The following is a 56744-nucleotide window of genomic DNA, read 5'->3' as shown; positions in this document are numbered from 1 at the left end:
TATAGGCCATGGTGATGAAGGTGGTCACCCCGGCGATCATTTCGGTTTTGACGGTGCTGCCGTGTTGCTTGAGTTTGAAAATCCGTTCCAGCCAACTCGTTTCGAGCGGTGGCGCGAGATCCAGCGTAGGGGCTTCGGATTTGCGGCTTTCCACAGCGATACTCCTCAAGTCTTTCTTGTTGTTGTTGGAGCCATTGTCCTGAGCAATGCACTTGGTGGCTCCGCGAGGGAAGGCAGACGTCTGACCGGTTTGTTGACTCATGGGTCAAGATGTTGCCCGGTGGATTATGCTTTTGTGTACAAAGAATGCAAATAATGTTTTATGTTTTGTGTGCGCAATGCGTCGTATAACGGCTATATAGGTAAAACGCCTCCTGCGGAATCGCCTCAGCCTGTGTACAATGGCGCCATACTTTCTCTTCGTGCCTCGAGAGCCCATGAACGAACAGCTGCAACCTCTGAAAAAACCTGTGCGCGTCGGTAAGGCTGGCCGCAGTGGTACCCAGGACGACATCGTCTATGCGCATATTTTCGAGGCCATCCTCGAACAGCGACTGGCGCCGGGCACCAAGTTGAGCGAGGAAGCGCTGGGCGAGATCTTTGGCGTCAGCCGCACCATCATCCGCCGTGCCCTGTCGCGTCTGGCCCACGAAAGCGTGGTGCTGCTGCGGCCGAACCGCGGTGCCGTGGTGGCCAGCCCTACGGTGGAGGAGGCGCGCCAGGTGTTCTTCTCGCGGCGTATGGTCGAGCGCGCCATTACCGAACTGGCAGTGCAGCACGCCACGGTCGAGCAATTGAACGAACTGCGCCAGATGGTCCGCGAAGAGCGCGACAGCTTTTCCCGGGGTGATCGTGGTGCCGGCATTCGCCTCTCCGGCGAATTTCACCTCAAGCTGGCCGAGGCTGCGGGCAACGCGCCGCTGGTCAGCTTCCAGCGCAGCCTGGTGTCGCAGACGTCGCTGATTATCGCCCAGTACGAGAGCGGCAACCGCTCGCATTGCTCTTATGACGAACACATGCAGTTGATCGACGCGATCGAGGCGCGGGACGCGAAACAGGCGGTAAGCTTGATGATGCACCACATGGATCACATCGACAGCAAACTCAACCTGGACGAAGGAAGTGCCTCGGACGACCTGCACGCCGTCTTCTCGCATTTGCTGAAAAAGCCCAAGGTTTCGGCCAAAGGTTGATCGTTTGCCAGCGGCTGTCATTGCCGGGCGGGGCAGTGCCGTTATTCATCTACCACCCTCCACAGCGGTAACTGCCTAGGGTTGCGGCTCCACCATCAGGAGCCCAATCATGGACAATCTGGATACCTTGCTGGCAACGCTGCCCGTTGCGCACGCCAACCCACCCTCCATCGACCTGCAATTGCTCGACCGGGCTCGCTTCAACCTGCTGTCGCACCTGGCGCAGGCCGAGTACCCCGTGCACTGGTTGAACCGGCTGCACGAGGCAATCGATGCGCAACCCACTACCCCTGAACAATGGCGCCTGCTGCTCCCTTCCGGGATTGCCGACCTGGCCGATGCTATTGCCCTGCAACCCGAGGTTTGGCGGCATGCGGCGGATGCCGCACTAGAGGTACAGGCCCGTGAATATGCCGAGCTGTTGCCGTTGGGCAGTCAGCCGCCCGGTTACCCCGCGCGCCTGAATGATCGCTACCTGCAAGACTACCTGCAACGTCTGTTGACGCGCTTCGGCCAAGCCGCCCCAAGTAGCGCCTCGCTGGCGCCTTGGAGAGCGCAGCATGACGCGCGCCATGCCGGCTGGACTCAAGTGCAGCGCATTCTGCAGCGGCCAATGGCTGACTGGCGTAGGTTGCTGCAACCTCTGCGCGAAGCCACGCTCCAGGCCATGCGGGCCGAGGCGCGCTTGCAACAGGAGGAAGGCCAGCTGCCCAGCGAGGCCAGCCGCCTGCTGTTCCCCCAAGGCCAAGGCGATCAACACGTCGTCTGGCTCGCCGTGCAGCATGGCCAGGCGCGCGTCCCTGGCGTCTGGGTACTGGCCGACAAGGCCGGCTGGCAGACCGGCCAGCACAGCATGCCCTGGTTGCTCTGGGTGCAGGGCGAAGGTGGCGGGCTGATGTGTGTGGATGACCGCCAGAGGCTACTGCAGCGGCTGCGCTTCACCTTGCAAGCCGGCGGCTTGCCCGCGGCTGCGTCACTGGAAGAGGTGGAGGGGGTGTTGCAGCTGGTGGCCAGTAACGATGGCCTGGTGGGCTTGTTCGATGACTTGCTCGGGCATTGGCAGGCCACCCTGGCGCAACAGGTCGACCTGATCCAGGCCGAGCGCTGGCTGCAGATGGCCCGTGCGGCTCTGATGATCCCTGCTGATACCTGCCGAGTGGCGGCGCTGGCCCAGGCGGAGCGACAATGGCAGATGGATGCCCTGATCGAGCATATGCCAGCCTGGGTGCTGTCGCGCAGCTACACCGAGCGGCAGGCTTATGCCCGGCAGTTGCAGGCATATCACAACAGCTCCATGACCCTGGAGGCATGGCTGCAAGTGGAGGCGCCGCTGTTTCCCGAGTGGGCTGGCCAGTTACTCAAGACGCGCTTGCAGCAAGACCTGGGCATTGAGGTGGCCGTCGACGAAATTCTGCTGTGGCGGCCCGATCCCTCGCTGGACTACACGCTGCCTTATGTGGCCAGCACCGTGGCCGAGTTGGCCTGTGAGGGCTTTGACCCGGACAGCGAGGATGAAGTTACCCGCTTGAACATGGCGCGCTGGCCGGAACATACCCTGGACCCAGGCTACCTGGGGCGTGTGTTGACCGCGCTTGATCCGTTGCGCCAGTACCAGGAGAAAGTGCGTGCCGCCTTCGACCTGAATCGGGCCGAGAACTCGGAGCGCCTTAGCCAACCCTATCGCCTGGAACTGCAACTGCTGGCGGCCGGCGAATGCTGGCGCAACGTGATCAGCGAGGCGGCGGCGCAGATGCTGCGGTTGGCCGCTGCCGCGCAAACCCGGCAGTCGCTGGTTGACGCGGGCCTGGAGTTGCACTGGCCAGTGGTGACGTCCAGCGAGGAGCTCGGCCAGTCCATCGAAGGCGTGGGTATGCTGGTGGATGCATCTGGCCGCACGCTCATTTGCATGCCGGATGCGCCGCAGGGCTTGCGCCTGATCGAGCGGGAAAGCAAGGCCGAGGCACTCAGCGCATTGGCCGATGCAATCCGTACGCGCAACGATGTGGCTGCCTACGTCGCTCAACGTTGCGGTAACGATCCGGTGGCGCTGCTCAGTTACTTACGGCAAGCGGCCCAGCGCAACTATGAAGGCTACCTGAGCAGCGCCGTTGCCCTGGAGCCGACCTTGGTCGGCATACGACTGGCGGGTTGTCGCAACCGGCGCATTGCCCAGGCGCGGGCCCAAGGGCGCAGTCAGGCGAGCATTCACAAGGACAATGTCCAAGCCAATCATCTGCGTCACATTGGCTACCTTCGCGCGGCATTGGGCGTGGTGCCGGGGCTAGGCAGCTGGTACAGCGTCGAGGACATTTACCATGGCGCTCAGGAAATCGCCGAAGCCTGGCGCACGGGCAGCAACCTGCAACTGCTGGGTGGGGCGGTCAGCGTGGTAGCGGGCCTGGTAGATATCCTGCTGACGGCACTGCCGTTCGGTGCGTCGGCTGCAGCCTTGCGTCGAGTGGTACGCCGCGTGGCCCAGCAACGCACTGCCCGGCTGCCGTTCACCGGCTATGCGGCCGGCCACCCACTGGTCGGGGCCGAGCCCTTGAAGGGTGCGGATGCCAACACCTGGCGTCACAACGGCCAGCAGTATATCTGGCAAGACGGCCTTGCCTACGCGGTTTACCGCCGCAGCGGTGAATCGACGTTGCGCCTGCGGGCGACGGCCACACGTCTATACGAAGCACCCGTGCAGCGTGATGGTGCGCGTTGGGTCATGCACGCCGACGTCGGCTTGCGTGGGGGGGGCGGTAAACTGACAACTGCTGAAAAACTGTTCGCCGATTTTGGCCCAAACAGCCGCCACCAGCCATTGGCCGGCAGTAGCCGACCCCAGGCGGTGGCCATTGCTCGGCGGCTGCTGGCGCGTTACGAGTTCCCTGGGGGCGGTGACTTCCCGGAGGAATTCGCCTATGCCTATATCCAGGACGGTGCTCCCCCGGCCTGGGCCCGCCAGTATCTGCGGCAAGCAGGAGGCTCGGCCGACGTCACGCCACCGGGTCAGGGCTGGCAAGCAGTGCGCTGGAACATGCAGGCCAGCGCTCAGATCCAAGTGCATCATGATGGTTGGGTCAGTGTTCGTTTTGGTAACAGGGGGGAGAGCTACCCTGGGGTACGTGTGCAGGGGCACTACTACCCGATTCTGCCCAACAATCACACTGGCGGCCTGGTGTATATCGCACCGACGGGAGCCTTGCCGGACAATCTTCAGCAACTTGACGCCTTGATCGAGTACGGAGCCGGCCCGGTTCGGGTGCAGTTGGGCGCCACCGCCGCCGAAGCACCGGAAGTGCTGGGGGCATTCGAGCAGACTTTCCGACAGCGCTTGGCGAACCGCTTTCCTTCCCTGAGCGACGCTAGCGTGACGGCGCTGGGTGAAACCCTGTATCGGAGTGCCGATCCGAACACCGGAGCGCTGACCCAGAGGCGCCTGAACAGGCTGCTGGCGCGCCTGGACGAGCCTACGTTGGACCCGTTGCAAGAGATGAGTGTCAGACCGCTGAATGGTGTTGCAGTGCACATGCCGCTGCGCACGGGCGATTCGAGCCTGCGGCAACTGGCCTGGGATCTGTTGCCGTCGGAGCATCTGGCCATGCGTGCCGCACTGGCTGACCCACTGCCGAGCGCGATGACCGCCTTGCTGCGCTCCGTGATAATGGCGCGCGGCTACCAGATAATGACCGCCAACAGCACAGCGGAACGCACCTTGGTGTTGTTCACTCGCCGTGGGCTGCGCAATGTGTACGTGTTGCTGCAACAGCGGAGGTTGGGGCAGCTCTCATTGCAAGGCGGCACCGGGGTGCCGCTGCTCAGTGATGCATGGCTCGATACGATGATTTCCTCGATGCACAATCTGCAGCAAGCTGCGGCATTGCGTTCGGCACGTCGACAAGGGCTGTTGCGACCGCTGCTGGGCGGTCTGCATTTGCACGGGAGCGATCGAACCGCGCTGGTCTGGGAGCGTGTGAGGATGACCACTACCGATCACGCTCAGCCCTCGCTGCTGCGAAACTGGCGGCACGACTTGCGGCCAGTTGCAACCGCCGATCGGGAGTTGCCCCTTGCGTCAGGGCTGTATGGCAGTGGTGCCTCGGACGATGTCGCCGGTGTAAGCATCGATGGGCGCTTGCTGCCGGTATTTGCTGCGCCTACCAGTAGCCATATATTCCTCAGCCGCTCATCGAGCCTGCCTGCGCCGCTGACATTCGAGGCGCTGGACGTTTGCATCCGTGAACGCTTCGGCGAGCAACCTTGGCTGATCGTCAGTGGCCACGGCGGCTGGACGGTGCGAAGGCCTTTGTTTCCGGTAGCGCTGGGTCGACGCATCAGTGACGCACGAAGCGGGCTCACCCGGCAGAGCGCCCTGAATGCCGCTCGGCATGTATTCGAACGTGGCCAAGTCAGCGACCATCAGCGCCTGCTGGAACTGGAGCGGGTGACCTTTGGCTGGGCAGTAGGCAACAGCAGGCTCGATGATGCAGCGGACCCCTTGCTGTTGCTCGATGCGCATCAGTTGCCGAGGTTGCAGGCTGGGCATGGTTGGCAGCTGGCGCTGCCCGTCGAGACAGCCACAGCCCGTCCTCTCGTGTATCACCTGAGCCCGGTCGATGGCCCTGGCCAGCAAATGCTGGCCGCCGTCAGTGGTACCCGGATGCGTCAGCATGCCCTGAGTGCGGTCGATGACATGCTGGTGCGTTACGGCCTGGTCCAGCAGTACCGCAATGGTGGTTCGGCGTTGTACCACCACCCTGTCAGCAATCGAGTCTACCTGGTGGCACTGGCTGTGAGTGAGCAAGAGACCGTGCAGTTCCCGCTACAGGATGGCCTCGCCATGTTGTCGGCGGACTGGCTGCAGACCTGGAGGCTACAGCTGCCAGCCGCCGCGTTACACCACTTGCAGGCAGCTGAGGCGAGTGGCCAGGTCATACGCATGACAGCGGTGCTACGCCTGGGGCAGGGTCCGCATATTGGCCAGGTCGCGTTGTTGCGTGTGGCCGATTTCTGACCCGCAGGCGCCGACGCACGCGAGGGGCTGCCGTGCAGCCCCTTTGCAACACTGGCCATCGGCCAACGCTCTGCTAGATTGTCCTCTGCAAACCTTCATCAAGCAGTTGGGCTTGCGCATCCCGTGCGTTCAACTACTTGAGGAAAGGTCCATGACCATGTCTCTGGGTAAACGAATGGGTGCCGAGCTGATCGGTACCTTCTGGCTGGTACTTGGCGGTTGTGGCAGCGCAGTTATCGCTGCCAGTTCTCCTCTGGGCATCGGTGTGCTCGGTGTCGCCTTCGCCTTCGGTCTCACCGTGCTGACCATGGCATTCGCCATCGGCCATATCTCCGGTTGCCATCTCAACCCCGCCGTGTCTTTCGGGCTGGTCGTCGGCGGGCGGTTCCCGGCCAGGGAGTTGCTGCCTTACGTCATCGCCCAGGTGATCGGCGCCATTCTCGCGGCGGCGGTGATCTACTTCATTGCCAGTGGCAAAGCCGGTTTCGAGCTGTCGGCGGGCCTGGCGTCCAATGGCTATGCCGATCACTCGCCAGGCGGCTATTCGCTGGGGGCGGGCTTTGTCAGTGAAGTGGTGATGACGGCGATGTTCCTGGTGGTGATCATGGGCGCCACCGACGCCCGGGCCCCGGCAGGTTTTGCGCCGATCGCCATCGGCCTGGCGCTGACCCTGATCCACCTGATCTCGATCCCGGTGACCAATACCTCGGTCAACCCCGCGCGCAGCACGGGGCCGGCGTTGTTCGTCGGTGGCTGGGCCCTGCAGCAGCTGTGGCTGTTCTGGGTGGCGCCGCTGATCGGGGCTGCAATCGGCGGCGCGTTGTACCGGGGCCTGGCCAGAGAGCCTTAGCGCTGGTGCACGCAGCGCCCGGCGGCGTAGGTTTCGCGCACGGTGCGGTCGTCGCCCAGGGTGGTCAGCACGAACAGGGTTTCCTCGATGCTGTTGGACTGCTGAATGCGGTAGTCCAGCAGCGGCGTGGCCTTGTAGTCGAGCACCACGAAGTCGGCGTCGTTGCCCGGGCGCAGGCTGCCGATCCGGTCGTCCAGGCGCAGTGCGCGAGCGCCGCCTAGGGTGGCCAGGTACAGCGACTTGTACGGGTGCAGGCGCGCGCCTTGCAGCTGCATCACCTTGTACGCCTCGTTCAGGGTGTTGAGCAGCGAGAAGCTGGTGCCAGCGCCCACGTCGGTGCCCAGGCCCACGTTCACCTTGAAGCGCTCGGCCTGGGGCAGGTTGAACAGGCCGCTGCCGAGGAACAGGTTGGAGGTCGGGCAGAAGGCCACAGCCGAGCCGGTTTCGGCCAGGCGCTGGCATTCGTCGTCACACAGGTGCACGCCGTGGGCGAACACCGAGCGCTCGCCCAGCAGCTCGAAGTGGTCGTAGACGTCCAGGTAGCCCTTCTGCTCAGGGAACAGCGACTTGACCCAGTCGATCTCCTTGAGGTTTTCCGACAGGTGGGTGTGCATGTACACGCCCGGGTGTTCCTTGAGCAACTGGCCGGCCAGGGCCAACTGCTCAGGGGTGCTGGTCGGGGCGAAACGTGGGGTGACCGCATAATGCAGGCGACCCTTGCCGTGCCAGCGCTCGATCAGCTGTTTGCTCTCGGTGTAACCGGACTCGGCGGTATCGGTCAGGTAGTCCGGGGCGTTGCGGTCCATCATGACCTTGCCGGCGATCATCCGCAGGTCCAGGCGCTCGGCTTCTTCGAACAGGGCATTGACCGACTGCGGGTGCACGCTGCCGAACACCAGGGCGGTGGTGGTGCCGTTGCGCAGCAGCTCCTTGAGGAAGATCTTCGCCACCTTGTCGGCGTGATCCTTGTCGGCAAACTGCTTTTCGCAGGGGAAGGTGTAGGTGTTCAGCCAGTCCAACAGCTGTTCACCGTAGGAGCCGATCATGCCGGTCTGCGGGAAGTGGATGTGGGTGTCGATGAAGCCCGGGGTAATCAGCGCGTCCTGGTAATGCACCACGTCGATGTCGGCATCCAGCGTCGGCAGCAGTTCGCTGGCAGGGCCGACGGCACTGATGCGGCCATCGTCGATCACCAGCAGGCCGTCTTCGAAATACTCATGGGAAGCGTCCAGGCCCACCTCGGCCGGGTCGGCGATGCTGTGCAGGATGGCGGCACGGTAGGCTTTGCGGGTAACGGTCATAACACACTCGTCATAGGGCTTGGCTGCGCCGGGAGGGCGGCAGCAACTGGGCAATGGGTCCGGCGTTGGCGGCAGCGTCGTGCTGGCCGAAGCAGGCGTTGTAGGTGGCAATGATTTCGCCGGCGATGGACACGGCAATTTCGATCGGCAGCTTGCCCTTGACCTCGGGCAGGCCCATCGGGCAACGCATGCGCGCCAGCACGGCATCATCAAAGCCACGCTCGCGCAGGCGGTGCTCGAACTTGACCCGTTTGGTCTTCGAGCCGATCAGGCCGAACCAGGTGAAATCGTTGCGCTTGAGAATGGCGGCGGTCAGTTCCAGGTCGAGCTGGTGGTTATGGGTCATGACGATGCAGTAGCTGCCGGGCGGCAGGTCTGCGATTTCGTCGACCGGTTCCTCACTGACGATCTTGCTCACCCCGCTGGGGATGAGTTCGGGGAATTCCTGTTCACGCGAGTCGATCCAGCGCACCTTGCAGGGCAGCGCGGCGAGCAAGGGTACCAGAGCACGGCCGACATGGCCCGCGCCGAACACGGCGATCTGCGCCTGCACCGCGGCCATCGGCTCGAACAGCAGCACGGTGGCGCCGCCGCAGCACTGGCCCAGGCTGGCGCCGAGGCTGAAACGCTCCAGGTGCGGCGTGATGCGGTGTTCCTCGAGCATCTGCCGGGCGATGTGCAGCGCCTTGTATTCCAGGTGGCCGCCGCCGATGGTGTCGAACAGGCCGGTGGCACTAACGACCATCTTCGAGCCGGCGTTGCGCGGGGTCGACCCGCGCTCTTCGATGATGGTCACCAGCACGCAGGCTTCGCCACGGGACTGGTGGTCGGCGAGGGCGTTGATCCAATGGTGCATGATTCAGATCCTCTTCAGATCAACCCGGTCCGCTGTGTGTGGGAGCGGCCTTGCGTCGCGAAAGGGGCGCGCAGCGGCCCCAGGGTTTCGGTGTTGATGCAGCTATTGCTGGGGCCGCTGCGCGGCCCTTTCGCGACGCAAGGCCGCTCCCACAAAAAAGCGGTCCTGCGGTATTACTGGGTGACGGTTTCCAGTTCCTGTTCGGTCGGTTGCTGCTGGGCCACCGCCTTGCGCATCTGCTCGCACCCCCACAACACCCGCTCCGGCGTTGCCGGCGCATCCACCTGCGGCTGCACGCGGTAGTCGGCGATGCTGGCCACGGCGTCCTTGAGTGCACACCAGGCGGCGATGCCGAGCATGAACGGTGGCTCGCCCACGGCCTTGGAGTGGAACACGGTGTCTTCCGGGTTCTTGCGGTTCTCCACCAGCTTTACCCGCAGGTCCAATGGCATGTCGGCCACCGCCGGGATCTTGTAACTGGCCGGGCCGTTGGTCATCAGCTTGCCCTTGGCGTTCCACACCAGCTCTTCGGTGGTCAGCCAGCCCATGCCCTGGATGAAACCGCCTTCGACCTGGCCGATGTCGATGGCCGGGTTCAGCGAATCACCCACGTCATGCAGGATGTCGGCGCGCAGCATCTTGTACTCGCCGGTCAGGGTGTCGACGATCACCTCCACGCAGGCAGCGCCGAAGGCGTAGTAGTAGAACGGCCGGCCGCGTGCCTGGCTGCGGTCGTAGAAGATCTTCGGCGTGCGGTAGAAGCCGGTGGTCGACAGCGATACCTGGGCGAAGTAGGCCTGCTGCACCAGCTGTTCGAAGCTGACGATCTGGTCGCGCACGCGCACATGGCCGTTGCGGAACTCGACGTCCTCCTCGGTCACCTGATAGTGCCGTGCGGCAAACTCGGTGAGGCGCTTCTTGAGGATCTCTGCGGCGTTCTGGGCGGCCTTGCCGTTCAGGTCGGCACCGCTGGAAGCTGCCGTCGGCGAAGTGTTGGGCACCTTGTCGGTGTTGGTGGCGGTGATCTGGATACGGTTGAAATCGACCTGGAACACCTGCGCTACCACCTGTGCCACCTTGGTGTTCAGGCCCTGGCCCATTTCGGTGCCGCCATGGTTCAGGTGAATGCTGCCGTCGGTGTAGATATGGATCAGCGCGCCGGCCTGGTTGAGGAAGGTGGCAGTGAACGAGATACCGAATTTGACCGGCGTCAGCGCCAGGCCCTTCTTCAGCACCGGGCTGTTGGCATTGAAGCGGCGGATCGACTCGCGGCGTTCGGCGTAGTCGCTGCTGGCTTCGAGCTCGGCGGTCATTTCCTCGAGCATGTTGTGCTCGACGGTCTGGTAGTAGTGGGTGACGTTGCGCTCGGTCTTGCCGTAATAGTTGGCCTTGCGCACGGCCAGCGGGTCGCGGCCCAGGTGACGGGCGATGTGGTCCATCACCTGTTCGATGGCGACCATGCCCTGGGGGCCGCCGAAGCCGCGGTAGGCGGTGTTGGAGGCGGTGTTGGTCTTGCAGCGGTGGCCGTGCACGGTGGCCTCGCCCAGGTAATAGGCGTTGTCGGAGTGGAACATGGCGCGGTCGACGATAGACCCGGACAGGTCCGGCGAGTAGCCGCAGTTGCCCGCCAGGTCGAGGTTGATGCCGTGCAGGCGGCCGTCGTCGTCGAAGCCGACGTCGTACTCCACATAGAACGGGTGGCGCTTGCCGGTCATGGTCATGTCTTCGACCCGTGGCAGGCGCATCTTGGTCGGTTGACCGGTCAGGCGCGCGATCACCGCGCACAGGCAGGCAGGGCTTGCCGCCTGGGTTTCCTTGCCGCCGAAGCCGCCGCCCATACGGCGCATGTCCAGCACCACCTTGTTCATCGGTACGTCGAGCACTTCGGCGACCAGCTTCTGCACTTCGGTAGGGTTCTGCGTGGAGCAATAGACGATCATGCCGCCGTCTTCGGTAGGCATCACCGAGGAAATCTGGGTTTCCAGGTAGAAGTGCTCCTGGCCGCCGATGTGCAGGGTGCCTTGCAGGCGGTGCGGGGCGCTGGCCAGGGCTGCGGCCGAATCGCCGCGCTGATGGGTATGGCTGTCGAGCACGAAGTGCTTCTTGCGCAGGGCGTCGACCACGTCCAGCACCGGCTCCAGGTCCTCGTATTCGACAATGGCGGCCATGGCTGCACGGCGTGCGGTATCGAGGTCACAGGCCGCCACGGCGAGCACCGGCTGGCCGAAGAACTCGACTTTGTCGATGGCCAGCAGCGGGTCGCCAGCGACCACCGGGCCGATATCTTTCAGGCCCGGGATGTCTTCATGGGTGATGGCGATGCGCACGCCTTCAAAGGCGTAGCAGGGCGTGGTGTCGATGCGCAGGATGCGCGCATGGGCACGGTCTGAGGTGCGCGCGTAGACATGCAGCTGGTTGGGGAATTCCAGGCGGTCGTCGATGTACTGCGCCTCGCCCGACACATGCTTGTCGGCGCTGTCGTGCTTGACGCTGCGGCCGACCCCGGTGGTCAGATCATGGCTGAACAGTTCGGCCATCTCGGCCTGGCTCTTGGCTACGTGATGGTTAGACATAGTCGGTCACCCGGGTCTCGATGTAGGGCGTTTGCTGTTCGATGAAGTACTTGCGCAGCAGGTTCTGCGCGGTCAGCAGGCGGTATTCCTTGCTGGCGCGGAAGTCGCTGAGCGGGGTGAAGTCTTCGGCCAGGGCCTGGCAGGCGCGTTCGACATTGGCTTGATTCCACGGTTTGCCGCGCAAGGCCGCTTCGCAGGCGCGGGCGCGCTTGGGAATGGCCGCCATGCCGCCGAAGGCGATGCGCACGCCGCTGACCGCGCCGTCTTCGATACTCAGGTTGAAGGCGCCGCACACGGCGGAGATATCGTCGTCCAGGCGCTTGGACACTTTATAGGCTCGGAAGGCCCAGTCGTTGCTGGCGCGTGGCACGATGATCTTCTCGATGAACTCGCTGTCCTGGCGGGCGGTGATGCGGTAGTCGATGAAGTAGTCTTCCAGCGGTATCACCCGCTGGCGTTCACCCTGGCGCAGCACGACCTGCGCATCCAGGGCGATCAGCAGGGGCGGCGAGTCGCCGATCGGCGAGGCGTTGCCGATGTTGCCGCCCAGGGTGCCCTGGTTGCGGATCTGCAGCGAGGCGAAGCGGTGCAGCAGGTCGCCGAAGTCCGGGTACTCCTCGTGGAGTGCGCCGTAGCAGTCGGTCAGCGGGGTGGCGGCGCCGATTTCCAGGTGGCTGGCGGTCTTGTCGATGCGCTTGAGTTCGGCGACGTGGCCGACGTAGATCATCACCGGCAGGGTCTTGTGGAACTGGGTGACCTCCAGCGCCAGGTCGGTACCACCGGCCAGCAGGCGGGCTTCGGGGTGCGAGCTGTACAGCTCGGCCAGGTCGGCCACGGTGAGGGGTACCAGGCAACGCTTGTCGCCACTGTTGAGCTCGCCGGTCTGGGTCGGGGCAATCGCCCGCAGGCGAGCGATGGTCTGTGCCTGCTGGGCGTCGAACTGGTCGCGGCAAGGCTGGCGGCAACTCTGCTCGGCGGCGTCGAGAATCGGCCGATAGCCAGTGCAGCGGCACAGGTTGCCGGCCAGGGCTTCCTGGGCCTGATGCAGGTCGGCGCCCTGGCTGTTCTTCTGCAGGGCGAACAGCGACATGACGAAGCCAGGCGTGCAGAAGCCGCATTGCGAACCATGGCAATCGGCCATGGCCTGTTGCACGCTGTGCAATTGCCCGTTGTGCTTGAGGCCCTCGACGCTGATCAGTTGCTTGCCGTGCAAGGAGGAGACGAACGTCAGGCAGGAGTTCAGGCTGCGATAGCGCAGGCTGTCCTCGCCGTGTTCGTCCTGGACAAGCTCACCCACCACCACGGTGCAGGCGCCGCAGTCGCCACTGGCGCAGCCCTCCTTGGTGCCGGATTTGCCCAGGTGCTCGCGCAGGTATTGCAGCACCGTCATGTTCGGGTCCAGGGCATGCTCACTACGCAGCTCCTGGTTGACGAGAAACTGGATCACGGGGATGGCCTCGCAATGGTTTTATTGTTGTTGAGCGGACAATAAGCAGACCTGTCGCAGCGGTCAATATTTTTCTGACTGTAAGGTCAAGAAATAGCGCGTGTCGCCGCTCAGCCGAACGCAGGGCCTCTATTACAAGCATAGATCGCGCCGCCCGGCTGGGTGCCCTTCGGCTCGAAGAAAGCGCCATGCCCCTCTGCGCGTGGGCCGGGCAAGTGCGCTACAATCGCCCACTTGAGCCCAGTTCAATGATTTTGAAGGAAAACCATGACGTTCAAGGCGCCGGACAGCCTCTCCGAGCAGATTGCCGACTACCTGGCCGAACGTATCATTCGCGGCGAGCTTGCGCCCGGTGAGCGGATCCAGGAGCAGAAGGTCACCCAGGCCCTCAGTGTCAGCCGCGGCTCTGTGCGCGAAGCGTTGTTGATCCTTGAACGTCGCCATCTGGTCGCGATCCTGCCGCGACGTGGCGCGCATGTCACTAAACTGGACGAACGCAGCGTGCGTAGCCTGTGCACCCTGATGGGCGAGTTCTACATCCTGCTGGGCAATGCGGTTGCACAGAAATGGCGCCTGGAGGCCGACCTGCGTCCGTTCATGGACATCCAGCAGCGCCTGCAGCAGGCACGCGATCACCAGGACATCAAAGTGTTCGTCGCCGAAAGCTTTGCGGTGATGCGTGCTGCCTACCCGTTCGCTGACAACCCCTACCTGCAGGAAACCGTGGAAAACCTGCAGCCGGCGATGAGCCGGGCCTATTACCTGGCCCTGGAGCAGCGCCAGGCCAACATGGACGACTACCTCGACCTGTTTGCCCGCCTGCTCGAAGCGGTGGTTGCCCGTGACCTGCCGCGCATCCGCGAGGTTCTCACCGCCTACGGCCAGCGCAGTTGCGAACTGGTGCTGGCGGCGCTGGCGCGGGGCTGATCGATGCGCCTGAAGTGCATTCGCCTGGCCGGGTTCAAGTCGTTCGTCGACCCCACCACGGTCAACTTCCCCAGCAACATGGCGGCCGTGGTCGGCCCCAATGGCTGCGGCAAGTCCAACATTATCGACGCAGTGCGCTGGGTGATGGGTGAAAGTTCGGCGAAGAACCTGCGCGGCGAGTCGATGACCGACGTCATCTTCAATGGCTCCACCAGCCGCAAGCCGGTGAGCCAGGCCAGCATCGAGCTGGTATTCGACAACAGCGAAACCACCTTGCTGGGCGAGTACGCCGCCTATGCCGAGATTTCCATCCGCCGCAAGGTCACCCGCGACGGGCAGAACAGCTATTACCTGAACGGCACCAAATGCCGCCGACGGGACATTACCGACATCTTCCTGGGTACCGGTCTGGGCCCGCGCAGCTACTCGATCATCGAGCAGGGCATGATCTCCAAGCTGATCGAGGCCAAGCCCGAAGAACTGCGCAACTTCATCGAGGAGGCGGCCGGCATCTCCAAGTACAAGGAGCGTCGCCGCGAAACCGAAAGCCGCATCCGCCGCACTCAGGAGAACCTGGCGCGGCTGACCGACCTGCGCGAAGAGCTGGAGCGTCAGCTTGAGCGCCTGCATCGCCAGGCCCAGGCCGCCGAGAAATACCGCGAATACAAGGCCCAGGAACGCCAGCTCAAGGCGCGCCTGTCGGCCCTGCGCTGGCGCGATCTGGATGAGCGCGTGCGCCAGCGCGAGGCGGTGATCGGTGATCAGGATGTCGCCCATGAAGCGCTGGTGGCCGAGCAGCGCAACGCCGATGCCAGCATCGAACGACTGCGCGACGGCCACCATGAATTGTCGGAGCGTTTCAACCAGGTCCAGGGCCGCTTCTATTCGGTGGCCGGTGATATCGCCCGGGTCGAGCAGAGCATCCAGCACGGTCAGCAGCGCCTGCGCCAGTTGCAGGACGACTTCAAGGAAGCCGAGCGCACCCGTCAGGAAACCGAATCGCACCTGGGCCATGACCGCACCCTGCTGGCGACCCTGGATGAAGAGTTGGCCATGCTCGAGCCGGAGCAGGCGTTGACCCTGGCCGCCGCCGAAGAGGCCGCCGCCACCCTTGAAGAGGCCGAGTCGGGCATGCACGGCTGGCAGGAGCAATGGGACGCTTTCAACACCCGCTCCGCCGAACCACGGCGCCAGGCCGAAGTACAGCAATCACGCCTGCAGCAGCTGGAAACCAGCCTGGAGCGCCTGGCCGAACGTCAGCGCAAGCTGGCCGAGGAAGGCGAGCAACTGGCTGTGGATCCGCAGGATGCCTCCTTGGTCGAGCTTTCCGAACAACTCGCCAGCAGCGAAATGTTGCTGGAAGAGTTGCAGTTGTCGGAGGAGCAGGTGGTCGAGCGCCTGGAAGGTGTGCGCGAGCAACTGCAGCAGGCGACCCATGCGCAGCAACAGCAGCAGGGCGACCTGCAGCGCCTCGGCGGCCGCCTGGCCTCGCTGGAGGCGCTGCAACAGGCCGCGCTTGAGCCCGGTGTCGGCGCCGCCGACTGGTTGCGCGAACAAGGCCTGGAGCAGCGCCCGCGCCTGGCTGAGGGCCTGCGTGTGGAGCCCGGTTGGGAGCTGGCGGTGGAGACCGTGCTGGGTGCCGATTTGCAGGCCGTGCTGCTGGACGATTTTGCCGGGCTGGATTTCAACGGCCTGGAGCAGGGTGAGTTACGCCTGTTGCTGGCGGCTGGGGATGGCGAGCGCCAGCCCGGCAGCCTGCTCGACAAGGTCGAAGGGCGCATCGACCTGGCCCCGTGGCTGGGCCGGGTGCAGCCGGTGGAAGACCTCGCCGAGGCCTTGGCGAGGCGCGCAGCGCTGGGCGAAGGGCAGAGCCTGGTCAGCCGTGACGGTTACTGGGTTGGCCGCCATTTCCTGCGCGTCAGCCGGGGTGGTGAGTCCCAGGGGGGCGTACTGGCCCGTGGCCAGGAAATCGAACGCCTGGGCCAAGAGCAGCAGGAGCTTGAAGCCGCGCTGGAGCAGCAGGAACAGCAGCTTCAGATAACCCGCGAGCAGCAGCTGGAGCTGGAGGAACAGCGCGAGCAGTTACGCCGCCGCACCCAGGAAGAAAGCCGCCAGCATGGCGAGCTAAAGGCTGGCCTTTCCGCTGGCCGCGCCCGCGCCGAGCAAGTAGAGCTGCGCCGCCGCCGCCTGCAGGAAGAACTGGCAGAGCTTCAGGAGCAGCGTGCCCTGGAGCATGAGCAATTGGGCGAGGCGCGCCTGGTGCTGCAGGAAGCGCTGGACCTGATGGCTCAGGACACCGAGCAGCGCGAGCACCTGATGGCGCGCCGCGACACCCTGCGCGAAGGCCTCGATCGCATCCGCCAGGAAGCCCGACAGCACAAGGATCACGCCCATCAACTGGCCGTGCGCCTGGGGTCGCTGCGTGCTCAGCACGACTCCACTCGCCAGGCGCTGGAGCGTCTGGAGCAGCAGGCCGCGCGCCTGAGCGAACGTCAGGAGCAACTGAGCCTGAACCTGGAGGAGGGTGAGGCGCCGCTCGAAGAGCTGCGCCTGAAACTTGAAGAGCTGCTGGAGCGGCGCATGAGCGTCGACGAGGAAATGCGCCTGGCGCGGCTGCACATGGATGAAGCCGACCGCGCACTGCGCGACGCCGAAAAGCGCCGCACCCAGGCCGAACAGCAAGCCCAGCTGCTGCGTGGTCAGCTGGAACAGATGCGCCTGGAGAACCAGGGCCTGGACATCCGCCGCAGGACCTTGCAGGAACAGTTGCTGGCCGACGGCTACGATTTGCAGGGCGTGCTCGCCAGCGTCGAGGCCGACGCCAGCGAGCAAAGCACCGAGCAGGAGCTGGAACAGGTCGAAGGCCGCATCCAGCGCCTGGGTGCGATCAACCTGGCGGCGATCGAGGAGTACGAGCAGCAGTCCGAGCGCAAGCGTTACCTGGACGCCCAGGACGCCGATCTGGTCGAGGCACTGGATACCCTGGAAAACGTCATCCGCAAGATCGACAAGGAAACCCGCAACCGCTTCAAGGATACCTTTGATCAGATAAATGCCGGATTACAGGCTCTTTTTCCAAAAGTTTTCGGTGGTGGCAGCGCTTATCTGGAACTGACGGGCGAAGATCTACTCGATACAGGGGTGACGATCATGGCGCGTCCGCCGGGCAAGAAGAACAGCACCATTCACTTGCTGTCCGGCGGCGAGAAGGCACTGACCGCATTGGCGCTGGTGTTTGCCATCTTCAAACTGAACCCTGCACCGTTCTGCATGCTCGACGAGGTCGATGCGCCGCTGGACGATGCCAACGTCGGGCGGTATGCCCGGCTGGTCAAGGAAATGAGCGAAAGCGTGCAGTTCATCTACATCACCCACAACAAGATTGCTATGGAGATGGCGGATCAATTGATGGGGGTGACCATGCACGAGCCGGGTTGTTCACGTCTTGTTGCAGTTGATGTGGAGGAGGCCCTGGCCATGGTGGACGCCTGATGAGCGAAGATTGGACGAAAACAGCAGGCAAATGCCCCTGTCATGTGCGACAGACGGTGTAAAGTTGTCTATGGTCGTGCTAGCTTAATGTCACTCGTTTCTTGCGTGGGTAAAACGCCTGTCAGAACATAGAGTTGGCGCCACGTGTTAAAGGGCTTTGAAGCCTTTGTTTTCAAGCATATTTTTATAGAGGCACGGGATTACATGGAAATCGGTCTGCGCGAGTGGCTGATCGTCATCGGCGTCATAGTCATCGCCGGTATTCTTTTCGACGGCTGGCGCCGCATGCGCGGCGGGAAAGGCAAGCTGAAATTCCGTCTGGATCGCAGTTACTCCAATCTGCCGGACGAGGAGGGCAGCGCTGAAGTGCTTGGCCCATCGCGAGTGCTGGATGCCCAGAAGGAGCCTGAACTGGACGAGGCCGACCTGCCGTCGGTCAGCGCACCGACGCGCGAACGTGAGCGTGAGCCGAAGCCGGCCAAGGCCAGCAAGCGCGGCAAGCGTGCGGGGCAGGAGCAGCAGCAGGGCGACCTGAACCTGGCTGCCGAGCCACGCGAGCCTGACCTGTTCGCCGATGCCGACGAAGATTTCGCCGCCGACAACACCCGCAGCAGCGGCTTTGCCGCCACCGGCAACGCGGCCAAGGAGTTGCCGCCCGTCGAGGAAGTGCTGGTGATCAGCGTCATCTCCCGCGACGAGGGCGGTTTCAAAGGGCCTGCCCTGCTGCAGAACATCCTTGAAAGCGGCTTGCGTTTTGGCGAAATGGACATCTTCCACCGCCACGAAAGCATGGCGGGCCACGGCGAAGTGCTGTTCTCCATGGCCAACGCGGTCAAGCCGGGCATCTTCGACTTGGACGACATCGACCACTTCAGCACCCGTGCAGTGAGCTTCTTCCTCGGCCTGCCGGGCCCGCGTCATCCGAAGCAGGCCTTCGACGTGATGGTGGCTGCTGCGCGCAAACTGGCCCATGAACTCGATGGCGAACTGAAGGACGACCAGCGCAGCGTGCTGACCGCCCAGACCATCGAGCACTACCGCCAGCGCATCGTCGAGTTCGAGCGCCGTGCGCTGACCCAGAAGCGCTGATGTGCCCAAGTGGGTGGCCTGGCCTCGGTCTCACCCACCCTGTTTCAAGCGCAAGAGCAGCCCAGGGCTGCTCTTTTGCTTTGCAAGAGAACCTGAAGAATGACCGCCGAAACCCGAATCCACGCATTGCGCGCCGAGCTCGACCAGCACAACTACCGTTACTACGTGCTCGACGAGCCCAGCGTGCCCGATGCCGAATATGACCGCCTGTTCAATGAGCTCAAGGCGCTCGAGGCCGAGCACCCGCACCTGGTCACTCCCGACTCGCCGACCCAGCGCGTAGGTGGCGCAGCCCTTGCCGCCTTCAGTCAGGTGCGCCATGAAGTGCCGATGCTCAGCCTGGGCAACGCCTTCGAAGAGGCCGACCTGCGCGAATTCGGCCGCCGTGTGGTCGATGGCCTCGACCAGCCGGGCGCAGTGGACTTCAGTTGTGAGCCCAAGCTCGATGGCCTGGCAGTGAGCCTGCTCTACCGCGATGGCCAGCTGGTGCAGGGCGCCACCCGAGGCGACGGCACCACCGGCGAAGACATCAGCACCAACGTGCGTACCGTGCGCAACATCCCGCTAAGGCTGCAGGGCGAAGGTTGGCCCGCCGTGCTCGAAGTGCGTGGCGAGGTGTACATGAGCAAGGCCGGCTTCGATCGCCTCAATGCCGTTCAGGCCGAGGCGGGTGGCAAGACCTTCGCCAACCCGCGCAACGCTGCCGCTGGCAGCCTGCGCCAGCTGGATTCGAAGATTACCGCCAGCCGCTCGCTGGAGTTCTGCTGCTACGGTGTCGGGCAGGTCTCGGAGAGCATCGGCGAGAGCCATATCGGCATTCTCGAGCAGCTCAAGCAGTGGGGCCTGCCGATCAGTCGCGAGCTCAGGCATGCGGCGGGTATCGAAGAGTGCCTGGCCTATTACCGTGACATTGGCGAGCGGCGCAACAGCCTGCCGTACGAGATCGATGGCGTGGTGTTCAAGGTCAACAGCCTGGCCGCCCAACGCGAGCTGGGCTTCCGTGCGCGCGAGCCACGCTGGGCCATCGCCCACAAGTTCCCGGCCATGGAGGAACTCACCGAAGTGCTGGATGTGGAATTCCAGGTCGGCCGTACCGGTGCGGTCACGCCCGTGGCGCGCCTGAAGCCGGTCAAGGTGGCAGGTGTGACCGTGTCCAATGCCACGCTGCACAACATGGATGAAATCGCCCGGCTGGGGCTGCGCATCGGGGACACGGTGATCATCCGCCGTGCCGGTGATGTGATCCCGCAGGTCATGCAGGTAGTGCTTGAGCGCCGTCCCGACGATGCGCGCCTGGTGCAAGTGCCAAGTGCGTGCCCAGTGTGTGGTTCGCAGGTCGAGCGTACCCAGCTGATCAAGCGCAGCAAGGGCAAGGAAACCACCAGCGAAGGTGCGGTGTACCGCTGCGTCGGCCGCCTGGCCTGTGCTGCCCAGCTCAAGCAGGCGATCATTCACTATGTGTCCCGCCGTGCCATGGATATCGATGGCCTGGGCGAGAAAAGCGTCGAGCAGCTGGTGGATGAGGGCCTGATCGGCTCGCCGGCAGACCTGTACAAGCTGGCGTTCGAGCAGATCGTCGGCCTGGAGGGCTTTGCAGAGGTTTCCAGCAAGAAGTTGCTGGACGCCATCGAAGCCAGCAAGCGCCCGAGCCTGGCCCGCTTCATCTATGCCCTGGGCATTCCTGATGTCGGCGAGGAGACTGCCAAGGTTCTGGCCCGTTCGCTGGGCAGCCTGGCGCGTGTGCAACAGGCGCTGCCGCAGGTGCTGACCTATCTGCCGGACATCGGTCTGGAAGTCGCATACGAGATCCACAACTTCTTCGAGGACGAGCACAACCGCAAGGTCATCGAGCAGTTGCTGGCCAGCGGCATGCAGTTGCAGGACGAGGGTGAGCTGGCTGCCGAATTCGCCGCCAGCACGACCCTTGCAGGCTTGATTGCCAAGCTGGACATCGCATCGGTCGGCCCGACCGGGGCCGAAAAGTTGGTGGCCAAGCTCGATAGCCTGGACAAGATCATCGCCGCTGACGGCATCGACCTGCGTCAGGCGCTGGCGGCTAAACAGGCCGAAGCGGTGCGCGAGTTCTTCAAGGACGAAGCCAATCAGCAGCTGGCCCGTGCCATCGAGGCCCAGCTGCTCGACTTCGGCATGCACTGGAGTAGCGAGAAGAAGGTGGCTGAAGGCCTGCCGCTCGCTGGCCAGACGTGGGTGCTGACAGGGTCGTTGGAGCGCTTCAGTCGCGACATCGCCAAGGAGAAGCTGGAGGGGCTGGGTGCCAAGGTGGCCGGTTCGGTCTCTGGCAAGACCCACTGTGTGGTGGCGGGCCCTGGCGCGGGTTCCAAGCTGGCCAAGGCCAGTGAGCTGGGGGTGAAGGTGCTGGATGAAGAGGCCTTCGTTGCCTTCCTGGCGGAGCATGGCATCACTGTCTAACGGCTTGCCACAATCCTTGTGGGAGCGGGCTTGCCCGCGAAGCAGGCGACGCGGTGGATGGCACCGGCTTCGCCGGTGTTCGCGGGCATGCCCGCTCCCACAGGGATCTTCTTTTGGCCATCCTGGTCGCTGCGCTCAAGACAAGTCATTGAGAAATGATGACTTTTTCTTGCCCCAGAGGTTGTATCTTCGCCCCAGACCGGTACAATGGCGCGGCTCGCTGCTTGGCGAGCCGCGTAGTGGTGGCCCCATCGGTCCCCCCGCATTGATTACCCGTTAACCTGGTCAGGCCCGGAAGGGAGCAGCCATAGCGGGAACATCGAGTGCCGGGGTGTGGCTGGTGGGGCCGCCTCCATTACGCAAGTCCTTGAATTCTCAAGGATTTCTCGCTCAAAAATCTTGAAGTGTGACAGTGTTCAGGTACACCTAAGTGTCCTGCGTTGAGCATTCTATCATCGACCTACTCCGCTTCCCTTAAGCATTTGGATCGAGGTCCTTTGCGTTGTGATCTCGTGACGCTAGTCAGTAACCCGGCAACGGGCGCCTTCTGCATGACGCCAATCCGGGTTGTTGGCATTGTGTTTCCTGAGGGCACGGCTTCATGCACATGGTGCTGAAATCGTCCGACAAGATGGGCGGGGCGACAGTTCTGATCAGACTGCTTGTGCTTGGTGAGTCTCGGTGCCACTATTATGCTTTTAGCATCTCCAGATAAGGACATACAGTGGACGTAACTAAGATATCTCAAGAAGAAATTGTCAGCCTCCTAGTTCTTGATGAAGATCATTTTAATGATGTTAAGAGCAAGCGTATTGCACCTGCTAAACTTCAAGAGACCTTGGTTGCGTTTGCGAATTCAGACGGTGGTGATCTCTATGTAGGTATTGAGGATAAAGCTGAGAAAGGTGAGAGAATTGTGGGGTTCCAGGAGCCGGAAGAGGCGAACGGAATTATCGCAACCCTGTTAGAAAGTACGGTTCCGGCTGTGGAAAATTTGGGTTGGGAATTCCTTGACACCAATGGGCGTGGCTTAATACTCCACTTTTCAATACCTAAAAGCCCCAAAGTGCACTACACCGCAGCAGGGGATTGCTTTATCCGTGTGAATGCACAGAAGCTGAAGATCAAAGGTGAAAAGGTTACTCAGCTTGGTTATTCCAAGGGGGCTGAGCTCTACGAAAGAAAGGCGGTTGAAGATGTGGATGTTGACGAAGTGGCGGAGAGTGAAAAGCTTGCTGTGTATATGGGGCAAGTGAAGAGCAGTTTAGAGCCTAAAGTTTTCTTGCAAAAGCAGAGACTATTGACTAAGAAAGGGGTGGATAAGTTTCCAAATGTTGGTTGCGTATTGATTTTTGATGATAATCCGCAGGCAACTCTCCAGACACGTTGTGCAGTGAAGGTTTATCGTCTTCGTACTACCGATACGGAATACAAGCGCGAGCACCTTGCAGAGATGCCTGTCACGGTAAATGGCTCCGTAGACGAGGTAATTGCTGGTACTATAGCAAAGGTTGCAGAGTACATTGACGGTGCCTCCTTTATGGATGGCCAGAAAGTAGTGAAGCTTTCCTATCCTGCGGAAGCACTAAAGGAAATTCTCGTGAATGCTGTGCTTCACCGAGATTACAGTCTCAATGATGATATTCATGTTCGAATTTTCGATAATAGAATCGAGATTCAGAGTCCTGGGAGATTGCCAGGATATATGACTGTAGATAATATTTACGATGATCGTTTTTCGAGAAATCCTAATTTGGTTCGAATGCTTCACAATCTCCCAAATCCGGTGAATCATGATATCGGAGAAGGGCTGGATACTGCTTATAATGAACTGAAGAAGGCAGGTCTGGTGCCGCCATTTTTTGAAGAGTCTAATAATGCCTTCGTCGTCACCATACGGCATCAGAGAATTGCATCGGTCATTGAGGTTATCGAAAAGTATTTCGAAGAAAATCCTGGAGGGGTTATCAATAATAAATTGATTAGGCAGTTGAGTGGTGAGGATGATATGCAGAAGGTGAAGAAGGCGCTTCAGAGTTTGCGGAAAATCGGAAAGATTAAGGTAGTTGATGAGGCCGCGAATGCTTTCAATGTGACTTATGTGAAGGCTTAGTCACGGGTGTCGTGATTGGTTTGCGGCCCAAGGGACTTAGATTATATCGGCGAAATCTAAGTGGGTGTCCGTCGATTTCTCGAGCATGGCGAAGGTTAGGATGGTGTGGAACTAAACCACGCTCTGCAACGACCATGCACCTTGGGCTCGCCCTTGATTTCAGGCTGGAAAATATAAGCTGGTCGTGACGTTTGAAAAACTGGGGTTTACACCTGGGCTTCTTAACGCTGTGCGACCGGCTCAAACAGAAAACTGAGTTTTTCTAAAATAACTCTATACCTGTCTGCCGGGATGTGGCTGCCGTGACAGCCTGTGAAGGCATTGCAAGGATGATCTGTCCACTCTGGCAGAATGCAGCCGGGTGTGGTTTGCATGCCGTTACAGACTGGAACCACCGTAAGCCGTGGCTTACAGAGGAATTAGTCTTTCAAATCGGAGTAAACTGTATACCGACCTAAGCGGGGGTGTTCGAGAATGTCTGAACTCAGGCGGCCTTGTTCCAGTGGCGTTTGATCGTGGCCAAGCTAATACCTAGCTTCTCTGCTGTCTGGCTCTGGCTCAGATTGTCGGCCTTGCACTCCTGTACAGCTTTGGTGGTGTCTACCGCCTCAGGGCGTCCCATCTTCTTGCCTTCTGCCTTCGCACGGTTGATGCCAGCGTGAGTGCGTTCGATCAACAGGTCACGTTCAAATTCAGCCACGGCACTCAACACCTGCATTGTCATCTTGCCCGCTGCACTGGTGAGGTCTACACCACCCAAGGCGAGACAATGAACACGGATGCCAGTTGAATCCAGCTTCTCTACGGTTTGACGCACGTCGATTGCGTTACGCCCCAGGCGGTCAAGCTTTGTGACAATCAGCACATCACCAGCTTCCATGCGATCCAGCAACTTTTGGAATCCAACACGCTCGCTTGCTTGAGTGGAGCCTGAGACAGTTTCAGCGATAACCCTTTGGGCTTGCACATCGAAGCCAGCAGCACGGATTTCAAGAATCTGGTTGTCTGTGGTTTGGTCAATGGTGGAAACGCGGCAGTAAGCGAAGGTGCGGGACATGACAGAATCCTTGCTGGTGTCATTTAGTGCGGTGTCAGTATACGGCTAGTGTCATCTAGTCGCAAGCACACTTGTTGATACCAGATACGCACCTTCTGAGCTGGTGTCGTATAACGTCCGTTTGATGAGCTAGCTGGTTTGCTCTATCTGCTTTAGAGCCACGACCTTGTAAACCACCATCTGCTCCTGACGCCTTCTATCCAGTCGCAACATTGCAAGGTCATGGATGAGGTATCGAATCACTTTGGCCGCATATCGTAAGCGTAGAGACTGGATGCCAGAGGCGATTGCTTCGGCATTGGTGTCGGGGGTGTGCATGATGCTCAATACATTGCCGTGCACGTTCGTTGATCCGCGTTGCTTGATCCAGAGAGGCAGCTCCTCAAGGCCAGCACGTAGGGCAGTCTGGTTGAGGTGCAGCAGCTCCAACATGTCATCGGTGACTGAGGCGTGGTCTTCCATGATGAGTTGTCCTGTGTGGGTTAGTCCGGTCTTACTGGCTTGCCGTGATCGCGTTCTCAAGCTCTACTACCAGCTCTGGGAGGCTGACTCCCAGCACCTTACATAAATCGCGTAGCTGCACGATGTCCAGCCTACGTGTCCCATTCTCAACGTCACTCATGAACGACTGAGGGCGGTCTAGCGCCTTGGAGCATTCCACTTGTGTGAGTCCTGCCGCTTTCCGGTAGGTCTTCAAAAGGTGCAGAAGGGCAGTGTGCTCTGGTCGATAGATCGTCTTGGGCATAGTCGCTAGCTACATAAGGGTAGCTGCTCACGCTATATCTGCTTTTCGGATATCTGAATTTCGGATATTCTGGATTCTTGGGCTTTAGCCCAGAAACCAATGAGCGGGGACAACTCATGAGCGATCACTTGTACTATCTGACCAGCCAAAAGAAGAAAACCAACCACGTTCTGCACCTGCTGATGTGCGTTATGACATGTGGGCTGTGGGTCTTCGTTTGGGGCATTAACATGCGTGCGAATGACTGGCATAACCGCAAGATCGACAAGCAGATCAGGCAGATTCTGCAAAGCGGCAGGCGGGGTGGTGAAGCCTCTCCATCTAGGAGTGCACGATGAAAACTGTTGCCCGTATGCTTTGCCTATTGCCGCTGATTGCATCTGCCGCGATGGCAGAAACCTACCCCAAGAAAACACTGGTTGCTGGTTCGATGGTTTGCTTCAAGGGTGGTGACTGGAGGGACATGGTGGACGCGTCACTTGATCAGGATGAGGATGCGGCTGAGCGTCTGATCGGCTCCGGCAAGTGCAGGACGATTTCGAACGCCACCAAGGTCAGCTACATCGAAGCCGCCAAGTTCATTGGCGATTCTGCACTGATCCAGCTGCCGAGCGGCAAGACGGCCTTCACTGCTGATGGTTGGCTTCGTTGAGAGCTACGAGAGATCGAGTGAAATGGATGTCATCAGCGTTTGTAGGAGGTTGAAATGAAGCACGTTGTCATCAAGGTTGTGAGCTTCTTCGCATGGGTTGGAATTGTCTTCAGTGTCATCGGCGGGGCCATCATCGGTTCTGAAGTAGGCCACGGAGCTGTTGGTGCAATACTGGGTTTTCTGGTTGGCTGCTTTGGTTCGGGCATTTGGTTCCTGTTGGTGTCTATGCACGACAAGCTAACAATCATTGCAGATGCTGCCAGTGGTCACAGCTCTTTTGCACCCAAAGCACCAATCCTGGCGCCATAAGAAAAGACTCCGGGTTGGCTGGATGTAATTTCAGGTGGCAAGTCCTGAGTCGTCTTCGATCCGGTCAGGCGGGACCATTCGCACTCAGAGCGGCAAGCTCTCAGTAGGTTACAACGTACTGGCCGATCTTCACCTGCCTGATGGTCGATTGCGTACCAATAACAATTCATCACAAACCAATCTCTTGCTTTTGATCTTGGCTATTGGTGCATGAGGGTTAGCGTCAGCTAGCAGTGGCATCTTGTGCAAGCGTCGCTTGGCTGGTTGCACACCAAGGCGGTCAGCCTTCAGGTTTCGGGGATGAATCGTATATCATTCATCCCCTTCCATTCTGGTTGAAGCACCCTGTAAGCACCGCTTTCGCAGATACTCGTCATGCTCCGCATAGTTTGCACATCAAGATCAAAGCGATGTGTGTTAGTGACGCACGCTGTACGGCAGTACAGGTGGATACCCAGATCAACAACAACCAATAGAAACCAAACCAGATGAGCTTATCGCTCTTGTCTGTACCGTGCAGATGATCAACGGAGTTGAAGGGATACACCGTGTCGCACCGACACAGGATCATTTCTTTCATTTTCTGGGGAATTGATATTCATCAATTTTTATTCCCCAGTAACACTTGAAGGGTAGTGGCTGTGACCTACGGTCGAGGTGTATCAAGCGTAGACCCGACGGTCTAGGAGAAATTTTCATGGTGCGAACAGTCTGTAAAGTCAGATGTACTGAAAGCGTCAGGCTTAATTGGCTGGTGTATCAATTTTTAGAATCTTTATTATGTATAACGAATTTACGCGACCCCTTGAGTTTCGTGGTCTGTAGAGGTTTTCTTGCGTAGTTTTTTTAAAAAAGTGATGTGAAACTACGCAAGGTCAACAACCAGCATTTCGGGTCAAGCGGCAAGTGCTGCTGTGGTAATGGTGTTGTCATCCCATCCTCTTCTATTCATGCTCGATGCCGATTGAGGGTGGAGAGTTGTCCAGTCACGATACCAATGCTCGATGTACTCATCCCGTTTGGCATCATCACCTCGGAAGATCAGCCGTGGATTTACTGTCAGCTTGATTTCACCCGTGCGAATGCCACCCTGCCTTGAGGTGCTCACACGCACCATATTGGTGCTGATCAACGTGCTAAGCCTTTTCATCAGGTTTGAAGCTGTTGTACCCAATGCCTTCGCCAAGTCGGCTTGAGACATGATGATCATGTTCCGGTAGATCACCAGTTCGTGCAGTTGGCTCAGGGCGTTCATCATCGGAACAGTGATACGACAGTCCACGCCTATTCGGCGCCATACACCATGGGCTTGGTCCTGAGTGTCAATCAGGGAGTGCAGTGTATGCGGCGGCAGCTTGCGACGGTCTACGTGTTTCAGGTGCTGCTCAAGGTCGTCAGCACTCCGGCACTCACTCAGTGGTGGCTTGTAGTCAGGGCGTTTGCTGAAGACAGAAGGCTTGTCGTCGTATCCAACGATTTCGCCAGTAATTGGACTGATGAGCAGTCCATCAACGTGAATGAGTGGTGTTGCAGTAAAAGCGGGGCAGTCAAATGCCATTTTGGTTCTCCTGTGTCAGTTCACTTGCATAGGCATTCCTCTCGGGTTGTGCCGGTTTAGTTTTGTGAGTTCCAGACACGACGAAGCCTCCTTGCAAGGCACCATTTCGGTGGTCGCGGTGGAGGCTTCTAAAATGTCTGTCTACCTACTGGGTAGGCCGCTGATTATACACAATTTCGACGATCGGTCAAGCTATTGGTTGACATGGCTGATTTATTCAGAAACTGTTTTTCATGGAAAGGAAGGTGTTTTGCTTAGCATTAAGGTCCCCAAACCCCCGAAAACACTGGGACGGACTGGCAGAGCAGCTTGGATGGAGCCGATTTCAAACAACGTTTTCCGAGCTTTAAAGTGGGTTATTCGAGGTTATTCGATATGCATCAATGCCTCAGCCATCGCCTTGATTGGGGTCCTGCTGCCGTAGATGCCAAAGGTTACGGAGCTGTCTTCGTGTCCCACCATCCGCTTGATCAGTGAGTCTTGCACTCCAGCATCACGCAGGTCATCAATGAAGGTGTGGCGGAAACTGTGGAAGGTTTTGCGTGGGTCGGTGATACCCAGTTTCGCCTTGTAGCGTCCAAACCATTTTGAGGCTGCGTGCCCGAGCTTCCCACGTACTGCTTCAAGCTCAGGGAATACTCGATCTGCACCAGTAACCCTCATCGACTCAACATGCTGAAGTAGGCACAGATCGATCAGAGAAGGGTGCAAAGGAAGCACGCGGCGGCTGCTTGCGTTTTTCAGGTTCTGGCCTTCACGGCTGTCGTCAATGCGAATGCATGGGATACCCTGTTGCTCAATGAAGTCATCGACACGCAGTTGGCACAGCTCTTCCAATCGTGCTCCAGTGGTTCGCCCAAGGAGCGGCAGCCAGTAACGCCAAGCGTGCTTGCGGGCTTCCCCTTCGCAGTGCCTCATGGTTCAGCAGGGCATCTAGGTCGTGTCGTTCAAAGGACAGCCGAGCTTCCTTCGGTGATCCTGTCATGACTTTCATGCCGGTCAGTGGGTTGTCTGTCACGTACCCATTCGTTTTGCACCAGTTCAGGAAGGCGGTGAGCTTGCGTAGCCGGTTGTTCACGGTCACTGCGGTGATGGTCTTGTAGGTGCTACCTGACTCAATCACCTGCTTCAGCGTCTTGCCCTTGAACTCAGGTCGTAAGCCGAAGTATTGCGGGCATAGGCTGAGCCGTTCCTTTAGCAGGCGTGCTTGTTGTGCATCGAAGGCTTTGGCGGGCATATCACCTAGCAGCTCGAAAAGGTCAGCTAAAGCTCGCTCGACTTCCTCGGTGCTGCCCTGTCGCCATGTGCCTCCCCGTTTCCCTTCCTCTATATAAAGCTTGGAGAGTGCAGCGAGGGTAGGGCTGTCGCTATCCCGTTTCGCTGAGACTGCCGTAGCGATCCGTGGAGCGGTTTGGATAGCGGGCGTGGGTGTAGAGTCCCGCCACTGTGAACACAGCGTACGAAGCGTCTGGAGGTCTGCAAGAGGGTGCTCGCTAAGGTGGTGATGCAACCGCTGCACCAGTGATGTGGCAATGAACACGGCGCTTTGACGATGCCGTATGTTCAGACTCAAACGCAAAGCGGTACACCTCGGGAATAGGTGCTTTGGCAGCTTGAGATTCAGGTAGTAGAGCGCCCCGCGCTTGATGATGTAGGCCATGGGTGTGACACCAAAGTGTTACAGCAAAGTGTGACAGTGCTGGCTACACCCCAAGTCTTGAGCACCCATGCTGGGTGTGCGTACCGGTAGAACTCTGGTTGCCTCATCAGCCTGAAACCCTTGCCCCATAAGGTCTGCATTGATTACCAGCATGCTTGCATGCGACCTAGGCATGGCCCGGAAGGGAGCAGCCATAGCGGGAACATCGAGTGCCGGGGTGTGGCTGGTGGGGCCGCCTCCATTTCCGGGGTTGGAAAATGGCTTTCAGCCCTGCATTCACGTTCTTCCTACTTCGGATCACTTGGCTATAGGTGTCGCATGATCAACGTGCCGACAACTATCAGCACCAAAGTAAATCCCGCCCCCAGGCCGAGAGGCACCAGCGCTTGATAGGGCGACTCGTTCCTGATTTTGCGCATTTCCTCTTCCAGTTCCTCAAGGTCAAGATGAAACTGCTCGCGGATTTCCTCAATGGAGCGGCGCATGGTTTTTTCCTCTTGTTACTCGATGAATAGTTACTTGAACAGGAGACTGATGGTTCCGCTTATGGCGCCTAGTGCGGCGGAGCCTACTACGAACGGGTACCAAAACGTCTCCCGCTTGAGCTTGTTCACTTCTGCCAGGAACTTGCTGGTCTCAGCTCTGAGTTTGTGGTTTTTGATCAGTAGTCTGTCGAGGTCCAGGTTGTCACGGTCGTCCTGACGCATGAGGCTTCCTTGTTCGATAGCGAGCGCGCCTATGCAGCTATTTTGTTCTGTTTCCTTGGCCGGGGAAATCGTTCGCATCGGATGTGGATGTAGTCCCGGCCGGCCTTGAAGCCTTGGTATTTCAAGCGCTGCGGCGTGTGTCTGGAATTCTCCCAAGTTAAAAAGAGAAATCTCCTACACGCATGGAGCGGAAATGATCGCGTGAGGGCTGAGGGGTGCCCGCCACAACAGCTTGCGGCCCAGACCAGATCCCAAGCCTGTCCCCGTGGCCAAACCCTATCAAGGCCGAACCCCCAATCCCTCCCCCGAATACCCCACCGCCCCATACCGCTGCACAATCCGGTCAATCTCCCCCGATTCCTTCATCCGCACCAAGGCCCGCAAAACCCCCTGGGTCGGTATCGCCGGGTCATTCCTCACCATGCACCCCAGCGCCTGTTCCTCCAGCACCGCTTGCACCTGAAGCCGCTCTCCGGCCGGCAAACCCTGGTTGAACCACTGCAGCGACAGCTCATTGCTCACCGCATGTCGATACCGCCCGATCTGCAGCTTCTGCAGCGCCAGTTGCTGGCTGCGGCTGTCCTCCCGCTGCAGACGACCTTGAGCAAACAACGGCTCCAGCGTGCCGTAGGCATACCCCAGCACCGTGCCGACTGCCTGGGGTGGCAATTGCTCGGGCCGGGTGGCGTCGTCGTCGCCCGGTCGCCCGACCAGTACATCGCGCTGCCGAATCAACGGGATGCTCCAGACGAAATTCCCCGGCCGATCATTGAACCACTGGGTGCTCACATAGCAGCGCACATCGATATCACCGTCATCCATCGCCTGCTGCAGGCGCAGGCGGGCCAGCACGTGGTACTCCGGGCGTACGCCGGCCTCACGGGCCAGCGCCTGGAGAAGATCGAACACCAGGCCCTCGACCGGCTGGTCCTTTTCGACCCGCACCAGCGGCATGCTCCAGCTCTCGACCACGGAAAAACGCAGCACCGGTTGCTCCGCCAGGCTGTAAGTGCTCCAGAGTAATAACAGGGCCAGCAATCGTCGCAATGCACATCCTCCTTGAACAGCGCGCCAGTTGCTTAGCTTAGACGAGCCTTGCAGGGTGCAATTTTGCCCCCGCTCCGCTAGCATTAGCGATCTTCCGCTCGATCAGGCTGCGATGGTTTTTCGATGAGTTATCAGGTTCTTGCACGTAAATGGCGTCCGCGCTCGTTCCGCGAAATGGTCGGCCAGGCCCATGTGCTCAAGGCCTTGATCAATGCCTTGGACAACCAGCGCCTGCACCACGCCTACCTGTTCACCGGAACGCGGGGCGTGGGCAAGACTACCATTGCGCGCATCATCGCCAAATGCCTCAACTGCGAGACCGGTATCACGTCCACGCCCTGTGGCACCTGCTCGGTATGCCGGGAGATCGACGAGGGCCGTTTCGTCGACCTGATCGAGATCGACGCCGCGAGCCGCACCAAGGTCGAAGACACCCGCGAACTACTCGATAACGTGCAGTATGCGCCGAGCCGTGGGCGCTTCAAGGTCTACCTGATCGACGAAGTGCACATGCTCTCCACCCACTCGTTCAACGCCTTGCTCAAGACGCTGGAAGAGCCGCCGCCGTACGTCAAATTCATCCTTGCCACCACCGACCCGCAGAAGCTGCCGGCCACCATCCTCTCGCGTTGCCTGCAGTTCTCGCTGAAGAACATGAGCCCGGAGCGGGTGGTCGAGCACCTGAGCCACGTGCTGCAGGCCGAGAACGTGCCGTTCGAGCAGGATGCCCTGTGGCTGCTTGGCCGTGCTGCCGATGGTTCGATGCGCGACGCCATGAGCCTCACCGATCAGGCCATCGCCTTCGGCGAAGGCAAGGTGCTGGCGGCCGATGTGCGCGCCATGCTCGGCAGTCTCGATCATGGGCAGGTTTATAGTGTGCTGCAGGCGCTGCTCGAAGGGGATGCGCGGGCGCTGCTGGAAGCCGTGCGCAACCTCGCCGAGCAGGGGCCGGACTGGAGCGGCGTGCTGGCCGAAATGCTCAATGTGCTGCACCGCGTGGCCATCGCCCAGGCGCTGCCCGAGGCGGTGGACAACGGCCAGGGCGATCGGGACCGGGTGCTGGCGCTGGCTTCGGCGTTGCCGGCCGAAGATGTGCAGTTCTACTACCAGATGGGCCTGATCGGTCGTCGAGATCTGCCGTTGGCGCCGGACCCGCGAGGCGGTTTCGAAATGGTCCTGCTGCGGATGCTGGCGTTCCGCCCGGCGGATACCGACGATGCGCCGAAACCGGTGCTAAAGCCAGTGGGGATCAGCCAGGCCACAGCTGATCCGGCAACCCCGGTGGCAGCGCCAGCCGTTGTGGTCGGGGCGCCTGCCGTTGAGCCGCCGCAGCCTGCGCCAGTGGCGCCTGCTCCACACATGGAGGTCGCACCGGTTGTGGCGCCGGCCCCTGCTCCTGAGCCCGAGCCCGAGCCCCAAGTTGTCGCGCCAGAGCCGGTGGTGGTGGACGAGGTCATCGACCTGCCCTGGGAGGAACCTGCTGCTGCGCCCGAGCCGGTGCCGGCTCCAGCTCCAGTCCCAGCCCCAGCCCCAGCTCCGGTTGCTGCTCCGCAAAACGCCCAGCCAGCTTATGACGAGCCACCCTTCGACCCGTCAGCCTACGCTTCGGCTGGCATGGATCGCGACGACGAGCCGCCAATCGATGAGGACTACTACGGTGGCGAAAGCGACCCGGTAGGCTTCAGCTATCTCGACGAGCTGGCCGAACACGTTCAGGAACAAACCCCCGCTGCCACGTCCGAGCCGCTACCCGCTGCCCAGCCGGCGACCGGCCTGGCCCTGCAATGGCTGGAATTATTCCCACAGTTGCCTGTGTCCGGCATGACGGGCAACATCGCTGCAAACTGTACGCTGATGGCCGTAAACGGTGATGACTGGCTGCTGCACCTGGATCCAGGCCAGGGCGCGTTGTTCAACACCACCCAGCAACGGCGGCTGAACGAGGCGCTCAACCAGCACCTGGGGCGCACCCTCAACCTGCGGATCGAGCTGATCCGCCCCGAGCAGGAAACCCCGGCTCAGGCAGCGTCGCGCAAACGTGCCGAGCGCCAGCAGGGCGCCGTGCTGTCGATCGAGCAGGATCCGTTGATCCAGCAGATGATCAAGCAGTTCGGTGCCACGGTGCGACAGGATACTATTGAGCCTGTTGAAGCCCTGGTCAGCCGGGGCCAGTAATCGATAACCATGCGGCCGGCCCCTCGCCGGGCCGCATCACATGACCCAATCGAGGTATATCCCCATGATGAAAGGTGGCATGGCCGGCCTGATGAAGCAGGCCCAGCAGATGCAGGAAAAGATGCAGAAGATGCAGGAAGAGCTGGCCAACGCCGAAGTTACCGGCCAGTCCGGCGGCGGCCTGGTGAGTGTGGTGATGACCGGTCGTCACGACGTCAAGCGTGTCAGCATCGATCAGAGCCTGATGTCGACCGAAGAAGATGACAAGGAAGTGCTGGAAGACCTGATCGCCGCTGCGCTGAACGACGCTGTGCGCAAGATCGAGCAGAACAGCCAGGACAAGATGGGTAACATGACCGCTGGCATGCAATTGCCACCGGGCTTCAAGATGCCGTTCTAAGGCGCTGCGTTGCATAAAACCGCCGCTGCATTGCAGCGGCGGTTTTTTTTGCCTGTGCAAATGGTTCGAACCAACGGTCTACTGATTTGACGCCCATGCCTACGCTGGGTATAAACCGCCTCTTATTGTTTTATCAGGCCTTACCCATGAGCTTCAGCCCCCTGATCCGCCAACTGATCGACGGCCTGCGCACCCTCCCGGGTGTCGGCCAGAAAACCGCCCAGCGCATGGCCCTGCAGCTGCTCGAACGTGACCGCAGCGGCGGCCTGCGCCTGGCCCAGGCGCTGAGCCAGGCCATGGAAGGGGTGGGGCATTGCCGACAATGCCGGACCCTGACCGAGCAGGACTTGTGCCCGCAGTGCAGCGACCCGCGTCGTGATGACACGCAGCTGTGCGTGGTGGAAGGGCCGATGGATGTATATGCGGTGGAACAGACCGGCTATCGCGGGCGTTACTTTGTGCTCAAGGGGCACTTGTCGCCGCTCGATGGCCTGGGGCCCGAGGCGATCGGCGTGCCGCAGCTGATGGCGCGGATCGAGGAGCAGGGCAGCTTCACCGAAGTGATCCTGGCGACCAACCCGACGGTGGAAGGTGAGGCGACGGCGCATTACATCGCCCAGTTGCTGAACGAGAAGGGGCTGGTGGCGTCGCGCATCGCCCATGGCGTGCCACTGGGCGGGGAGCTGGAGTTGGTTGACGGCGGAACCCTGGCCCATGCCTTTGCCGGGCGCAAGCCGATCTCGCTCTGAGTCACCGGGGCAGCCTTGTAACCCATTCGCGGGACAAGCCCGCTTCCACAGGATCTACTTGTGGGAGCGGGCTTGCCCCGCGAATGGCGCGCAATCAGTACTCGCTCAGGGAAAACTCGGTCAGGCAGAAGGTCGGCACTCCGGCCGCCTGCAGTCGGCGTGAGCCATCGAGCTCCGGCAGGTCGATGATCGCCGCCGCCTCGAACACCTGTGCCCCAGTGCGACGCACCAGGTTGGCTGCCGCCAGCAGGGTACCACCGGTGGCAATCAAGTCATCGAAGATCAGCACCGAATCACCTTCGCACAGGCTGTCGGCATGCACTTCCAGGAAGGCTTCGCCGTATTCGGTCTGGTAGCCCTCGCTCAATACGTCAGCCGGCAGCTTGCCCTGCTTGCGAAACAGGATCAGCGGCTTGTTCAGCTGGTGGGCGATGATCGAGCCGATCAGGAAGCCACGCGCATCCATGGCGCCGATGTGGCTGAACTCGGCCTCGACGTAACGCTCGATGAACTGGTCGGCTACGTAGCGCAGCCCGCGCGGCGACTGGAACAGGGGCGTGATGTCGCGGAAGATCACACCGGGCTTGGGGAAGTCTACTACCGGGCGGATCAGGGCTTTGAGGTCGAAGGCGTCGCTGTGCATTGTTGCGGGTATCCTGGGAAAACGAATGCCCAAGTATACCCGCTAAACGCCGGCCTCAGGCCTCGATTGCACCGCCGGCCAGCGCGCACAGCTGGATCGGGTCGAGAATATGCACTTCCTTGCCTTCGGCGCGGATCAGGCCGTTCTGCTGGAAGCGGGTGAACACCCGCGACACGGTTTCCACCGCCAGCCCCAGGTAGTTGCCGATCTCATTGCGCGACATGCTCAGGCGGAACTGGTTGGCCGAATAGCCGCGGGCGCGGAAGCGTGCGGACAGGTTGACCAGGAAGGTGGCGATGCGTTCGTCGGCGGTCTTCTTCGACAGCAGCAGCATCATCTGCTGATCGTCGCGAATTTCCCGGCTCATCACCCGCATCAGCTGGCGACGCAACTGTGGCAGTTGAACCGAGAGTTCATCGAGGCGCTCGAAGGGGATTTCACAGACCGAGGTGGTTTCCTGGGCCTGGGCCGACACCGGGTAGGCCTCGGTGTCCATGCCGGACAAGCCGACCAGTTCGCTGGGCAGGTGGAAGCCGGTGATCTGCTCTTCACCACTGTCGCTCAGGCTGAACGTCTTGAGAGCGCCGGAACGTACGGCGTAGACCGAGCCGAAATTGTCACCCTGGCGGAACAGGAACTCGCCTTTCTTCAGCGGGCGTCCGCGCTTGACGATTTCATCCAGTGCATCCATGTCTTCCAGATTCAGCGAAAGAGGCAGGCACAGGGGGGCCAGGCTGCAGTCCTTGCAATGGGCCTGGTTGTGAGCGCGCAGTTTGACTGGCTCGGACATTTGAATCGATCCTTGTGGGAAAGCACACATAAGTCGTAAGGGTAACTCACGACCGAGGGTGTAGGCCAGCCTGCGCTATTGTGTAGCGAGCTGGCGAAACCCGGCAGGAGAACGCCGGAAGTCCTGGTGGGCTCATAGTGTGCTTGCCTAGGGAGCTTGTCCATGTGGTCGATTGACTCAACAGTCAGATTACCCGTGAGAAGCGTTGGCGGTTATGCATCGCGAGGTAGGCGTCGAACACCATGCACACCGAGCGCGCCAGCAGGCGCCCGGCCGGCAGAATGCGAATGCCCTGGTCGTCGAGGCTGATGAGGCCGTCGCGCTGCATAGTCTGCAGTTCTGGCCAGAGATCGTTGAAATACCCACGAAAATCGATTGTGAAAGCCTCTTCGATCGGCGCGAAGTCCAGTTCGAAATGGCAGATCAGCTGCTGGATCACGGCCCGGCGCAGGCGGTCGTCGTGGTTGCAGACAAGACCGCGCTGAGTGGCCAGCTGGGCGTTGGACAGGGCGTCCTGGTAGGTATTGAGGTCGCTGGTGTTCTGGCAATACAGGTCGCCGATCTGGCTGATGGCCGAGACCCCCAGGCCGATCAGGTCGCAATGGCCGTGTGTGGTGTAGCCCTGGAAGTTACGCTGCAGGGTGCCCTCTTCCTGGGCGATCGCCAGCTCGTCGTCGGGCAGGGCAAAGTGGTCCATGCCAATGTAGCGGTAGCCGGCGGCGGTCAGCTGCTCGATGGTGTTGCGCAGCATTTCGAGCTTTGCCGCCGGGGCCGGCAGGTCGTTGGCGTCGATGCGTCGCTGCGGCATGAAGCGCTCGGGCAGGTGGGCGTAGTTGAACACCGAGAGACGGTCCGGTTGCAGGCGGATGACTTCGTCGACGGTGCGGGCGAAGCCTTCCACGGTCTGTTTGGGCAGGCCGTAGATCAGGTCTAGGTTGACCGAGCGGAACTGCAAGGTGCGTGCGGCCTCGATCAGGGTGCGGGTCTGCTCCAGGCTCTGCAGGCGGTTGACCGCACGCTGCACGACCGGGTCGAGGTCCTGCACGCCGAGGCTGACCCGGTTGAAGCCCAGTTCGCGGAGCAGGCCCATGGTCGACCAGTCGGCTTCGCGGGGGTCGATTTCGATACCGTAATCGCCGGAATCGTCGTCCAGCAGGTTGAAGTGCTGGCGCAGGGTGGCCATCAGCTGGCGCAATTCCACATGGCTGAGGAAGGTTGGTGTGCCTCCCCCGAAATGCAACTGTTCAACGCGCTGTTTAGGTGCCAGGTGGCAGGCGATCAACTGGATCTCCTGCTCCAGGCGCTGCAGGTAAGGCGCGGCGCGGCCGCGGTCCTTGGTGATGACCTTGTTGCAAGCGCAGTAGTAGCAGATGTTGGCGCAGAACGGCACGTGCACGTACAGCGACAGCGGGCGCACGGCCCGGCGGCTCTCGCGCAGGGCGTGGAGCAGGTCGAACGAGCCTACCTCGCTGTGCAACTGCACGGCGGTCGGATAGGAGGTGTAGCGTGGGCCGGCGAGATCGTAGCGGTGGATCAGGTCGGCATCCCAGCGTAAGTCGGCGAGCATGTGGGCGGTCCCCGGAGAATGCAGCAGTGTCCGGAGTCTATGGCTGTCTGAAGGACGCTGTGTTGATTTGTATCAAGGCATGCAGGGGCTGCAAAGCGGCCCCGATCAGTGGCCCATGAGCCAATGCTGGTGCGGGCCGGGCAGGGTCCAGATGCCGAACAGCATCACCAGCACCCCGCCTGCCATGCGCACGCTGCGCCGCCTCAACAAGGCGTTGACCCGTTCCGCCGCCAGGCCAGTGGCCAGCAGGATCGGCCAGGTGCCCAGGCCGAATGCCAGCATCAGCGCCGCGCTGTAGCCGGCGTTGCCTTGGCTGGCTGCCCACAACAAGGTGCTGTACACCAGACCGCATGGCAGCCAGCCCCACAATGCCCCCAGCAGCAGTGCACGGGGCAAGCTGGAGACTGGCATCAGGCGCGAGGCGGCCGGCTGGATATGCCGCCACAACCCTCGGCCCAGCGCTTCGATGCGGGTCAGTCCACTCCACCAGCCGGCCAGGTACAGGCCCATGGCGATCAGCAGCAACGCCGCCAGCACACGCAAGGCCATCGCCGCCGGGCTGCTGGCCACCGCCCATCCAGCCAGGCCTAGCAGCAGGCCGGCGCAGGCATAGCTGAGGATGCGACCCAGGTTGTACGCCATCAGCAGGCGCAGGCGCCGGCCGCGCTGTTCGGGGGGGATGGCCAAGGTCAGTGCGCCCATCAGGCCGCCGCACATACCCAGGCAATGACCGCCACCGAGCAGGCCGAGGACCAATGCCGAGCCGAGCAGGGGAAGCAGGTCAGGCACGGGGTGGCGCTTCCTTGTCGTCGGGTGCTGCGGGTTTTTCGGGTTTGACCGCCGCCTGGTGGCGCGGGTCCTGATCATCGAACAGGATGCTGTGGGCCGGGCCTTCGAGGTCGTCGTACTGGCCGCTATCCACTGCCCAGAAGAAGATATAGATAGCCACGCCAACCAGCAGCAGGGCGGCCGGGATCATGACATAGAGGGCGGGCATGGCGTTCTCCTTGCGTGTTGCGCTGCGTCCGTCGCCGGCAAGCCCGCAGGCAGGCGGGTCAGGCGCAGGGCATTGAGCACCACGATCAGCGAACTGACCGACATGCCGATGGCCGCCCATACCGGGGTGATCCAGCCAAGCGCGGCGAACGGCAACATGAGGCCATTATACAGGGTCGCCCAGAGCAGGTTCTCGAGGATATTGCGGCGCGTGCGGCGGGCCAGTTCGAAGGCCTGTACCAGTGCCTGCAGGCGATTGGACAGCAGCACCGCGTCGGCGCTGGTCTTGGCAAGGTCCGTGGCGCTGCCCATGGCGATGCTGATGTCGGCAGCGGCCAGCACTGGCACGTCGTTGACGCCGTCACCGAGCATCAGGACCTTGCGACCGGACGCCTGCAGCGCCTTGAGCCGGTCCAGCTTGTCGTCCGGGCGCAGGCCGCCGATGGCCTGGTCGATGCCCAGTTGCGCGGCCACCTCGGCGACCATCGGCGAACTGTCGCCGGACAGCAGCAAGGTGCGCCAGCCGCGCGCCTGGCAGGCAGCGAGCAGGGCCGGAGCATCCTCGCGCAGGCGGTCATCGAGGCCGAACCAGGCCAGCGGGCCCTGGCGGTCGCCCAACAGCAGCCATTGGCCGCGAGGCTCCGGCACGGCGGGGATTTCGGTACCGCTCAGGGCGCAGACGAACGTGGCCTGCCCAATGCGAAGTGGTTGGCCGTCGACCCTGCCTTCGAGCCCCAGTCCGGGCACTGTCTGGACTTCGTCGGCTGGGCTGGCGGTGCGGCCAAAGGCGCGGGCGATGGGGTGCTCGGAGCGGTTTTCGAGGGCAGCGGCCAGGGCCAGGCAGCGGTCGGCAGGCAGCGCCGCCAGTGGGCGGATGCTGCGCAGGGTCAGGCGGCCTTCGGTGAGGGTGCCAGTCTTGTCGAAGATCACCGTGTCGATCTGCTCGAGACCTTCCAGCACATGGCCGCGGGTCACCAGCAGGCCGAGCTTGTGCAGGGTGCCGGTGGCGGCGGTAAGGGCGGTCGGGGTGGCCAGGGACAGGGCGCACGGGCAGGTTGCCACCAGCATGGCCAGAACGATCCAGAATGCCCGCGCCGGGTCCAGGTACCACCACCACACGCCGATGGCCACGGCGGCCAGCAGCGAGAACAGCAGGAAATACTGCGAAGCGCGGTCGGCGATTTCCGCCAGCCGAGGCTTCTCTGTCTGCGCCCGTTCAAGCAGGCGGACGATGGCGGACACGCGAGAGTCGTGGCCGAGGGCTTCGACTTCCACGTTCAGCGTGCTCTCGACGTTCAGCGTGCCGCCGGTGACGTGCTCGCCAATTCGCCGTGGTTGCGGCAGGTATTCGCCAGTCAGCAGCGATTCATCGACGCTGGAGCGGCCTTCGACGATGCGCCCGTCAGCCGGGATCACTGCGCCGGGCAGCACTTGCACGGTGTCGCCACGCTGCAGTTCGCCGAGCAGGATGCGTTCGGCCCGGCCGTAGCTGTCCAGGCGCAGGCAGGAGGCAGGCAGCAGGTTGACCAGTTGCGCGGTGGCTGCGGCGGTGCGCTCACGGGCGCGCCGTTCGAGGTAGCGGCCGGTGAGCAGGAACAGGGCGAACATGCCGACCGTGTCGAAGTACAACTCGCCGCTGCCGGTCATCGCCGTCCAGATACCGGCGCCGAAGGCCAGGCCTATGGCCAGCGACACCGACACATCCATGGTCAGGTGGCGGGTGCGCAGGTCGCGCGCAGCACCCTTGAAGAAGGGGGCACAGCTGTAGAACACGATGGGAATGGTCAGAAACAGCGCGACCCAGCGCAGGATCGTATGCATTTCTGGCGACAAATCGATGTTGAATTCCGGCCAGGTGGCCATGGTCGCCATCATCGCCTGGAACCACAGCAGGCCGGCCACGCCCAGGCGGCGCAGGGCGCTGCGGTTCTCCCGGGCGAGCTGCTCGGCGGCCTGGTCGGGCTGGTACGGGTGGGCGGCGTAGCCGACCTGGCGCAGTTCGGCGAGCAGCCGCGACAGGGGTAGCTGCTGGTCGTCCCAGCTGAGCAAGAGGCGGTGATTGGAGAGGTTCAGGCGGGCCTCGGCGACCCCGGGCAAGTTGCGCAGGTGCTTTTCGATCAGCCAGCCACAGGCGGCGCAACTGATGCCTTCGACCAGGAGGGTCGCTTCGGCGAGTTCGCCGGCATGACGGACGAACGTCTGCTGAACATCGCTGCGGTCGTACAGGGCCAGTTCGTCCTGCAATTGCTTGGGCAGCGTTTCGGGGTTGGCGCTGCTGTCGCTGCGGTGCTGGTAGTAGTGTTCCAGGCCGCCAGTGACGATGGATTCGGCCACCGCCTGACAGCCGGGGCAGCAGAACTGGCGCGGCTCGCCGAGGACCACGGCGGTGAAGCGGCTGCCGGCGGGGACGGGCAGGGCGCAGTGGTAGCAGGGGGTGGGTTGGGTCATTTTGGAACAGTCTTATGTCGAGAGATTGCCGGGGCTGCTTTGCAGCCCTTTCGCGACACAAGGCCGCTCCCACAGGAGATCGCATATCCATGTGGGAGCGGCCTTGCGTCGCGAAAGGGGCGCAAAGCGCCCCCATTCATATCAGAGATCATTGTTGGTGTTCGGCACCTTGCAGGGCTTCATCGCCCAGCTGCAAGGTCACGCCATGCTCGACCCTCTCTTCCTCGAACAACCGCCACACGTGATCATCCTGGCTACCCAGCAATTCGACGAAACGACGCCCCTCCACCTTGTCGTCCAGCTGCCCGACATAACGCCCGGCCTCGACCCGGCTGAGCAGCACCTTGCGGTCCTTGTCCGGCTGGGTCGGCGAAATCAGGTTCAGCTCCAGATGCTGCGGGTCGCTGTTGCCGTTCAGGCGCACGTCCACCTCGCCGGTGAGGTCATCCAGGTGCACGCTGGCCTTGAGGTTGAGGGTCTGGGCCAGCAGCTCACGGTCCAGCGAGCGGTTGATGCCTTTGCCCGCCTCGTAGTAGTTGTCGTTGACCAGGTTGTCCGGGTTGCGCACGGCGATGCTGACCATGGTCAGGCTCAGGCATACCGAGGTGGTCAGGATGCCGATGATGATCCAGGGCCAGAGGTGCTTGTACCAGGGGCTGGCGGCGGTGGCGGCAGGCATTGTCAGTATTCTCTCTGTCAGCGGATCTGTGGGCCGATGAAGCGGCTCTTGGCTTCGACCTTGGCAGCGCTATCGTCGGCGCTCTTGAGGATGAAGGTGATTTCGTTGGTGGTCGAGGGCAGCTTCTCGGGGGCGATCGACAGTTGCACCGGCAGGCTGACGATATCGCCAGCGGCCACGCGGATTTCGCGCTGGCCCTCAAGTTTGAGGTCGGGCAGGCCGGCAGCATCGAGCACGTAGACGTGGCCGCGCTGGTCCTTGTTCATGACCTTCAGGCTGTAGACGTTCTCGATCCGTCCCTGGGCATTTTCGCGGTACAGCACGCGGTCCTTGCTGACGTCGAAGCCGACCAGCGAACGGGTGGCGAAGGCGGTTGCCAGGGCACCGATCATCACCAGCAGCACCAGTGCATAGCCGATCAGCCTCGGGCGTAGCATGTGGGTCTTCTGCCCCGACAGGTTGTGCTCGGTGGTGTAGCTGATCAGGCCTTTGGGGTAGTTCATCTTGTCCATGATGCTGTCGCAGGCGTCGATGCACGCCGCGCAGCCGATGCACTCGATCTGCAGGCCGTCGCGGATGTCGATGCCGGTGGGGCAGACCTGCACGCACATGGTGCAATCGATACAGTCGCCCAGGCCCTGGGCCTTGTAGTCGGCGTCCTTCTTGCGTGGGCCGCGGGTTTCGCCACGGCGCGGGTCGTAGGACACGATCAGCGTGTCCTTGTCGAACATCACGCTCTGGAAGCGCGCATAGGGGCACATGTACACGCACACCTGCTCGCGCAGCCAGCCGGCGTTGCCGTAGGTGGCCAGGGTAAAGAAGCCGACCCAGAAGTAGGCCCAGCCGTCGGCCTGGCCAGTGAAGAAGTCGCCGAGCAGTTCGCGGATCGGCGAGAAGTAGCCGACGAAGGTCATGCCGGTGACGAAACCGATCAGCAGCCACAGGCTGTGCTTGGCGAACTTGCGCAGGAACTTGTTGCCGCTCATGGGGGCGCGATCGAGCTTCATGCGCTGGTTGCGGTCACCCTCGGTGACCTTTTCGCACCACATGAAGATCCACGTCCACACGCTTTGCGGGCAGGTGTAGCCGCACCACACGCGGCCTGCGTAGACGGTAACGAAGAACAGGCCGAAGGCGGCGACGATGAGGATGCCGGAGAGCAGGATGAAGTCCTGCGGCCAGATGGTGGCGCCGAAGATGTAGAACTTGCGCTCTGGCAGGTTCCACCACACGGCCTGGTGGCCGCCCCAGTTGAGCCATACGGTGCCGAAGTAGAGCAGGAACAGCACCGCGCCGCCGACCATTCGCAGCCTGCGGAAGATACCGGTGAAAGCCCGAGTGTAGATTTTTTCACGCGACGCGTAGAGATCGACGGAGTCCTTCCCTTTGCTGGCAGGCGGGGTGACGTCATGTACCGGAATTTGCTTGCTCATCATCAAGTCCCACGGCAGTGGAGAAACGCCGCGGCCAGTGCGTGCCGGCCGCAGTCTCGCGCATTCTGCTTAGCGCTCTGCGATCAATGATACGCCGCTGGTGGCGATATGGGATCGCGCTGCGACCTTTAGTCGCGTTGGGTCGTGGTATGAATCGTGTTATGGCGGGTGTCAATTGATCCAGGTCATCTTGCGCTGCTTTTGCCGGCCTCTTCGCGGGTAAACCCGCTCCCACAGGGATCGCGTAACCCTGTAGGAGCGGGCTTGCCCGCGAAGAGGCCAGGCCTGCTTACTCGGCCTGCTGGGCCGCCTCCGGCTGGTGCGACAGGCTGTACACGTAGGCCGCCAGCAAGTGCACCTTGTCATTGCCCTGCAGCTGTTCCTGCGCCGGCATCTGCCCCTGGCGACCATAGCGGATGGTCTGCTGCAACTGGGCAAAGCTCGAGCCGTAGATGAACGCCTGCGGATGGGTCAGGTTTGGCGCCCCCATGGCGGGGGTACCCTTGCCTTCTGGCCCGTGGCAGGCCACGCAGTTGGCGGCGAACAGCTTCTGGCCGTTCTCGGCGTCGGCCTTGGCGCCTTCCGGCAGGCTGCGGCCATCGAGCTTGCTGGTGACGAACGCAGCCACATCGGCCACGCCCTGTTCGCCGAGCACTTCACCCCAGGCCGGCATCACGCCGTGGCGGCCGCCCATGATGGTGGTCTTGATGGTGTCCGGCTCGCCGCCCCAGCGCCAGTCGTTGTCGGTCAGGTTGGGGAAGCCGTAGGCGCCCTTGGCGTCGGAACCGTGGCACACCGAGCAATTCGAGGCGAACAGCCGCGCACCCATTTTCAGAGCCTGTGGCTGCTTGGCCACTTCTTCGATGGGCATGGCCGCGTACTTGGCGAAGATCGGCCCGAAGCGGGCGTCGGCCTTGGCCATTTCCTTTTCCCATTCGTGCACGCCGGTCCAGCCCGGCTGGCCGTTGGAGAACTCGGTCTGCTTGTCGGTATCCAGGTACGAATAGCCCGGCAGGATGCCTTTCCAGTTGCCCAGGCCCGGGTACAGCACCAGATAACCGAGGGCGAAGATGATGGTGCCGACGAACAGCCAGAACCACCATTTGGGCAGCGGGTTGTCGTATTCCTCGATGCCATCGAAGGCATGCCCGACGGTCTCGTCGGTGACCTCTTCGCGCTGGCCCTTGCGGGTCGACAGCAGCAGCCAGGTCAGCGAGAAGATGGTGCCCAGGGTCAGGACGGTAACGTACAGACTCCAGAAGGTTGTCATTGTTGTTTGCTCCCAGAAGCTTTTGCTTGCTCGACGTGCTGGCTGGCCTCGGGATCATCCGCGAAGGGCAGTTGGGTCGCTTCGTCGAAGTCCTTCTTGCGCCGTGGGTTGAACACCCACAGTGCCAGGCCCACGAAGGCCACCATCACCACGACGGTGCCCAGGCCGCGAATCATCCCGATATCCATCAGCGTCACCGTTTGCTTTTGATGATGGTGCCAAGACCCTGCAGGTACGCGACCAGTGCGTCCATTTCGGTCTTGCCCTTGACCGCGTCGTGGGCGCCGGCGATGTCGGCGTCGCTGTACGGCGTGCCGAGGGTACGCAGCACTTCCAGTTTTTTCGCGGTGTCCTTGCCGTCGAGCTTGTTCTCGACCAGCCACGGGTAGGCCGGCATCTTCGACTCCGGCACCACGTTGCGTGGGTTGTACAGGTGCGCGCGGTGCCAGTCGTCCGAGTAGCGGCCGCCGACGCGGGCCAGGTCTGGGCCGGTGCGCTTGGAGCCCCACAGGAACGGATGGTCCCAGACGCTTTCGCCGGCGACCGAGTAGTGGCCGTAACGCTCGGTTTCGGCGCGGAACGGGCGGATCATCTGCGAGTGGCAGCCCACGCAGCCTTCACGGATGTAGATGTCGCGGCCTTCGACTTCCAGCGCGGTGCGCGGCTTCATGCCTTCGACCGGCTTGTTGGTGACGTCCTGGAAAAACAGCGGGACGATCTGGGTCAGACCACCGACGCTCACGGCGATGACCATGAAGAAGGCCAGCAGGCCTATGTTCTTCTCGACGGCTTCATGCTTCATCAGTGCGCTCCCACGACGACGATCTTGGCGGCTTCATCCGCTTCTACCGGGTTGGCCGCGCGTACGGTACGGAACACGTTGTAGGCCATCAGCAGCATGCCGGAGGCGAAGAACGCACCGCCCAGTGCCCGTACGATGTAACCCGGGTGGCTGGCTTGCAGGGCTTCCACGAAGGAGTAGGTGAGCGTGCCGTCATCGTTGATGGCGCGCCACATCAGGCCCTGGGTGATGCCGTTGACCCACATCGAGGCGATGTACAGCACGGTGCCGATGGTCGCCAGCCAGAAGTGCGCGTTGATCAGCCCGACGCTGTGCATCTGCGCGCGCCCATAGAGCTTGGGAATCATGTGGTACACCGCGCCGATCGAGATCATCGCCACCCAGCCCAGGGCACCGGCGTGGACGTGGCCGATGGTCCAGTCGGTGTAGTGCGACAGCGAGTTCACGGTCTTGATGGCCATCATCGGGCCTTCGAAGGTGGACATGCCGTAGAACGCCAGGGAAACGACCAGGAAGCGCAGGATCGGGTCGGTGCGCAGTTTGTGCCAGGCGCCCGAGAGGGTCATCATGCCGTTGATCATGCCACCCCAGCTCGGTGCCAGGAGGATGATCGACATCACCATGCCCAGCGACTGCGCCCAGTCAGGCAGCGCGGTGTAGTGCAGGTGGTGGGGACCTGCCCAGATGTACAGGGTGATCAGCGCCCAGAAGTGCACGATCGACAGGCGATAGGAGTAGATCGGCCGCTCGGCCTGCTTGGGCACGAAGTAGTACATCATCCCCAGGAAGCCGGTGGTGAGGAAGAAGCCCACGGCGTTGTGGCCGTACCACCACTGGATCATCGCGTCGGTGGCGCCGGCGTAGGCCGAGTACGACTTGAACAGGCTCACCGGCAACGAGATGTGGTTGACGATGTGCAGCATCGCGGTGACCACGATGAAGGCACCGTAGAACCAGTTGCCGACATAGATGTGCTTGGTCTTGCGCTTGACGATGGTGCCGAAGAACACCAGCCCGTAGGTGACCCAGACGATGGCCAGCAGGATCGCCAATGGCCATTCGAGCTCGGCGTATTCCTTGGTGGTGGTAAAGCCCATCGGCAGGGTGATCAGCGCGCCGACGATCACCGCCTGCCAGCCCCAGAAGGTGAAGGCGGCCATGCTGTCGGAGATCAGCCGGGTCTGGCAGGTTCGCTGCACCACGTAGTAGCTGGTGCCGAACAGCGCACAGCCACCGAAGGCGAAGATGACCAGGTTGGTGTGCAGCGGGCGCAGGCGGCCGAAGCTGGTCCAGGGCAGGTCCAGGTTCAGTTGCGGCCACACCAGTTGCGAGGCGATGAAGACGCCCAGGCCCATGCCAAGGATCCCCCAGACCACCGTCATGATGGCGAACTGGCGGACGACCTTATAGTTATAAGCAGTCGGACTGATTGCTGTGCTCATTCTAAGGTTCCACGGTTTTGGTGTTCTTGTTGGTCGAAAAATCGGCGCCAGTATCGATAACCACTTGGGTTATGGCAACGCAAGGATCCTTGCGCCGACCCGTGTCCGGGCCCTTTCGCCGGTGTCCCGCGGCGATAGGGTCGGGACGATTGTACACAAATAAATATTTGTAATGTGTACCGTTTTTCATCTTTTTCTGATCGATCGGTCAAGCTTTTTTTGGGGCGGCGACAGGCCGTGCGCCGCGTCTGCTTCGGTCCTTGCGGAGCGAAGCCCACTGTGGCAACAAGCTTAGTTCTGTTCGGAGGGGGTGCAAGGGAGGGGGGGAGCGGGGAGAGGGGGCTGCTGTGCAGCCCTTTCGCGACACAAGGCCGCTCCTACAGGCGATCGCGGTCCCTTGTAGGAGCGGCCTTGTGTCGCGAAAGGGCCGCAAAGCGGCCCCGGGTGTTACTGGGCGGTCAGCTGTTCAGCAGCCTGCGACAGGCTGTACACATAGGCTGCCAGCAAATGCACCTTGTCATTCCCCTGAATGTCCACCTGTGCCGGCATCTGCCCCTGGCGCCCATAGCGAATGGTCTGCTGCAGTTGTGCAAAGCTCGACCCATAGATGAACGCCTGTGGATGGTTCAGGTTCGGCGCGCCCATGGCCGGCGTGCCTTGGCCTTCAACCCCATGACAGGCCACGCAGTTGGCCGCGAAGATCTCCTTGCCCTTGCCCACATCGGCCTTCACCCCATCCGGCAGGCTACGCCCGTCAAGGTTGGTCAGCACGAACGCAGCCACATCCGCCACGCCCTGTTCGCCGATTACTTCGGCCCACGCCGGCATCACGCCGTGGCGGCCGTTCATGATCGAGGCCTTGATGGTCTCCGGCTCACCACCCCAGCGCCAGTCCTTGTCGGTCAGGTTGGGGAAGCCGTAGGCGCCTTTGGCATCCGAGCCGTGGCACACCGAGCAGTTGGAGGCGAACAGGCGACCGCCCATTTTCAACGCGGCAGGGTCCCTGGCCACTTCCTCGACGGGCATCGCAGCATACTTGGCAAAGATCGGCCCGAACCTGGCGTCGGCCTTGTCCATCTCCTTTTGCCATTCATTGGCACCGGTCCAGCCATTCTCGTAACCGGGCAGAATGCCTTTCCAGTTGCCCAGGCCCGGATACAGCACCAGGTAGCCGGCGCCAAACACCAGGGTGCCGACGAACAGCCAGAACCACCACTTGGGCAGCGGGTTATCGTACTCCTCGATACCGTCGAAGCTGTGACCCATGGTCTGGTCAGTGGTGTTTTTGCTCTCGCCCTTGCGGGTGGCAAGCAGCAGCCAGGCCAGGCCGATCAGGCTGCCGATGGTCAGCACGCTGATATACGTACTCCAGAAGGTTGTCATTGCCCGTTACTCCTTGCAGCAGTCGCGGCAGCAGGTTCCTGCCCGGCGGGGGGCAGGCGGTCGTCGACGAAGGGCAGCAGGCGCGCTTCGGCGAAATCATGGTCGCGGCGACGGTTGAATACCCACAGCGAGAGGCCGATGAAGGCGATCATCACCACCAGGGTGCCCAGGCCACGGATCATGCCGATGTCCATTTCCATGGTGGTTACCTCTTGTTCTTGATTGCGGTGCCGAGCACCTGCAGGTAGGCGACCAAGGCGTCCATCTCGGTCTTGCCCTTGACCGCGTCGCGGGCCCCGGCGATGTCGTCGTCGGTGTAGGGCACGCCGAGGGTGCGCAGGGTGCGCATCTTGGTGTCGGTGTGGCTGTTGTCGACCTTTTCCGCGACCAGCCAGGGGTAGGCCGGCATCTTCGACTCCGGCACCACGTTGCGCGGGTTGTACAGGTGCGCGCGGTGCCAGTCGTCCGAGTAGCGGCCGCCGACGCGGGCCAGGTCTGGTCCGGTGCGCTTGGAGCCCCACAGGAACGGGTGGTCCCAGACACTTTCACCGGCAACCGAGTAGTGGCCGTAGCGCTCGGTCTCGGCGCGGAACGGGCGGATCATCTGCGAGTGGCAACCGACGCAGCCCTCGCGGATGTAAATGTCGCGGCCTTCCAGTTGCAGCGCGGTGTAGGGCTTCATGCCTTCGACCGGCTTGTTGGTGACGTCCTGGAAGAACAGCGGGACGATCTGGGTCAGGCCGCCGATGCTCACGGCAAACACCATCAGCAGGGCCAGCAGGCCTACGTTTTTCTCGATGACTTCATGTTTCATCAGGCAGGTCTCCTCAAGCCAGCTGGGCGTTCGCAGGGGTGGCGTCGAGCGCCGGCGCACGCACGGTGCGCCAGGTGTTCCAGGCCATCAGGAACATGCCGCTGAGGAAGATCGCGCCGCCGACGAAGCGCACGATGAAGCCCGGGTGGCTGGCCACCAAGGTTTCCACGAACGAGTAGGTGAGCGTGCCGTCGCTGTTGACCGCGCGCCACATCAGGCCCTGGGCGATGCCGTTGACCCACATCGAGGCGATGTACAGCACGGTGCCGATGGTCGCCAGCCAGAAGTGCGCGTTGATCAGGCCCAGGCTGTGCATCTGCTGCTTGTCGAACACTTTCGGGATGGTGTGGTACAGCGCGCCGATCGAGATCATCGCCACCCAGCCGAGGGCGCCGGCGTGTACGTGGCCGATGGTCCAGTCGGTGTAGTGGGACAGGGCGTTGACCGTCTTGATGGCCATCATCGGGCCTTCGAAGGTGGACATGCCGTAGAACGCCAGCGACACCACCAAAAAGCGCAGGATCGGGTCGCTGCGCAGTTTGTGCCAGGCCCCGGAGAGGGTCATCATGCCATTGATCATGCCCCCCCAGCTCGGTGCCAGGAGGATCAGCGACATCACCATGCCCAGCGACTGCGCCCAGTCCGGCAGCGCGGTGTAGTGCAGGTGGTGCGGGCCGGCCCAGATGTACAGGGTGATCAGCGCCCAGAAGTGCACGATCGACAGGCGATAGGAATACACCGGGCGTTCGGCCTGCTTGGGCACGTAGTAGTACATCATCCCGAGGAAGCCTGCGGTGAGGAAGAAGCCCACCGCGTTATGCCCGTACCACCATTGCACCATGGCGTCGGTGGCACCGGCATAGACCGAGTACGACTTGGTCAGGCTGACCGGCAGTTCCAGGTTGTTGACGATGTGCAGCAGCGCCACGGTGAGGATGAAGGCGCCGAAGAACCAGTTGCCCACATAGATGTGCTTGGTGGTGCGCTTCATCAGCGTGCCGAAGAACACGATGGCGTAGCTGACCCAGACGATGGTGATCAGGATGTCGATCGGCCATTCCAGTTCGGCGTATTCCTTGGAGCTGGTATAGCCCAGCGGCAGGGTGATGGCTGCCAGCACGATCACCAGTTGCCAGCCCCAGAAGCTGAACGCGGCCAGCTTGGGCGCGAAGAGGGTGGTCTGGCAGGTGCGTTGCACCGAATAATAGGAGGTGGCGAACAGCGCGCAGCCGCCAAAGGCGAAGATCACCGCATTGGTATGCAGGGGTCGTAGGCGGCCGAAGCTGGTCCAGGGGAGGTCGAAGTTGAGGGAAGGCCAGGCGAGCTGGGCGGCGATGAAGACGCCGAGCCCCATCCCGACGATTCCCCACACCACCGTCATGATGGCGAATTGGCGGACCACCTTGTAGTTGTAGGCGGTACTGCTGGTTGTGTTCATGTATGGGTTCCCATCCACGGTTATTTTGGCAGGCTTTACAGCGAGGCAAGAATGAGAGATGGGCAAAGTGCCGGTATTGACGGGGATCAATGGGCGCAAGTCGGAAATGTCCCAGGCTTGCGCTGCGATCCTCCGCGCAATCAGGGAGATAGCGGCCATGCGGCGTGCCTGATCCTGGCCCATGGCGCAGGGGCGCCGATGGACAGCGATTTCATGAATGAAATGGCGCAAAGGCTGGCAGCGCTTGGGGTAGGGGTGGTTCGCTTCGAGTTCCCCTACATGGCCGAGCGACGTGACGGCGGCGGCAAACGGCCGCCCAACCCACAGAAGGTGCTGCTCGAATGCTGGCGTGAGGTATACCGGCAGGTGCGACCTTTGGTCACGGGCAGGCTGGCCATTGGCGGCAAGTCGATGGGCGGGCGCATGGCCAGTCTGCTGGCCGATGAATTGGAAGCGGATGCGCTGGTGTGCCTGGGGTATCCGTTCTATGCGGTGGGCAAGCCGGAAAAGCCGCGGGTCGAGCACCTGGCTCAGCTGAAGACACGCACGTTGATCGTGCAGGGCGAGCGGGATGCGCTGGGCAATCGGCAGGCGGTGGAGGGGTATGCGCTGTCACCGGCAATCGAGGTGAACTGGCTGGTGGCGGGGGATCATGACCTGAAGCCGCTGAAAGCGTCGGGGTTCAGCCATGAGCAGCACTTGCAGGCGGCGGCTGAAAAGGTGGCGGGTTTCCTTAAGGATTAGTGTTGGATTCTTCGCGGGCTTGCCCGCTCCCACAAGGGTTACGCGATCTCTTGTGGGAGCGGGCAAGCCCGCGAAGAGGCCGGTGCAGGCCTGCGCTTAGTCGCGATACTCGCACAGGTAAGCGGTATCCACTTTCACCTGCAGTTGGAACTTGCTGTCCGCCGGCACATTGAACTTGTCACCAGCGTTGAAGGTTTCCCAGTTGTCGCTGCCCGGCAGCTTCACGGTCAGGGCGCCGGACACCACGTGCATGATCTCGCGCTTGGCGGTGCCGAACTCGTATTCGCCCGGGGCCATCACGCCCACGGTGGCTGGGCCCTCAGCGCCTGCAAAGGCGATCGATTTGACGGTGCCGTTGAAGTACTCATTGACCTGGAACATGGGCGACTCCTGAAAGAATTGAGGGGTGAAAAAAGGGCTGGCCAGTATGCCCAAGCCCATTCGCCCCGTCATCTGCTTTCAAGTGCCGTTCGCGGGCAGGCTCAAGGGCAGCAGGCGCGCGGTGTTGCGTGCGTCCTCCAGGGCCCGGTGCTGCTGCCCGCAGAAGTGCATGCCCGCCAGCTGCAGCGCGCCATTGAGCCCGGCCGGGCGTTGCAGGTGGCGGGCCTTGGCGAAGCGCTGTTTGAGATTTATGTGCGGCAGTTCGCGCAGCAGGCTGTCGACCTCATGCTGGCGCCATTCCTGCAGCAGTTGCTGGCGGTCGTAGTCGCCCCAGCTGACCCAGGCCTGCAGCTGCCCGCGATGGTGCCCCAGCCAGCGCTCGAAGCGCTGCCATACCTCAGGGAAGCCCGCAGCGCTGTCGACGCTGGCCTGGCTGATATGGGTAAGTTCGCGGCAGAACGGTGTCAGCTGTGGCCGCCGCCGTGGCCGCACGAAGCGTTGGAAGTGGTCCACTTCACGGCCTTCGCGGGTCACCAGGCTGGCGCCGATTTCAATGATTTCCATCTCCGTGACCGGCCAGCCACCGTCATCGGTGGTGGCTTCCAGGTCGATCACCAACCAGTGGCCCATACCAGGCTCCCTCGCCATACATGCCAAAGCAGCGTAGCCAATGTCTGGCCACACGGCACCCTGTGGCAAATTGCCTTCACTTTGGCATAAGCAGCAGTTGTGCCGTGCCGGGAAAACGCCTAGCTTAGGCGCATCCAGGTATGAACCGTGATGAGCGTCCGCTTTGACTCCAGCGCCCGGCCTGAAGGTAATTCCCACCCTGTTGATGCTGGCCGCAGCCTGGCTGGCGGTGCCGGCGTGGGCCGCCGAGGCCATCGACGTGAAAATCGGCGCTGCGCATTTCCCGCCCTATACCGTGCGCCCCGAGCAGGGCGCCGACACCGGCTTGCTGCCACAGCTGGTCGAGGCCTTGAACCGCTTGCAGCAGGACTACCACTTCATCCTGGTGCCCACCTCCATTCAGCGCCGCTTTGGTGATTTCCAGCAAGGTCGCACCGACATGGCAATCTTCGAAAACCCCGAGTGGGGCTGGCAGCAGATCCCCCACCAGACGGTGGACATGGGCCTGGAGGATGCTGAAGTGTTCGTCGCCCGCAAGGCCAATGGCCGTGACCAGCATTACTTCGATAGCCTGGCTGGCAAGCGCCTGGCACTGTTCAATGGTTATCACTATGCCTTCGCCAGCTTCAACCCCGACCCCAACTACCTGCGCAAGACCTACAGCGCGACATTGACCTATTCCCATGACAGCAACCTGTTGATGGTTCAGGCAGGGCGTTCCGACATTGCCCTGGTGACGCGCTCGTACCTGAGCGACTTCCTGGCGCGCAACCCCGAGAGTCTCGACCAGCTGATCGCTTCGCAACGCATCGATCAGGTCTATCACCACTACGCCTTGCTACGCCCCGGTTCACCGATCAGTGATCGCCAGTTCGCCGAGCTCATGCGTCACCTGCGCGACACAGGTGAACTGACTAGAATCTTCCAGCCCTACCGGATCACCGTCGCAGCGCCGACCGACTAAATTCCCCCGACACGGGCACGTCATCAGAAGTGAGCCCTTCTTTCATTTTGCCGTGAGCCAAGACCATGCCGTTCGATGCCGCTTCGCATCCCCTGTCCTTACCCCGCTGGCGCAGCCTCAATGCCGAAGAGGGAGACGGCAGGCTGAGCCTGACCCTTGAAGGCCAGCCATTGATCCAGCTACGCCTGGAACCGGGTGAAACGCTGCAGGTGCATGTGCAGAGTCTGTGCTCGGAGCGGCCGCAGCAGGCCTTGTGGGCGGCCTGTTACTGGCTGCTGTCGCGAGAACCTGCGCGTCAGCGCCTGGCTGTGCATCTGGCCGAGAGCGTGCCTGAGGCATTGGCCAGCGGGTTGCTGCTGGCCACCGAACAGCCGCATGTCTACCTGTGCGAGCGCGCCTTGTTCTGGCAGATGCCGCAGCCGTGGCTGGGTGCCTCGGCCGGTGCTGCCTACCCGCAGCAGATGCAGTTCAGCAACGGCAAGCGTCACCCGCGCCGGGCGCCCAAACCGCAGGGTGAGGTGTATCGCCGGTTCGATGCGCGCCTGGGCGCCTGGGTGTCGCTGCGTACCCTGGAAATCGACCAGGACCTGGAGCGTTATAACCGCTGGCAGAACAACCCGCGGGTGGACAAATTCTGGCAGGAGGCGGGCTCGCTGGAGCAACACCGCGAGTACCTGAGCAAGCTCGAGGCTGACCCCCATACCCTGACCCTGATTGGCTGCTTCGATGACCAGCCGTTTGCCTACTTCGAAGCCTACTGGGCCAAGGAAGACCGCATCGCGCCGTTCTACCCGGCCGACGATTACGACCGTGGCATCCACATGCTGGTGGGGGAGGAAGCCCATCGCGGCCCGCACAAGGTCGCCAGCTGGCTGTCGGCGCTGGTGCACTACCTGTTCCTGGACGACCCGCGTACCCAACGGGTAGTGGCTGAGCCACGTGCCGACAACGGCAAGATGATCGGCTACATGCACGACCAGTGCTTCCATTGCGACAAGGAATTCGACTTCCCGCACAAGCGCGCGGCGCTGATGATTCTGGGGCGGGAGCGGTTCTTCGACCGCTGCAGATTGGTCTGAGTTCGCCGGGGCCGCTTTGCGGCCCTTTCGCGACACAAGGCCGCTCCTACAGGGATTGCGCTTTTCTGTAGGAGCGGCCTTGTGTCGCGAATGGGGTGCGCAGCGCCCCCAGCAATCTCAACATCAGGCCTGCCGGTTGGCCGTCTTGCGGCAATGCACCAGCGCATCGCGAATCATGAAGTTGACCAAGGTCGGCGAAACCCCCAGTTCCTTGGCGATGTCCTTCTGCGGCACGCCATGCAGGCGATACATCTCGAAGGCATAGCGGGTGCGCTGGGGCAGTTCGTTCAGCGCCTCGGCAATGTGCTCGAGCGCCGCCAGGTTGATGTGCGTGGCCTCGGGCGAAGCGTTGGGGATGACCACGTTCAGCCCTTCCTCTTCGCTGCCGGAATATTTCAGCTCCATCGCCTGCTTGCGGTAGTGGTCGATGGCCAGGTTGCGCACGATCTGGAACAGGTAGCTGAGTTGCGCCTTGAACGACGAGGTGATCTGCGGGGCGGCGCTGAGCCGGAAGAAGGCATCTTGCACCACATCCTCGGCACGGGAGCGGCAGCCGGTGATGCGGGCTGCGATCTTGACCAAAATGCTACGGTTGTCGACGAATGCCTGGAGTAATGGTGAATCGCACTTACTTGTGGATAGTTGTTCCGCCATGGAAGTCACCTTGTCTCGAAGGGGAGAGGGAGCACCCCTTGAAGGGAAGCTTCCTACGACGTGCGACAAACTATTCAGAATGATAATGATTGTCAAATACGAAAGTTAATGAGTTTCCATTAGTTTCAGTTCTAAGGCGGTGCACGTGATGCAGTTCACCTTTCGCCCCCGCTCACGCCCCTTCGCGCCGCTAATTTCCTGCCACGCCCATCCGTTCCCCTGTGTACATCCGGCCGCTGCCCGCTGAACGTACGCCAGGCAGCCAGCCCGACTTAACCAGACACTGGCAGGAACCCCCCATGACGGACGCCTTCGAACTCCCGCTCTCGCTGGTCCAGGCCCTGGCGCAACGCGCCGCCCAGACACCGGACCGCATCGCCCTGCGCTTTCTGGCCGATGCCCCTGGCGAGCAGGCCGTGCTCAGCTATCGCGACCTGGATGCGCGTGCGCGCACCATCGCTGCAGCGGTGCAGGCCCGCGCCGGGTTTGCCGAGCGGGCCGTGCTGCTGTTTCCCAGCGGCCCGGATTACGTGGCAGCGTTCTTCGGTTGCCTGTACGCCGGCGTCATTGCCGTGCCGGCCTACCCACCGGAGTCGTCACGTCGCCACCACCAGGAGCGCTTGCTGTCGATCATCGACGACGCCGAACCGCGCCTGCTGCTGACGGTCGCGGCGTTGCACGACAGCCTGCAGGGGCTGGAAGCCCTCAACGGTGACAACGCCCCCGAGCTGCTGGCGGTGGATGCGCTCGATACGGCATTGGCCGACCGCTGGCAAGCACCGCAGCTGCAAGCGCACGACATCGCCTTCCTGCAATACACCTCCGGCTCCACCGCGCTACCCAAGGGCGTGCAGGTCAGCCACGGCAACCTGGTGGCCAACGAGCAGCTGATCCGCTCGGGCTTCGGCATCGATCTCAACCCCGATGACGTGATCGTCAGCTGGCTGCCGCTGTACCACGACATGGGCCTGATTGGCGGGCTGCTGCAACCGATCTTCAGTGGCGTCCCGTGCGTGTTGATGTCGCCGGGTTACTTCCTCGCCCGGCCGCAGCGCTGGTTGCAGGCGATCAGCGAGTACGGCGGCACCATCAGTGGCGGGCCGGACTTCGCCTACCGGCTGTGCAGCGAACGGGTCAGCGAGGCGGCCCTGGCCGGCCTCGACCTGAGCCGCTGGCGCGTGGCCTATTCCGGTTCCGAGCCGATCCGCCAGGACAGCCTCGCCACCTTCGCCGACAAGTTCGCGGCTTGCGGCTTCCAGCCGGGCAGCTTCTTTGCCAGCTATGGCCTGGCCGAAGCTACCCTGTTCGTCAGCGGCAGCCGCCGTGGCCAAGGCATTGGTGCGCTCGAGCTGGACGCCGAGGCGTTCGCCGCCAACCGTGCCGAAGCCGGCAAGGGCAGTGTGCTGATGAGCTGCGGCTACCCTCAGCCTGGCCATGCCGTGCGCATCGTCGAGCCACAGCAACTCGAGGTGCTGGGCGATAACCTGGTCGGCGAGATCTGGGCCGGCGGCCCGAGCATCGCCCTGGGTTACTGGCGCAACCCTGAAGCCACGGCGCGCACCTTCGTCGAAATGGACGGCCAGACCTGGCTGCGCACCGGCGACCTCGGCTTCATGCGTGACGGCGAAGTCTTCGTCACTGGGCGCCTGAAGGACATGCTGATCGTCCGCGGCCAGAACCTGTACCCACAGGACCTGGAAAAGACCCTGGAACGTGAAGTCGATGTGCTGCGCAAGGGCCGCGTGGCGGTGTTCGCCGTCGACGACCAGGGCGAGGAGGGCATCGGCGTAGCGGTGGAAATCAGCCGCAACGTGCAGAAGACGGTCAAACCCGAGGACCTGATCAAGACCCTGCGCCAGGTGATCGCCGATGCCTGTCGCCAGGCGCCGGCTGCAGTCCTGCTGCTGAACCCGGGCGCATTGCCGAAGACCTCCAGCGGCAAGCTGCAGCGTTCGGCCTGCCGCCTGCGCATGAACGATGGCAGCCTGGATTGCTACGCGCGCTTTCCCACAGCCTCCGGGCAGGCTGCGGATGCTGCAACGGGCGATGACCTGCAGGCGCGCATCGCCGGTATCTGGCGCGAGACCCTCAAGGTCGAGGCGGTTGCTGCTGACGATCACTTCCTGCTGCTGGGCGGCAACTCCATCGCGGCCACCCAGGTCACTGCACGTCTGGCGGACGAGCTGGGCATCCAGCTGAGCCTGCGTACCCTGTTCGAGGCGCCAACCCTGGCCGAGTACAGCGCTGGCGTG

49 protein-coding genes, 1 other RNA gene and 1 pseudogene (2 of these 51 cut by a window edge) are annotated in these 56744 nt (G+C 61.9%); 19 read left to right on the top strand and 32 right to left on the bottom strand.

Going from position 1 to position 56744, the window contains the following annotated elements; genetic code table 11:
• Nucleotides 1-154, bottom strand: the beginning of a protein-coding gene (locus ACIPW4_RS16155; protein ID WP_056801455.1) for an NCS2 family permease. Its footprint begins 1196 nt before the window's first position; 154 of the gene's 1350 nt are visible here — the first part of the coding sequence; the start codon lies at nucleotides 152-154; the stop codon falls past the left edge of the window.
• Nucleotides 155-437: 283 nt separating this feature from the next.
• On the opposite strand from ACIPW4_RS16155, the gene ACIPW4_RS16150 reads away from it, so the two are divergent.
• From ACIPW4_RS16150 to aqpZ, 3 genes are all read left to right on the top strand, one after another.
• The gene (locus ACIPW4_RS16150; RefSeq protein ID WP_400659395.1) at nucleotides 438-1193 is read left to right on the top strand and encodes a GntR family transcriptional regulator; all 756 of its coding nucleotides are present in this window, start codon (nucleotides 438-440) and stop codon (nucleotides 1191-1193) included.
• Between the two features lie 109 nt (nucleotides 1194-1302).
• Nucleotides 1303-6198, top strand: coding sequence for a hypothetical protein (locus tag ACIPW4_RS16145; protein ID WP_400659393.1), 4896 nt, complete (start codon nucleotides 1303-1305; stop codon nucleotides 6196-6198).
• Between the two features lie 151 nt (nucleotides 6199-6349).
• Entirely contained in the window at nucleotides 6350-7048 is a 699-nt protein-coding gene (gene aqpZ / locus ACIPW4_RS16140; protein ID WP_400659391.1) for an aquaporin Z, read from the top strand.
• On the opposite strand, the gene guaD is transcribed toward aqpZ, so the two are convergent.
• The 4 genes from guaD to xdhA form a co-directional block, all read right to left on the bottom strand.
• A complete protein-coding gene (gene guaD / locus ACIPW4_RS16135) occupies nucleotides 7045-8349 on the bottom strand; it encodes a guanine deaminase (protein ID WP_400659389.1) in 1305 nt (434 codons plus the stop codon). The two genes, aqpZ and guaD, sit on opposite strands and share 4 nt — an antisense overlap.
• Nucleotides 8350-8359: 10 nt before the next feature.
• On the bottom strand, nucleotides 8360-9205 hold the full coding sequence (xdhC, locus tag ACIPW4_RS16130; RefSeq protein ID WP_400659387.1) for a xanthine dehydrogenase accessory protein XdhC: 846 nt from the start codon (nucleotides 9203-9205) through the stop codon (nucleotides 8360-8362).
• Nucleotides 9206-9378: 173 nt separating this feature from the next.
• The gene (gene xdhB, locus ACIPW4_RS16125; protein ID WP_400659385.1) at nucleotides 9379-11778 is read right to left on the bottom strand and encodes a xanthine dehydrogenase molybdopterin binding subunit; all 2400 of its coding nucleotides are present in this window, start codon (nucleotides 11776-11778) and stop codon (nucleotides 9379-9381) included.
• The gene (xdhA, locus tag ACIPW4_RS16120; RefSeq protein ID WP_400659383.1) at nucleotides 11771-13225 is read right to left on the bottom strand and encodes a xanthine dehydrogenase small subunit; all 1455 of its coding nucleotides are present in this window, start codon (nucleotides 13223-13225) and stop codon (nucleotides 11771-11773) included. Before xdhA ends, xdhB begins: the two co-directional genes overlap by 8 nt.
• Before the next feature lie 267 nt (nucleotides 13226-13492).
• On the opposite strand from xdhA, the gene ACIPW4_RS16115 reads away from it, so the two are divergent.
• From ACIPW4_RS16115 to ACIPW4_RS16090, 6 genes are all read left to right on the top strand, one after another.
• Complete coding sequence (locus ACIPW4_RS16115; RefSeq protein WP_400659381.1) at nucleotides 13493-14152, top strand: GntR family transcriptional regulator; 660 nt, start codon at nucleotides 13493-13495, stop codon at nucleotides 14150-14152.
• Nucleotides 14153-14155: 3 nt separating this feature from the next.
• Nucleotides 14156-17644, top strand: coding sequence for a chromosome segregation protein SMC (smc, locus tag ACIPW4_RS16110; RefSeq protein WP_400659379.1), 3489 nt, complete (start codon nucleotides 14156-14158; stop codon nucleotides 17642-17644).
• 204 nt (nucleotides 17645-17848) lie between these two features.
• On the top strand, nucleotides 17849-18733 hold the full coding sequence (gene zipA / locus ACIPW4_RS16105) for a cell division protein ZipA (protein WP_400659377.1): 885 nt from the start codon (nucleotides 17849-17851) through the stop codon (nucleotides 18731-18733).
• 99 nt (nucleotides 18734-18832) lie between these two features.
• Nucleotides 18833-21163 carry an NAD-dependent DNA ligase LigA gene (gene ligA, locus ACIPW4_RS16100; protein ID WP_400659375.1) on the top strand — a complete coding sequence of 777 codons (2331 nt, stop codon included), beginning with the start codon at nucleotides 18833-18835 and terminating at the stop codon, nucleotides 21161-21163.
• Between the two features lie 249 nt (nucleotides 21164-21412).
• Nucleotides 21413-21509, top strand: an RNA gene (gene ffs / locus ACIPW4_RS16095) — signal recognition particle sRNA small type.
• Between the two features lie 378 nt (nucleotides 21510-21887).
• The gene (locus ACIPW4_RS16090) at nucleotides 21888-23276 is read left to right on the top strand and encodes an ATP-binding protein (protein WP_400659373.1); all 1389 of its coding nucleotides are present in this window, start codon (nucleotides 21888-21890) and stop codon (nucleotides 23274-23276) included.
• A 484-nt stretch (nucleotides 23277-23760) separates the two neighbouring features.
• Here ACIPW4_RS16090 and ACIPW4_RS16085 read toward each other — a convergent pair whose 3' ends face one another.
• The 3 genes from ACIPW4_RS16085 to ACIPW4_RS16075 form a co-directional block, all read right to left on the bottom strand.
• A complete protein-coding gene (locus ACIPW4_RS16085) occupies nucleotides 23761-24333 on the bottom strand; it encodes a recombinase family protein (protein ID WP_400659371.1) in 573 nt (190 codons plus the stop codon).
• Nucleotides 24334-24462: 129 nt separating this feature from the next.
• Nucleotides 24463-24795, bottom strand: coding sequence for a hypothetical protein (locus tag ACIPW4_RS16080; RefSeq protein ID WP_400659369.1), 333 nt, complete (start codon nucleotides 24793-24795; stop codon nucleotides 24463-24465).
• 31 nt (nucleotides 24796-24826) lie between these two features.
• Entirely contained in the window at nucleotides 24827-25078 is a 252-nt protein-coding gene (locus tag ACIPW4_RS16075) for a helix-turn-helix domain-containing protein (RefSeq protein WP_400659367.1), read from the bottom strand.
• A gap of 116 nt (nucleotides 25079-25194) precedes the next feature.
• On the opposite strand from ACIPW4_RS16075, the gene ACIPW4_RS16070 reads away from it, so the two are divergent.
• The 3 genes from ACIPW4_RS16070 to ACIPW4_RS16060 are packed head-to-tail and all read left to right on the top strand — an operon-like array spanning nucleotide 25195 to nucleotide 26039.
• A complete protein-coding gene (locus ACIPW4_RS16070) occupies nucleotides 25195-25416 on the top strand; it encodes a hypothetical protein (RefSeq protein WP_400659365.1) in 222 nt (73 codons plus the stop codon).
• On the top strand, nucleotides 25413-25730 hold the full coding sequence (locus ACIPW4_RS16065) for a hypothetical protein (protein WP_400659363.1): 318 nt from the start codon (nucleotides 25413-25415) through the stop codon (nucleotides 25728-25730). Before ACIPW4_RS16070 ends, ACIPW4_RS16065 begins: the two co-directional genes overlap by 4 nt.
• 54 nt (nucleotides 25731-25784) lie before the next feature.
• Nucleotides 25785-26039, top strand: a complete 255-nt coding sequence (locus ACIPW4_RS16060; protein WP_400659361.1) for a hypothetical protein — start codon at nucleotides 25785-25787, stop codon at nucleotides 26037-26039.
• Between the two features lie 895 nt (nucleotides 26040-26934).
• Here the strand turns inward: ACIPW4_RS16060 and ACIPW4_RS16055 are convergent.
• The 5 genes and pseudogenes from ACIPW4_RS16055 to ACIPW4_RS16035 all read right to left on the bottom strand — a co-directional run bounded on the left by ACIPW4_RS16055 (nucleotide 26935) and on the right by ACIPW4_RS16035 (nucleotide 31011).
• A complete protein-coding gene (locus ACIPW4_RS16055; protein ID WP_400659359.1) occupies nucleotides 26935-27597 on the bottom strand; it encodes a hypothetical protein in 663 nt (220 codons plus the stop codon).
• 366 nt (nucleotides 27598-27963) lie between these two features.
• Nucleotides 27964-29257: pseudogene (locus ACIPW4_RS16050) on the bottom strand (site-specific integrase).
• 305 nt (nucleotides 29258-29562) lie between these two features.
• Nucleotides 29563-29742 carry a hypothetical protein gene (locus ACIPW4_RS16045; RefSeq protein WP_400659357.1) on the bottom strand — a complete coding sequence of 60 codons (180 nt, stop codon included), beginning with the start codon at nucleotides 29740-29742 and terminating at the stop codon, nucleotides 29563-29565.
• Nucleotides 29743-29772: 30 nt separating this feature from the next.
• Nucleotides 29773-29964 (bottom strand): hypothetical protein, encoded by a 192-nt coding sequence (locus ACIPW4_RS16040; RefSeq protein ID WP_400659355.1) that lies wholly within the window; start codon nucleotides 29962-29964, stop codon nucleotides 29773-29775.
• Nucleotides 29965-30243: 279 nt separating this feature from the next.
• The gene (locus ACIPW4_RS16035) at nucleotides 30244-31011 is read right to left on the bottom strand and encodes a substrate-binding periplasmic protein (protein ID WP_400659353.1); all 768 of its coding nucleotides are present in this window, start codon (nucleotides 31009-31011) and stop codon (nucleotides 30244-30246) included.
• 123 nt (nucleotides 31012-31134) lie between these two features.
• Between ACIPW4_RS16035 and dnaX the strand changes: the two genes are divergently transcribed.
• The 3 genes from dnaX to recR all read left to right on the top strand — a co-directional run bounded on the left by dnaX (nucleotide 31135) and on the right by recR (nucleotide 34335).
• Complete coding sequence (gene dnaX / locus ACIPW4_RS16030) at nucleotides 31135-33186, top strand: DNA polymerase III subunit gamma/tau (protein WP_400659351.1); 2052 nt, start codon at nucleotides 31135-31137, stop codon at nucleotides 33184-33186.
• A gap of 64 nt (nucleotides 33187-33250) precedes the next feature.
• Nucleotides 33251-33586, top strand: a complete 336-nt coding sequence (locus tag ACIPW4_RS16025; RefSeq protein WP_145189127.1) for a YbaB/EbfC family nucleoid-associated protein — start codon at nucleotides 33251-33253, stop codon at nucleotides 33584-33586.
• A 146-nt stretch (nucleotides 33587-33732) separates the two neighbouring features.
• Complete coding sequence (gene recR / locus ACIPW4_RS16020) at nucleotides 33733-34335, top strand: recombination mediator RecR (protein ID WP_400659349.1); 603 nt, start codon at nucleotides 33733-33735, stop codon at nucleotides 34333-34335.
• A gap of 94 nt (nucleotides 34336-34429) precedes the next feature.
• Here the strand turns inward: recR and ACIPW4_RS16015 are convergent, their stop codons facing one another.
• From ACIPW4_RS16015 to ccoN (ACIPW4_RS15940), 16 genes are all read right to left on the bottom strand, one after another.
• Nucleotides 34430-34978: an adenine phosphoribosyltransferase gene (locus tag ACIPW4_RS16015; protein WP_009683910.1), complete on the bottom strand. Its 549-nt coding sequence runs from the start codon at nucleotides 34976-34978 to the stop codon at nucleotides 34430-34432.
• Between the two features lie 55 nt (nucleotides 34979-35033).
• Nucleotides 35034-35768, bottom strand: coding sequence for a Crp/Fnr family transcriptional regulator FnrA (fnrA, locus tag ACIPW4_RS16010; RefSeq protein WP_060508220.1), 735 nt, complete (start codon nucleotides 35766-35768; stop codon nucleotides 35034-35036).
• Nucleotides 35769-35952: 184 nt separating this feature from the next.
• The gene (hemN, locus tag ACIPW4_RS16005) at nucleotides 35953-37335 is read right to left on the bottom strand and encodes an oxygen-independent coproporphyrinogen III oxidase (protein ID WP_400659346.1); all 1383 of its coding nucleotides are present in this window, start codon (nucleotides 37333-37335) and stop codon (nucleotides 35953-35955) included.
• 105 nt (nucleotides 37336-37440) lie between these two features.
• Nucleotides 37441-38124 (bottom strand): sulfite exporter TauE/SafE family protein, encoded by a 684-nt coding sequence (locus tag ACIPW4_RS16000; RefSeq protein WP_400659344.1) that lies wholly within the window; start codon nucleotides 38122-38124, stop codon nucleotides 37441-37443.
• Nucleotides 38117-38332 carry a cbb3-type cytochrome oxidase assembly protein CcoS gene (gene ccoS / locus ACIPW4_RS15995; RefSeq protein WP_400659342.1) on the bottom strand — a complete coding sequence of 72 codons (216 nt, stop codon included), beginning with the start codon at nucleotides 38330-38332 and terminating at the stop codon, nucleotides 38117-38119. Before ccoS ends, ACIPW4_RS16000 begins: the two co-directional genes overlap by 8 nt.
• Nucleotides 38311-40779, bottom strand: a complete 2469-nt coding sequence (locus ACIPW4_RS15990) for a heavy metal translocating P-type ATPase (RefSeq protein ID WP_400659340.1) — start codon at nucleotides 40777-40779, stop codon at nucleotides 38311-38313. The genes ccoS and ACIPW4_RS15990 overlap by 22 nt, the downstream gene beginning before the upstream one ends.
• 148 nt (nucleotides 40780-40927) lie before the next feature.
• Nucleotides 40928-41458, bottom strand: a complete 531-nt coding sequence (locus ACIPW4_RS15985) for a FixH family protein (RefSeq protein ID WP_400659338.1) — start codon at nucleotides 41456-41458, stop codon at nucleotides 40928-40930.
• 17 nt (nucleotides 41459-41475) lie between these two features.
• Nucleotides 41476-42891, bottom strand: a complete 1416-nt coding sequence (gene ccoG, locus ACIPW4_RS15980) for a cytochrome c oxidase accessory protein CcoG (protein ID WP_400659336.1) — start codon at nucleotides 42889-42891, stop codon at nucleotides 41476-41478.
• Nucleotides 42892-43180: 289 nt separating this feature from the next.
• Nucleotides 43181-44161, bottom strand: a complete 981-nt coding sequence (ccoP, locus tag ACIPW4_RS15975) for a cytochrome-c oxidase, cbb3-type subunit III (RefSeq protein ID WP_400659334.1) — start codon at nucleotides 44159-44161, stop codon at nucleotides 43181-43183.
• Nucleotides 44158-44349: a cbb3-type cytochrome oxidase subunit 3 gene (locus ACIPW4_RS15970; RefSeq protein WP_400659332.1), complete on the bottom strand. Its 192-nt coding sequence runs from the start codon at nucleotides 44347-44349 to the stop codon at nucleotides 44158-44160. The genes ccoP (ACIPW4_RS15975) and ACIPW4_RS15970 overlap by 4 nt, the downstream gene beginning before the upstream one ends.
• Nucleotides 44350-44354: 5 nt before the next feature.
• Nucleotides 44355-44963, bottom strand: a complete 609-nt coding sequence (gene ccoO / locus ACIPW4_RS15965; protein WP_400659330.1) for a cytochrome-c oxidase, cbb3-type subunit II — start codon at nucleotides 44961-44963, stop codon at nucleotides 44355-44357.
• On the bottom strand, nucleotides 44963-46405 hold the full coding sequence (ccoN, locus tag ACIPW4_RS15960) for a cytochrome-c oxidase, cbb3-type subunit I (protein WP_400659328.1): 1443 nt from the start codon (nucleotides 46403-46405) through the stop codon (nucleotides 44963-44965). The genes ccoO (ACIPW4_RS15965) and ccoN (ACIPW4_RS15960) overlap by 1 nt, the downstream gene beginning before the upstream one ends.
• A 447-nt stretch (nucleotides 46406-46852) precedes the next feature.
• Nucleotides 46853-47788 carry a cytochrome-c oxidase, cbb3-type subunit III gene (gene ccoP / locus ACIPW4_RS15955; protein WP_400659326.1) on the bottom strand — a complete coding sequence of 312 codons (936 nt, stop codon included), beginning with the start codon at nucleotides 47786-47788 and terminating at the stop codon, nucleotides 46853-46855.
• On the bottom strand, nucleotides 47785-47988 hold the full coding sequence (locus ACIPW4_RS15950) for a cbb3-type cytochrome oxidase subunit 3 (RefSeq protein WP_400659324.1): 204 nt from the start codon (nucleotides 47986-47988) through the stop codon (nucleotides 47785-47787). Before ACIPW4_RS15950 ends, ccoP (ACIPW4_RS15955) begins: the two co-directional genes overlap by 4 nt.
• 5 nt (nucleotides 47989-47993) lie before the next feature.
• Nucleotides 47994-48602 (bottom strand): cytochrome-c oxidase, cbb3-type subunit II, encoded by a 609-nt coding sequence (gene ccoO, locus ACIPW4_RS15945; RefSeq protein ID WP_400659322.1) that lies wholly within the window; start codon nucleotides 48600-48602, stop codon nucleotides 47994-47996.
• Nucleotides 48603-48615: 13 nt separating this feature from the next.
• Nucleotides 48616-50040 carry a cytochrome-c oxidase, cbb3-type subunit I gene (gene ccoN, locus ACIPW4_RS15940; RefSeq protein ID WP_400659320.1) on the bottom strand — a complete coding sequence of 475 codons (1425 nt, stop codon included), beginning with the start codon at nucleotides 50038-50040 and terminating at the stop codon, nucleotides 48616-48618.
• A 51-nt stretch (nucleotides 50041-50091) separates the two neighbouring features.
• On the opposite strand from ccoN (ACIPW4_RS15940), the gene ACIPW4_RS15935 reads away from it, so the two are divergent.
• Nucleotides 50092-50784, top strand: a complete 693-nt coding sequence (locus ACIPW4_RS15935; RefSeq protein WP_400659318.1) for an alpha/beta family hydrolase — start codon at nucleotides 50092-50094, stop codon at nucleotides 50782-50784.
• Nucleotides 50785-50880: 96 nt separating this feature from the next.
• On the opposite strand, the gene ACIPW4_RS15930 is transcribed toward ACIPW4_RS15935, so the two are convergent.
• On the bottom strand, nucleotides 50881-51165 hold the full coding sequence (locus ACIPW4_RS15930; protein WP_110636762.1) for a pyrimidine/purine nucleoside phosphorylase: 285 nt from the start codon (nucleotides 51163-51165) through the stop codon (nucleotides 50881-50883).
• Between the two features lie 78 nt (nucleotides 51166-51243).
• Nucleotides 51244-51795 (bottom strand): exonuclease domain-containing protein, encoded by a 552-nt coding sequence (locus tag ACIPW4_RS15925; protein WP_400659315.1) that lies wholly within the window; start codon nucleotides 51793-51795, stop codon nucleotides 51244-51246.
• A 163-nt stretch (nucleotides 51796-51958) separates the two neighbouring features.
• Here ACIPW4_RS15925 and ACIPW4_RS15920 point away from each other — a divergent pair, with 163 nt between their 5' ends.
• Nucleotides 51959-52759, top strand: coding sequence for a substrate-binding periplasmic protein (locus tag ACIPW4_RS15920; protein WP_400659313.1), 801 nt, complete (start codon nucleotides 51959-51961; stop codon nucleotides 52757-52759).
• 65 nt (nucleotides 52760-52824) lie between these two features.
• A complete protein-coding gene (locus ACIPW4_RS15915) occupies nucleotides 52825-53838 on the top strand; it encodes a GNAT family N-acetyltransferase (RefSeq protein ID WP_400659311.1) in 1014 nt (337 codons plus the stop codon).
• A gap of 123 nt (nucleotides 53839-53961) precedes the next feature.
• Here ACIPW4_RS15915 and ACIPW4_RS15910 read toward each other — a convergent pair whose 3' ends face one another.
• Entirely contained in the window at nucleotides 53962-54492 is a 531-nt protein-coding gene (locus ACIPW4_RS15910; protein WP_079229034.1) for an RNA polymerase factor sigma-70, read from the bottom strand.
• A gap of 299 nt (nucleotides 54493-54791) precedes the next feature.
• Between ACIPW4_RS15910 and ACIPW4_RS15905 the strand changes: the two genes are divergently transcribed.
• Nucleotides 54792-56744 carry the 5' end (the start) of a non-ribosomal peptide synthetase gene (locus tag ACIPW4_RS15905; protein WP_400659309.1) on the top strand. 10989 nt of this gene lie beyond the right edge of the window, so 1953 of the gene's 12942 nt are visible here — the first part of the coding sequence; its start codon is at nucleotides 54792-54794; its stop codon lies off the right edge, out of view.

The sequence above is a fragment of the Pseudomonas sp. NPDC089996 genome, assembly GCF_044748405.1.
Lineage (GTDB): Bacteria > Pseudomonadota > Gammaproteobacteria > Pseudomonadales > Pseudomonadaceae > Aquipseudomonas.
Note: the sequence above shows the minus strand (reverse complement) of the source record. Positions and strands in the feature narration are given on the sequence as shown.

Excerpts from the sequence above, each read along its gene's own strand:
- fnrA (WP_060508220.1), bottom strand. The coding sequence starts at position 35,768 with ATGTCCGAGCCAGTCAAACTGCGCGCTCACAACCAGGCCCATTGCAAG.
- ccoO (WP_400659330.1), bottom strand. The coding sequence starts at position 44,963 with ATGAAGCATGAAGCCGTCGAGAAGAACATAGGCCTGCTGGCCTTCTTC.
- ccoS (WP_400659342.1), bottom strand. The coding sequence starts at position 38,332 with ATGCCCGCCCTCTATGTCATGATCCCGGCCGCCCTGCTGCTGGTTGGC.
- ligA (WP_400659375.1), top strand. The coding sequence starts at position 18,833 with ATGACCGCCGAAACCCGAATCCACGCATTGCGCGCCGAGCTCGACCAG.
- ACIPW4_RS16085 (WP_400659371.1), bottom strand. The coding sequence starts at position 24,333 with ATGTCCCGCACCTTCGCTTACTGCCGCGTTTCCACCATTGACCAAACC.
- ACIPW4_RS16080 (WP_400659369.1), bottom strand. The coding sequence starts at position 24,795 with ATGGAAGACCACGCCTCAGTCACCGATGACATGTTGGAGCTGCTGCAC.
- xdhC (WP_400659387.1), bottom strand. The coding sequence starts at position 9,205 with ATGCACCATTGGATCAACGCCCTCGCCGACCACCAGTCCCGTGGCGAA.
- ccoP (WP_400659334.1), bottom strand. The coding sequence starts at position 44,161 with ATGACAACCTTCTGGAGTCTGTACGTTACCGTCCTGACCCTGGGCACC.
- ACIPW4_RS16060 (WP_400659361.1), top strand. The coding sequence starts at position 25,785 with ATGAAGCACGTTGTCATCAAGGTTGTGAGCTTCTTCGCATGGGTTGGA.
- ACIPW4_RS15930 (WP_110636762.1), bottom strand. The coding sequence starts at position 51,165 with ATGTTCCAGGTCAATGAGTACTTCAACGGCACCGTCAAATCGATCGCC.
- ccoO (WP_400659322.1), bottom strand. The coding sequence starts at position 48,602 with ATGAAACATGAAGTCATCGAGAAAAACGTAGGCCTGCTGGCCCTGCTG.
- ACIPW4_RS16055 (WP_400659359.1), bottom strand. The coding sequence starts at position 27,597 with ATGGCATTTGACTGCCCCGCTTTTACTGCAACACCACTCATTCACGTT.
- ccoN (WP_400659320.1), bottom strand. The coding sequence starts at position 50,040 with ATGAACACAACCAGCAGTACCGCCTACAACTACAAGGTGGTCCGCCAA.
- ACIPW4_RS16065 (WP_400659363.1), top strand. The coding sequence starts at position 25,413 with ATGAAAACTGTTGCCCGTATGCTTTGCCTATTGCCGCTGATTGCATCT.
- ACIPW4_RS15990 (WP_400659340.1), bottom strand. The coding sequence starts at position 40,779 with ATGACCCAACCCACCCCCTGCTACCACTGCGCCCTGCCCGTCCCCGCC.
- ACIPW4_RS15915 (WP_400659311.1), top strand. The coding sequence starts at position 52,825 with ATGCCGTTCGATGCCGCTTCGCATCCCCTGTCCTTACCCCGCTGGCGC.
- zipA (WP_400659377.1), top strand. The coding sequence starts at position 17,849 with ATGGAAATCGGTCTGCGCGAGTGGCTGATCGTCATCGGCGTCATAGTC.
- ccoG (WP_400659336.1), bottom strand. The coding sequence starts at position 42,891 with ATGAGCAAGCAAATTCCGGTACATGACGTCACCCCGCCTGCCAGCAAA.
- ACIPW4_RS16070 (WP_400659365.1), top strand. The coding sequence starts at position 25,195 with ATGAGCGATCACTTGTACTATCTGACCAGCCAAAAGAAGAAAACCAAC.
- ccoP (WP_400659326.1), bottom strand. The coding sequence starts at position 47,788 with ATGACAACCTTCTGGAGTACGTATATCAGCGTGCTGACCATCGGCAGC.
- ACIPW4_RS15970 (WP_400659332.1), bottom strand. The coding sequence starts at position 44,349 with ATGGATATCGGGATGATTCGCGGCCTGGGCACCGTCGTGGTGATGGTG.
- ACIPW4_RS15985 (WP_400659338.1), bottom strand. The coding sequence starts at position 41,458 with ATGCCTGCCGCCACCGCCGCCAGCCCCTGGTACAAGCACCTCTGGCCC.
- dnaX (WP_400659351.1), top strand. The coding sequence starts at position 31,135 with ATGAGTTATCAGGTTCTTGCACGTAAATGGCGTCCGCGCTCGTTCCGC.
- ACIPW4_RS15925 (WP_400659315.1), bottom strand. The coding sequence starts at position 51,795 with ATGGGCCACTGGTTGGTGATCGACCTGGAAGCCACCACCGATGACGGT.
- ACIPW4_RS16015 (WP_009683910.1), bottom strand. The coding sequence starts at position 34,978 with ATGCACAGCGACGCCTTCGACCTCAAAGCCCTGATCCGCCCGGTAGTA.
- guaD (WP_400659389.1), bottom strand. The coding sequence starts at position 8,349 with ATGACCGTTACCCGCAAAGCCTACCGTGCCGCCATCCTGCACAGCATC.
- ACIPW4_RS16115 (WP_400659381.1), top strand. The coding sequence starts at position 13,493 with ATGACGTTCAAGGCGCCGGACAGCCTCTCCGAGCAGATTGCCGACTAC.
- ACIPW4_RS16075 (WP_400659367.1), bottom strand. The coding sequence starts at position 25,078 with ATGCCCAAGACGATCTATCGACCAGAGCACACTGCCCTTCTGCACCTT.
- ACIPW4_RS16025 (WP_145189127.1), top strand. The coding sequence starts at position 33,251 with ATGATGAAAGGTGGCATGGCCGGCCTGATGAAGCAGGCCCAGCAGATG.
- recR (WP_400659349.1), top strand. The coding sequence starts at position 33,733 with ATGAGCTTCAGCCCCCTGATCCGCCAACTGATCGACGGCCTGCGCACC.
- ccoN (WP_400659328.1), bottom strand. The coding sequence starts at position 46,405 with ATGAGCACAGCAATCAGTCCGACTGCTTATAACTATAAGGTCGTCCGC.
- aqpZ (WP_400659391.1), top strand. The coding sequence starts at position 6,350 with ATGACCATGTCTCTGGGTAAACGAATGGGTGCCGAGCTGATCGGTACC.
- xdhB (WP_400659385.1), bottom strand. The coding sequence starts at position 11,778 with ATGTCTAACCATCACGTAGCCAAGAGCCAGGCCGAGATGGCCGAACTG.
- ACIPW4_RS16040 (WP_400659355.1), bottom strand. The coding sequence starts at position 29,964 with ATGCGTCAGGACGACCGTGACAACCTGGACCTCGACAGACTACTGATC.
- hemN (WP_400659346.1), bottom strand. The coding sequence starts at position 37,335 with ATGCTCGCCGACTTACGCTGGGATGCCGACCTGATCCACCGCTACGAT.
- ACIPW4_RS16150 (WP_400659395.1), top strand. The coding sequence starts at position 438 with ATGAACGAACAGCTGCAACCTCTGAAAAAACCTGTGCGCGTCGGTAAG.
- ACIPW4_RS15910 (WP_079229034.1), bottom strand. The coding sequence starts at position 54,492 with ATGGCGGAACAACTATCCACAAGTAAGTGCGATTCACCATTACTCCAG.
- ACIPW4_RS15935 (WP_400659318.1), top strand. The coding sequence starts at position 50,092 with ATGAGAGATGGGCAAAGTGCCGGTATTGACGGGGATCAATGGGCGCAA.
- ACIPW4_RS16045 (WP_400659357.1), bottom strand. The coding sequence starts at position 29,742 with ATGCGCCGCTCCATTGAGGAAATCCGCGAGCAGTTTCATCTTGACCTT.
- ACIPW4_RS15950 (WP_400659324.1), bottom strand. The coding sequence starts at position 47,988 with ATGGAAATGGACATCGGCATGATCCGTGGCCTGGGCACCCTGGTGGTG.
- smc (WP_400659379.1), top strand. The coding sequence starts at position 14,156 with ATGCGCCTGAAGTGCATTCGCCTGGCCGGGTTCAAGTCGTTCGTCGAC.
- ACIPW4_RS16145 (WP_400659393.1), top strand. The coding sequence starts at position 1,303 with ATGGACAATCTGGATACCTTGCTGGCAACGCTGCCCGTTGCGCACGCC.